Source organism: Cytobacillus citreus (assembly GCF_018343665.1).
Classification (GTDB): domain Bacteria; phylum Bacillota; class Bacilli; order Bacillales; family Cytobacillaceae; genus Cytobacillus; species Cytobacillus citreus.
Genome location: NZ_JAGYPM010000005.1, coordinates 1 through 57,671 on the forward strand (window position 1 = coordinate 1; position 57,671 = coordinate 57,671).

Sequence of the window (57,671 nt, forward strand, 5' to 3'; positions counted from 1 at the left end):
AATACTTCTATATATCCTTAGAAAGGAGGTGATCCAGCCGCACCTTCCGATACGGCTACCTTGTTACGACTTCACCCCAATCATCTGTCCCACCTTAGGCGGCTGGCTCCTTACGGTTACCCCACCGACTTCGGGTGTTACAAACTCTCGTGGTGTGACGGGCGGTGTGTACAAGGCCCGGGAACGTATTCACCGCGGCATGCTGATCCGCGATTACTAGCGATTCCGGCTTCATGCAGGCGAGTTGCAGCCTGCAATCCGAACTGAGAATGGTTTTATGGGATTCGCTTAACCTCGCGGTCTCGCAGCCCTTTGTACCATCCATTGTAGCACGTGTGTAGCCCAGGTCATAAGGGGCATGATGATTTGACGTCATCCCCACCTTCCTCCGGTTTGTCACCGGCAGTCACCTTAGAGTGCCCAACTGAATGCTGGCAACTAAGATCAAGGGTTGCGCTCGTTGCGGGACTTAACCCAACATCTCACGACACGAGCTGACGACAACCATGCACCACCTGTCACTCTGTCCCCCGAAGGGGAACGCCCTATCTCTAGGGTTGGCAGAGGATGTCAAGACCTGGTAAGGTTCTTCGCGTTGCTTCGAATTAAACCACATGCTCCACCGCTTGTGCGGGCCCCCGTCAATTCCTTTGAGTTTCAGCCTTGCGGCCGTACTCCCCAGGCGGAGTGCTTAATGCGTTAGCTGCAGCACTAAGGGGCGGAAACCCCCTAACACTTAGCACTCATCGTTTACGGCGTGGACTACCAGGGTATCTAATCCTGTTCGCTCCCCACGCTTTCGCGCCTCAGTGTCAGTTACAGACCAGAAAGTCGCCTTCGCCACTGGTGTTCCTCCACATCTCTACGCATTTCACCGCTACACGTGGAATTCCACTTTCCTCTTCTGCACTCAAGTTCCCCAGTTTCCAATGACCCTCCACGGTTGAGCCGTGGGCTTTCACATCAGACTTAAGGAACCACCTGCGCGCGCTTTACGCCCAATAATTCCGGACAACGCTTGCCACCTACGTATTACCGCGGCTGCTGGCACGTAGTTAGCCGTGGCTTTCTGGTTAGGTACCGTCAAGGTACCGCCCTATTCGAACGGTACTTGTTCTTCCCTAACAACAGAGTTTTACGATCCGAAAACCTTCATCACTCACGCGGCGTTGCTCCGTCAGACTTTCGTCCATTGCGGAAGATTCCCTACTGCTGCCTCCCGTAGGAGTCTGGGCCGTGTCTCAGTCCCAGTGTGGCCGATCACCCTCTCAGGTCGGCTACGCATCGTTGCCTTGGTGAGCCGTTACCTCACCAACTAGCTAATGCGCCGCGGGCCCATCTGTAAGTGATAGCCGAAGCCATCTTTCAGCTTTCCTACATGTGTAGAAAAGAATTATCCGGTATTAGCTCCGGTTTCCCGAAGTTATCCCAGTCTTACAGGCAGGTTGCCCACGTGTTACTCACCCGTCCGCCGCTAACTTGCGGGAGCAAGCTCCCACAAGTCCGCTCGACTTGCATGTATTAGGCACGCCGCCAGCGTTCGTCCTGAGCCAGGATCAAACTCTCCAATAAAGAGTAAGATTAGCTCTTAAAAATGTCTTATAAAAAGACTTAGAATTAACGTTGACGTTTTTGTTCGTTCAGTTTTCAAAGAACAATTTTGGAGCGGGTGATGGGAATCGAACCCACGACAACAGCTTGGAAGGCTGTAGTTTTACCACTAAACTACACCCGCTTATTATTAATATTTCTCGACTGGTCGGGAAGACAGGATTCGAACCTGCGACCCCTTGGTCCCAAACCAAGTGCTCTACCAAGCTGAGCTACTTCCCGTAAATGGCGCGCCCGAAAGGAGTCGAACCCATAACCTTCTGATCCGTAGTCAGACGCTCTATCCAATTGAGCTACGGGCGCATTTATTAAAGCGACTTACATATTATATATCGTTTCACTTTTGATGTCAACAAGTTTTTTTGGTGCGGCCGAGAGGACTTGAACCTCCACGGGGTTGCCCCCACTAGGCCCTCAACCTAGCGCGTCTGCCATTCCGCCACGACCGCTTAATAAAGTGATAAAAACAATAATAACAGAAATCGACAAACAATTCAACTGCTAACTACTGGTGCGGGTGAAGGGAGTCGAACCCCCACGCCTTGCGGCGCCAGATCCTAAGTCTGGTGCGTCTGCCAATTCCGCCACACCCGCAAAAATATAAAACTAAAAAAAATTCTTAAAAGATAAATTCAATCCGACTTATTATTGTCTGAGAAAAGATGGTGAGCCATGAAGGACTCGAACCTTCGACCCTCTGATTAAAAGTCAGATGCTCTACCGACTGAGCTAATGGCTCATAAAAAATATGATTTCCTCTATTTTGTCTGTAGTCGAAATTGTGCTCCAAATCTCTTTGTGATTTGTTGCAGATTGCTACTGCTTACTACTCGAGGATGTGTCGCTTCGGACTGTAAGCTTTCGCAATCCTCTACCGACTGAGCTAATGGCTCATACAAATTGGCTGGGCTAGCTGGATTCGAACCAACGCATGACGGAGTCAAAGTCCGTTGCCTTACCGCTTGGCTATAGCCCACTGATGAAATCTTTATGAAATACTTCTTCGAATTAGTTACTTGATTAATCTTTCAAGTACTCCCCAAAAGAAATGGCGGTCCGGACGGGACTCGAACCCGCGACCTCCTGCGTGACAGGCAGGCATTCTAACCAACTGAACTACCGGACCATTAAATTAATTTGTTTGAAAGTGACCCGTACGGGATTCGAACCCGTGTTACCGCCGTGAAAGGGCGGTGTCTTAACCGCTTGACCAACGGGCCATCGTTTGAATTAGTTCTGGCGGAGAAGGAGGGATTTGAACCCTCGCGCCGCTTACGCGACCTACACCCTTAGCAGGGGCGCCTCTTCAGCCTCTTGAGTACTTCCCCATAATGGCTCCGCAGGTAGGATTCGAACCTACGACCGTTCGGTTAACAGCCGAATGCTCTACCACTGAGCTACTGCGGAATAATTAGTATTATTCACTTAAAAAGTCGATTAAATCAAGCAATCCAGACTCATTTAATAAAGCGTTAATTTCGTCTATCATCTTATCGACTCTTACAATTATAAAAACCTAGCAATGAAAAGTCAATAATATTTTTTAAAAAAATTAATTACATACTAATTCTTCTTTTATCCTTAATTTCCCCTTGCATGTTCCGCAAACATACTTTTGAGTATTGATCTTTCTTTTTCTCTCATAAATTTGTTTACAATCATTGCAAATATAAATGATTCTCCTCTTACTTACCTTCTTTTTTTTCATTCGCTCAGGAAGCGGCGAGCAATATCTTGGAGCACCAACTTCCTTCATTAATTGTTTAAAATCTTTATCTCTATGCTTATATCCTTTTCCTTCTATATGAAGATGGTAATGGCAAAGCTCATGTTTGATAATACCGCATAATTCATCATATCCAAGTTGATCAAGGTATTTTCTATTTATCTCTATATCATGAGTGTTCAGCATGTAACGCCCTCCTGTAGAGCGAAGTCTTGAATTAAAGAAAGCCTTATGCCGAAATGGTTTCCTAAAACTATTATGAGAAATTTCCTCAACAAGCTTTTGTAATTCTAAGTCATCCATCTCATTATTCTCCCTTTAATTTAGTGTGAACATGACAACCTATTATAACATACATTATATATACCCATTCATATAAGAAAAGCGTAAGCGCCTTCGAAACAATCAAAGGTCAGATTGTTCCTGCGATGATTATTCAAAGCAGCTTTCCTTAGTGCTCACCACCGACAAGCATAAGACAGGCCGACGGGAAAGTTGTTCTTTAACTTTCTTGGCGGACTGTCTTATGACCTCGAGGTCGACAAAAACGCGACGTCTTGTCGCTTTGTCGACACTAGTACGTCCTGTACGTCGGGGGTAGGCGCTGGAGCTAGACAATTCTCAAACTCGAGAAAAGTTATACTTTCTTATTTTTTAAAAAGTACATTAGGATTTATTTCAGGGAGGTATTTAGATGCCTGTGTGGTTCCAAAATCAAATGCAACGTGCTTTTTTTGAAAAGGATCGTTCACAAATAAAATTATTAAACCAATGCTGGTTTTTTTACAGAAAAAAACACTGCTCCTAAAGCAATAAATTAATAAATCGATTCACTCAACACTCGAAATAAACGGGCTCTCCAAAAGCAAAGGTGTCAGGTGCCACGAAAAATTCTATTGATCAACAAGCAAGTGGAATTTTAGATATCGTTATTATGTGGATGCTAGACACCTTATGGGACAACCGTTTTAATCGGTTACTTTTCACAAGAAACTTAACAATAAATCAGATTCTATATGAATAGCATGGTATTTATTCTCTAAACGAATGCGATAATGGTTTAATATCCTAATCTGTTCTTCACTTAATTTTTCTTTATCCCAATACATATGCATTAAACTATACTCAAAAATCTCTTTTAATTTTAAAAATAGAGGAAGCTTCTCAAGTATTTCTTTCGGAATATGGTTTTCCTGTGAGTATCCCTCTAACAAGGATGTAGTTATTGATCGTCCATAATCTTTAATATTTCCAGCCCCCGAGAAGGAGTACTCTAATGCCGAATATAAAGGAACTGCTAAATCGTATAGATAGTAATGCTTTTCGCAATCTTGAAAATCGAGCATTGTTATTTCATTTCGCTCTGTAACAACTACATTTTCAAGCCAAACGTCACCATGTATTAAACCATACGTATGTTGAGTTTTTGGAATCAACTTAATTTCTTCTATAATCCTTTGACTAATTTGCCTTCTTCAGGTATATACTTCAAAAAATTATATTCTTCATTTTCATACCAATCATACAGAAAATGACTAGTGTTCTGCTGTTGATACTCCATTGTAATACGATGCATTTTTCCAATTTGCTTACCGATTTCTTTAAATATTGGTGCTTTCCATTTAGATCTTGGCAAATGATCCCCTGGGGCAGACTTAAATAAGACGATTAATTTCTCCTGAGGGACTACCACCCTTTCAACTAAATGGTCATTAAGTGAATGAACGATTGGAGCTACCCCTATCCCGTTTTTATACAAATGATGTGTCCAACTTACTTCATCTAATTGCTCTTCATATGTTTTATAATTGGTTATTCGGGCAAAATAGCTATTTTCCTTCCCGCTACAATAAAACATTTCATTCGTAATTTGTTCTATTTTATCTACAGTCACCGGATAAAGACGATTTATTTCTTTTAATATTATCTTCTTTGCTTCACCAACCATTTTTATTCCTCCGATTATTCAGATAATAAACAGTTAAAAAAAATCGAGCACAAAACCAATCATTTCATGCTCGATTCCATACATATATTTATTTACTTGCCAGGAGCTAACATCGTTAAGGAGACCCGTCCTTTGGTTTTATCAACTGAATCAACCCAAACTGTAACAACATCTCCTACTGAGACGATATCAAGAGGATGCTTCACAAATCGGCGGCTTAGTTTAGAGATATGAACAAGTCCATCTTGTTTAACTCCAATATCAACAAAGGCTCCAAAATCGACAACATTACGTACGGTACCCTGAAGTTCCATTCCAGCATGCAAGTCTTCTAATTGAAGGACATCCTTCTTCAAGAGAGGCTGCGGCAAATCATCACGAGGATCCCTTGCAGGTCTCACTAAAGCATCAATGATATCCTTTAATGTTAATTCACCCATTCCTAATTCTACAGCCGCTTCTGCCACATTTAATTGCGAAAGTGATTCCTTCAAAGCGGCAGATCCTAAATCACTTGTTTTAAAGCCTAGATTATTTAACAGCTTGATTATTTCTGGATAGCTTTCAGGGTGGATTCCCGTACGATCTAATGGTTCAGAACCATCTACAATTCTTAAGAATCCTATTGCCTGCTCATATGTTTTTGCTCCAAGGCGCGGTATCTTTTTAAGCTGCTTACGATTGGAAAATTTCCCTTCTTCCTCTCGCATCTTTACAACATTGTTTGCAACTGTTTTGGAGAGACCTGCTACATATTGCAGTAACGATGGCGAGGCCGTGTTTACGTTCACACCTACTTGGTTAACAGCTGTTTCTACTACAAAAGCTAATGATTCTGTTAATCTTTTTTGAGATACATCATGCTGATATTGTCCTACTCCAACAGATTTCGGATCAATCTTCACAAGCTCTGCTAACGGATCCTGCAGGCGGCGTCCTATTGAAACCGCACTTCTTTCTTCAACTTGAAGATCAGGAAATTCCTCTCTAGCTAGATCTGAAGCAGAATATACACTGGCACCTGCTTCATTCACAATAAGATAGAATACTTCCTCTTTTAACTCTTTCAAAATATCTGCAATAAATTGTTCTGTCTCGCGGGATGCCGTTCCATTTCCAATGGCAATCATCTTCACTTGAAAAGCATGGATGATATCAATAATTTGTGTTTTTGCTTCTTTCGCCTTTGAGACTGGGGGATGTGGGTAAATAACCCCTATTTTTAGAACCTTCCCTGTTTCATCAACAACTGCTAGCTTGCAGCCTGTTCGATATGCTGGATCGACCGCCAATACTACTTTCCCTTTTAATGGCGGCTGCAATAATAAATTTCGCAAGTTCTCGGAAAAGATCTTAATTGCTTGCTCTTCTGCTTTTTCGGTTAATTCATTGCGAATTTCTCTTTCAATGGATGGCTGAATTAATCGTTTGTAGCCGTCCTCATAAGCCTCTTGTACAAGTGTTGCTACCGGTGAGCTTTCCTTCTTCACCCATTTTTTATGAAGATATTTTAAAATGAAATCGATATTCGGCTTAATGCTTATGCGCAAAATTTCTTCACTTTCTCCGCGATTTAGAGCCAGTGTACGGTGTGGAACGATTTTTGAAATTGGCTCTTCATATTCGTAGTACATTTCAAAAACCTTTTTCTCATCCTTCGTTTCGTCCTTAACGGCAGATTCGATTGTTCCTGTTTTCGTCGTTTCTTGACGAATCCACTTCCTGCTATCCGCATCATCTGAAACCCATTCCGCAATGATATCCTTTGCACCCGAAATGGCGTCCTCTATGGTATTCACTTCTTTTTCTTCTGAGAGGAATTCCTTCGCCTTTTCCTCTGGGGATTCTTGCATTGGGAAGATCATCATCCACTCAGCAAATGGCTCTAAGCCTTTTTCCTTTGCAACTGTCGCTTTTGTACGGCGTTTCTGTTTATATGGACGATATAAATCCTCTATTTCCTGAAGCTTCTCAGCCCTTTGAATTTGGTTCTTTAGATCATCTGTTAATTTCCCTTGTTCATCAATTAGTCGAAGGACTTCTTCTTTACGCTGCTCAAGATTTTGTATATATTGCCAACGCTCCATAATATTACGGATTTGAACCTCGTCTAATGCACCAGTCTGTTCTTTCCGATAACGGGCAATAAAAGGAACTGTATTTCCCTCTTCAAGAAGGCCAATTGTATTTTTAACCTGCTTGAATGATAATGATTGTTCTTTTGCAATGGTTTCTAAAAATTGATTTTGTTTAGCAATAGTTGTTTCCAAGAACCCTACCTCCAGCCATTAAGTCTTGTATTATATATTACCAAATTCTTTCTAGAGTTTCATACAGCAGTATTTGTTCAAAGATAATTTGGCTTTCTCCAAATAAAAATGACAAGCACTGAGTGCTTGTCATAGGTAGATGATCGTATTTTTTTTATAAAATAATAACGCAAAAAATGCATGCAAATAATCCACTCTTCATTAAAGAGAGCGTATTCATATTAAAATTCGATGAGACCTAAGCTAATTTGTACGGCTTCATCCACTTTTTCCATCATTTCGTCATCGAGAGAAGTTATCTTATCGGTTAAGCGCTGTTTATCGATTGTTCGAATCTGCTCTAACAAGATGACTGAATCCCTTTCAAAGCCGTAGCGCTTTGCATCAATTTCAACATGAGTAGGCAGCTTAGCTTTTTGAATTTGAGCAGTGATTGCTGCAACAATTACTGTGGGACTAAACCGATTCCCGATGTCGTTTTGGATGACAAGCACTGGACGGACGCCACCTTGTTCTGAACCAACAACTGGGGATAGGTCTGCAAAATAAACGTCACCACGTTTGACAATCAAAGGATTACCCTCCGCTTACTAGACGTTCAACTGTGTGTTCCGCCTCGAATTCTGCTAGAAATGCTTCAGATGCAATCGTCAAGTTTATTTTCGCCATTTCCATATAGCCGCGTCTCATGGATTCACGAATTTGTCTTTTTTTTCGTTCGCGCAAATACATTTTGGTTGCTTGATAAATGAATTCACTCCGATTTACGTTTTCCTGCTTAACAAAGCCATCTAACTCGGTTAAAAGATGTTGCGGTAATTTAACCATTATCTCTGTTGTTGCGCTGGACTCAGACACAAACAAACACCTCCACCATCACTACACACCATTTATATCTACCATTTTTAATATTATCATCAAACCGATGCAATGCAAAGGGAATTTATCAATTCTTCAATATTATCCGCCAAAAAAATATCCTTTTATGCATAAGGTGAAATAATATTATAATGAAACGGCTTTTCTTTGTTCATATTTCAATAATTTTGGTGAATATTACCCTGATTATAGCAGGTTGTTAATGACCTTAGTCACTTCGTCATTTTTCTTATAAACCCTTGGAATTCTGCCGCCCATTATACAAGTAATTTCATAATTAATGGTTTGAAGCCTTTTCGCAATTTCATCGACAGTAATTTGTTCTTCACCCTGCTGTCCAATTAAAGTAACATCTGTTCCTACTGGTAATTGTGATGGAAGTTTTACCATACATTGGTCCATGCAAATCCTTCCTACTATTGGTGCTCGTTTTCCATTTATAAGGACCTCTTGTCCTTGAAGCTTGCGCAGCCATCCATCCGCATACCCAATTGGCAGCGTTCCAATCCATTCGTCTTCTGTTGCTTCATAGGTAGATCCGTAGCTAATCTTATCCCCTTTTTGCACCTTTTTCACATTTACGAGTTTAGTATGCAGCGTAAATGCCGTTTTTAATGGAAAAGGAAGAAGAGGCTCTATTTCTAGCGATGGGGTTAGACCATACATGGATATCCCCATTCTAACTGCATTTAAATGAGCTTCAGAAAATCTCAATGCTGCTGCACTGTTACTTGTATGAATAATATCCGGTGTTATTTTAAGCCAAGAAATCATTTCTTGAAATTGATTCAATTGCTTCTTGAAATAATGGGTATCCAGCTCATCTGCTGTTGCAAAATGTGTGTATACACCCTCCATTTTAATAAAGGAATCTTTATTGATGGTTGCCTCAAGCTCTTCAAGCTCATCTTGCTCTCGAATACCCAATCTTCCCATCCCTGTATCAAATTTTACATGTATCACTAATTGGTGATCAGCACTAACAAAATGTCTTGCATTCTTTAGCCACTCATGATCGAAAACCGTTAGCGTAATGTTATTTTCCACTGCAATTCCAGCATGCTCCGGTTTACAGGCTCCAAGTACAAGAATAGGTGCTGTAATTCCTTTTTTTCTTAAAGAAAGAGCCTCGTCCAGAATGGCCACAGCTAAATAGGAAGCACCTGCAGCAAGCGCCGTTTTCGCAATTTCAAAATCTCCGTGCCCATAAGCATTTGCTTTTACAACGGCAAAAACCTGAACATCTTCATGCAAACACTCTCTCATTTTTTCAATATTATATGAAATATGATCCAAGTTTATTTCCGCCCAAGTATCCCTATAAAATGCAGTTTGACAATCCACGATAGTCCCCATCCTTTTGACACCTTCTTCAATTTATATAATTAAGATTATCGAACTCTGTCGACAGGTTGTCAAATTCAATGTTCGGGGAATATCTAAATTTAAATTATGCAAAGCAAAATTTTAGACCTTAAGAAAAAGGCATTAGAAAAACTTGGCATTCACCAAGTCCTTTTTGGTGAATGCCTTAGTTTTGCTTATGCGATATTGTTTACAGGGAATCTTATAGAAACTTGACATCACTTTAGTACGTTAATAAACTTAAACTTTCCTATTAGCTAAAGAAAACTCGCCGATTGGCGAGCCTTGGAAAGGCGAAGACAGAGGCGTAGTTGCACTTATCGCGCTCATACATGCCACATCCTCGTAAAAGCTATCGCTTTTCCTTCGTGCGATGTGAATGCTATCGAAGCCTTCCTTGTCCTGTCCCTCGTACTTAATTCCTAAAATTAGCAACTATGTCGAATCATCTTCTGCGCTGGCAATTTATACTTTCTTAATGTGTCAAAAATGGCCCTTTTCAGAGCCCGAAAGGATTATTTCACTGTGCTTTCTTGAACAGATTGTGCAACCTCTACCAGTTCCTCTTTCGTTAGGTCTGTTGATGCAATAACATAATCGACTCCCTGATATGTCCACTTAATCGTATTATTTGAAAGAGCACCAATTGTAAAACCTAAATCAACTGGCTCCCCTTTGACAGTTGTAAAAGTGGATACTGCTGGCATCACAACCGACTTTTCCTGTATGAGAGTGAAGGATTTCTCTCCATCATATGTTAAGATAACTCGTTTTCCGTTATCTGTCGTCAGTTCTTTTTCATCGACTAAATTCGCACCAGGGAATTCAGAAGGATACTTCACAGAGAACTCTTCATTATCTACTTCTGCTAAAACAGGAACATAAAGCTGGGCTCCTGTCATATTTTTTTGCATATCAAAATCTTTTTTATCAAAAGAGGCATTAAATTTCACTTCGGAAAATTCTACTTTCACAAGGGCATTTTTATCCGTATCCATAACCTTTACACCCACTGGTGACAGGTCAGACTTCTTCAACGTGATTTCTTGTGTTGGCAGCATTTGATTATTTTGATATCTTGTTTTTGTTTCAAAAACGTAATGATTCTTCGTCTCTGTGAATTTAGCTACTTTATCCTCGACAATATCCTTTACTAAAGATTCGTATAAATAAGCTTGACTGCTGTTTTGAGGCCAATCACTTTGGAATCGAAAGCTTTTATTAAGTGCTGGTGTAAGAACAAATACTCCATCATCATTGCGGAGAATCATTTGACTTTGATCCTTCTGGGCATTTTTGAGATTGACACGATAGTAGGATGGATCTTTATGCCAAACTTCAATTTCATATACTTGTGGCTCAGTCCCCATCTCCAATGTCATTTTCGCAGTTGCTTTATAGCCCTTAATTCCTTCAATTTTTCCATTCAAATCCTTAATTACATCATCTTTGGATTTCGCCCCACAAGCAGACAATGCAATCACTGCCAATAGCCCAACTAGCAGCATGAACCATTTTCTCCTCATTCCTTCAACCCCTTTTGCCTCTATTTGCGTGTATTGTCCATCCACAGCACGAAAGTCTGTTTTCAACATGGGGTCGTATATCCGAACACTTTACCCAATCATCAGGGAATAACTAAAGTCTTTCATTCGGATAGAATATTCATGTTGAAAGCTGACTTTGATTTGCGCTAATCGTGGAGGAGAAAGAGGATTGGCCATAAAAATTTAATTAGCCAATTCCTTGTCTCTCCTATTGCACTATGAATATATGAGACAACCATAAGGAATATGCTAGGAAGAATGACAAGCTTTTTTAATTCCAATGCATGGTACTATAACGGTTAAACACTTTTTACATTACTTTTCAATAACCACTTGCGCAACGGCATATTCTTTGCTGTGAGAAATGGATAAATGAACACCTTGTGTCAATGGTTTAGAAAAATACGGCTTTCCTCTTGCATCTTTTTCAATTTCAATGTCTAAAAAAGATAAGGCTTCACCAATACCTGTTCCCATTGCTTTAGAGAAGGCTTCTTTAGCGGCGAACCTTCCCGCTAAATATTCCGTTTTTCTTTCTTTTGTTAATACTTTAAATTCTGCTTTTTCTTTAGAGGTCAAAATGCGTTCAACGAACTTCTCTTGCCTCTCATATATTTTTTTGATCCGATCAAGCTCTACAATATCAATTCCAATTCCAGATATCATCTTTCATCTTCCTTCTATTTCATATAATATGAGCATAAACAATAAGTAAAGTTATTATCGCAGATAGCGTGATAATGATAAGAAAAGAGGAACCTTATGTTTACAAGGACGGAAAGCTTTAAAGAATTTTTACGTTTTTATCCGATTGTTTCCATTATCATCACTATTCATATTGTACTTTATTTCATTTCAGTCTTGCCATTTTTCCCGAATTTATGGCTTTATGAGAATTTCGCCGGGGTTAACCTTTATATTGTAGAGGGGCAGTATTGGCGCCTAATCACACCCATTTTTATGCATAGCGACTTTCCTCATATGCTTTTTAATAGTTTTTCCCTTGTCCTTTTTGGACCTGCTTTAGAACAAATGATTGGGAAATGGAAATTCATTTTCGTTTATCTCATCTCAGGAATTGCAGCAAATGTCGCGACGCTTGTTCTAGAACCATTAACTTACATACACGTCGGTTCAAGCGGGGCCATCTTTGGTTTATTCGGTTTTTACGCTGCAGCCACGATGATTAGAAAAGATCTTATTTCAAAAGGAAATTCACAGATCATCTTAACGATTATGATCATCGGGGTGATCATGACCTTTTTACAGCCAAATATCAATGTGACTGCCCACTTATTCGGACTCCTTGCAGGCTTTCTATTAGGGTTAGCATTACTGTCTAAAAAAGGGAAACTTCTTAAGTGAAACATTTATTAACATTCCTCGTCTACTCAGATAAAGTGAAACTTCCATCAGTGAGGGGTTTCCGAAGCACAGGATGTGCTAGTGCAGACGTTACGACAGGACGTCGTGTCTTTAGTCTGCGTTCATCCAGTTGCAGCCCACAGGAAGTGGGTCACGCAGACGTTGCCACACGATGTGGCGCTTTTAGTCTGTGTTCATTTTACGTGCCTTTACGGGCAGTTGATCCCCACTTTGGTTTCTTTGATTCTCTCGCAAACTTGAAGTGAGGGTTTTACTGCCCGTTAATCTGCGATAAAAGGGGTGAATAAAATTCATATTAAAAAATATATCACTTTTTTATTCATATTTTGTTTTACCTTAGTAGGCTGTAATCAAGAGGGAGATACTGTTAAAGGAGAATTTGATAAAAAGGGCATCATTACACAAATAGACATTGAGGGAAGCCGTATTTTAGTTGATGATGCAGAAACCGGCTTAATTTGGATAACATTAAACAAGAACGAAAATATCAATAATTATAAAGAAGGGCAAGAAGTTGTCATTTGGATCGATGGTGCGATTAAAGAATCATATCCAGCTCAAGCTGATGCATTACATATTGAACTTTCTCAAAGTGGAAACGAAACTGTTCAACCATCTTTATCAAAATTCATTTTCAAAAATGATAAATTCCCACCTGATTTAACAGGTTTTGTTAAAATCAATAAAACCCGATATGAAATGGCTAGGGGAGGCTTTGAGTGGAAAAAGGGCAATCAAACTACTCAAACTGACGCAGCATCCCCTACACAGATTGCAGAAAATTTCAAAGCAATTGTTGTGGAGCCGAATAGTAAAGCGACCATTGAGATTGAACAAAACCCCAATTTAAGTGCGTATTTATGGAATTCTGATAGAGAGAATATAGCTTTGGAGGGAAAACAAATTACATTTCCAGCAAATAAGGGCCGGTATATTTATGAAGTAGTAGCAAAATGGTCTAACGGAGAAGTCTCCTTCACATTTGTTGTAGAGGTTAAATAATATTTATAGCAATATACGTAGTTAAAAAGAGCATCAAATTTGATGCTCTTTTTCTGATAAAGTGAAACTTCCATCAGTGGGGGTTTTTCTTCATCCCCCATTGATGGTTAGTTGCGGCCCACAGGAAGTGGGTCACGCAGACGTTGCCACACGATGTGGCGCTTTTAGTCTGTGTTCATTTTATGGGCATTTACGGGCAGTTAATCCCCCACTTACTCTTTTTTGCATACGCGAATCCTAGAAGTGGGGGTCTTACTGCCCGTTAATCTGCGATAATACCGTTACACTGATTTTTCTACAGCTCTTTACCCCAATTACTTAATTCCGCAATATGCTTGATTCCAACTTCTAATTTCTCATCAACAAGGCTTGCATCATGAATATGTCGAGTGATCAATTCATTCGCCTGTTCAAAAATCGATTTTGTTTCTTTTATTTCATTCATCACGTCATTAGAGAAATTTGTTTGCTCCTCAATCGTGCCAATGACGTCCTTTACCTCAGATTGAACATTATTGATGACTGTTAATATGTAATTAATTTTGCTAGTAGTATCTGTGCTTAGCTGGATTCCATCCTCGATTAATCCGGTACTTCTACTTGTTGATTGTAAAGAATCCTCGATATCTTTTTGAATATTTTGTGTGAGGATGCTAATATTATTAGTGCTTTCTGCCGTATTTTCCGCAAGTTTTCTAACTTCTTCAGCAACTACAGCAAAACCCTTACCATGTTCGCCAGCCCTTGCTGCTTCAATTGACGCATTAAGTGCTAATAAATTGGTTTGGTCAGCAATTTCTTTAATTACTTTCACAATCATCTCAATTTCTTTTGATCGTTCATTTAATTGATTCATTTTTACAGATGTTTCATTTAATTGTTCTCCGAGCTTGGCGATTAGACCTTCTACTTTACTGACAGAATCTCTGCCTTCCTCTGAAATCTTTACCATATCAATAGTCGACTCAATTAAATTTTGACCTTTTTCATGTAAGCCTAGTGATTTATCATAAGACAATTGGCTAATATCATTCACATTATCAAAGCGTTCCATAATTTTTTCGACTAATTCAGCAAGGACATCATGCTGCCCATTTACTTTTTCATGCTGTTCAATAGCGATATTTAATTCGTTATTAAAGTTATTAATAAAATCATTAAGAAATACTTCATTATGCTGAGCCTTCTCAAAAATAATTTTTAAACGGTTTTTTAATTCTAAATTTTCCTCTAGCAGCTGATTATTTTTTTTCTTTGTCGCAAACATTTCTATTCCCTCCTGTGTTCCGCTTTATCCGCTTTATCCACTTTGACCATATTTCCATAGGACGCAATAAGAGCTCTCATCAATCTATCCTTCAGAAAGCAGAAGGGTAAAATCAATCACTCGGAGTAGGCTTGCATCTTAAAGAAAGGTAGTTCATTTTCACTATAAACGTTTTAAAGGATTACAATTATTGTCTCATTTTAGCAAATTACTATTATTATATAGGTATTTAGAATGTTTTAGCTAGATTTAATAAAGGATTTTTGTCACAAAAATTTGTCGTTTCTCTAGGCGATTTTTCACAAAATAAAAAAGCACCATTTCGATGCTTTCAAAGTGTAGACAAAGTATAATTCATTATCTTTTCAGGCTTATTGAAAACGCTTGTCTTTCGAGGCACGAAGCCTTACGAGGAGCAGAGTTACCGTGGATGGGTAATGAGCACCGCAGGAAGGTGAGTAACGAAGAAAGAGAGCGTTTGTCAACAGCCTGAAAGCGCCATTTCGGCGCTTTTACTTTGTATAGGAATACCATTTATATATTTCGTATACATCCTCTTTCTCCAAATCAGATACCTTACCGCTTGTTCCTCCTGAACCTGACATGACCTTAGCATGAATGGTTGCCAGTTCCTTTTTCCTTTGAAAATGGCTTTCCTTGATGCTTAAAGATTGAATACGGCTTCTCTTCATAAAAATAGTATTTTTATTTATCGTACGAAATCTTAACGTAAGCTGATGATGATCCAAATTCCATCCTGCGTCTTTAAAATTAAAATAAGATACTATGACGGAAATGACGACTAACATAAGAGCTAAATACCCCCATGGTCTAAAAAATAGGACTGGAATAGCTGCCACTGGCAAACTCCAAAGCAAGCCTCTTACTAAATATCTTTTTACTGCCCTGCGGGGAGCAGGGGTGATACTGGGCTCAAAATGATAATCGGTTAAATACGGAGATAATATCTCAGAGATTCTATTTTTCCTAATAATCGGCAAAATCATAACTTTAGAGCTTTCTGCATCTAAAGCTGAACCGCCTGCACTTTCGAGATAAACGGTACAATAGCCAAGCGGCTGTCTAATTAAATTTTCTGATACTCTAACTGCTTGAATTCGATGTAAAGGGATTGTCAGCTGACGCTTTTCTAAAAGTCCTCTTGTAATAATAAGATCATCGCCCGCTTTATTTACAGTAAATCCAGCGTACTTAACCATCGTTCCAACTAAAGCAATAGCCCATGCAATTAAAAAGCCAATAAATACAAGAATACTTATAAAAATAACTCCACTTGCAATAAAGCTTTCAAAACGATTAAATACTTTATCATACGGGATAATTTCTTCAAATTGGGATACGAATGCCGCTACAGCTGATAGAACGACACCGGCTCCCCCAGATGTAGATGCAAGGAGAAATAGTTCACTAGTAGATATTTTGTACAGTGATTCATCCCTGTTCTTTTGAACATCTTCTTCTGTATGAGTACTATTGCCCTCATTTTTGGCAGAAAATATTGTCTGTTGAATAAGATTTGCCGCTTCTTTTGGTATTGCAGTTAGTACTGCCTCAGCCTCTCCTTTACTAGAGCCAGCTGTTTCTACCTTCACCCTTACTAAACCAAATGGCCGTTGTAAAATACCTTCCGATAAATCAAGACTTTGTATGCGTTCAAAGGGAATATATCTCTTCTTTCGCACAAAAATACCATATTCGATCCGCAGCTCGCCCTCTTCCAAACGATAGGTATATCTTAACCAAGATAGAATTCCGCCAATAAGGACCAAAACCACGATGACGGCTGGAAAAACCAGTTGAAAGCCACCATTTTTACTGCCAAATACAACAAAAACAAGAAACGGGATGATTAAGTCCTTTAATTGTTTTAAGGCATTAACAACGGTTGAAATAGGATGGAGCCTTTTCGGTTCAGACATCTTCATCAGCCACCCTTGCAAGCTTCGAAATGAAGAATCGCAGTTCCTCAGCCTCATTCATATCCAATGCCGGGATTTCATGGACTGTAGCAGCAGTTGATACAGCAACAGTTGCTAACTGATATTTTCGTAATATGGGCCCTTGTTTCGTATCAACATGCTGAACTCGAATCATTGGCACGAGCGTTCTTTTTATTACAAACACACCATGCTGCAGCTCAATTTCATTCTCTCGTACCTCATACCTCCATCGCTTCCATCTCAATGTAGGAATGAGCATAACAAATAAATATGTATCAATTACATAAAAAATAAGTGCAGCTCCGATAATCCAAATTGGCCAATCAAAGGCAATCGTTAGTCCGATAAGTCCCCCTGAAAGCAAAAGAGAAAACAATGAATGGATGACACCCGAAATTCTCCATACCTTCAAGCCTCTTTCAGATATTCTTTTTTGTGGTTCCAAAATCATGCTCTACCTCCTGAAAATTCATTTAAACTTCAATAGTATCTATTAGAAAAAGTTAGAAGCCATCAGGCGAATGCCTTAGTTATACTTACGATCTTTTTTAGCAGAAGATTTATCCCGCATTAACGGGCTGTAAGACTCCCACCTCAAAACTTAGAGAATTCAGAGAAGTTTAGGTGGGAGATGAACAGCCCGTAAAAGCCCGATTGGTTCAACTAATGATCAGTGGGGGCTGAAGAAAACCCCCACTGATCAAAGTTTCACTTTATTGAAGAATAGCAATGACATTATTAAACTTTCCAATTAGTTAACAAAAGAAAAGGACCTTAATTATTTTACCATTAAATAGTGGAAATGGTTTCGAATTTTTCACCAACAAGAACATTTGTTCTTTATTTTTGTTTAGAATGAATATATAATGGGAAATATGGTAGGGATCATATTAATTTAGGAGTGATACATATGAAAGGTCAAGCAACACCATATTTAACATTCAACGGCAATGCAAAAGAGGCGCTAGAATATTATAAAGAAGTTTTCGGAGGAGAAATATTGAATCTTCAAACCTTCGGTGAAGCAGATTTTCCAACTCCACCTGAAGCAGATGATCGAGTCATGCATGCACAATTTAAAAAAGACGACCTATTCCTCATGGCTTCCGATTCATTTTTGAATGATTCCGTACAGTTAGGTAATAACATCTCATTAGCTTTAGAATTTGAGAACGAAGAAGAAATTCAAATGATTTATGATCACTTAAGTAAGAACGGCTCTATTTTGATGGAGCTGCAAGATACCTTCTGGGGTGCAAAATACGCAAAAGTAAAAGATGCCTATGGGATCATATGGGATCTCAATATGACAAAAGCTTAAGAAGTCTTTTACGAGCAAAAAAAGAAGAGAGCATGCCTGCATGCTCTCTTCTGCTTTAACGATAACTATTTGAATTGCTTCTGTTTCTGTCATTGTTGTGGCGTTTTCCTGTTGAGCTTTGGCGAGACCTCACTGGTGCTTTTTGTCTTCCTTTTTGGCCACCACTATAGGACCTGTTTCGGTCGTCTGGTCTACGATCTCTTTTCGCAGGTAACGGCTTTTCTTCCGTTAACTTAACAGGTGTTGTATCTGGCTCTTTTGTTAGCATTTTCAATACAGCCTGAACAATGATCGTTGCATCTTGCTGCTCCAACAACTCTTCTGCTGCCTGCTTATAATATTGTAGATTATTCGATTCCACCGACTGCAAAATACGTTCAATAACAGCTTTTTGTTGACCCTCAAGAGCTTCGTCTAAAGTTGGCGGCTTCATTCTGTCCATTTTTCTTTTTGTTGTTCTTTCAACAACTTGTAAATAGGACTTTTCCCTAGGGGTGATAAAAGTCATCGCCACACCCGTTTTTCCAGCACGCCCTGTTCGGCCAATTCTGTGTACATAGCTTTCAGGATCTTGTGGAATATCAAAATTATATACATGTGTGACACCAGAAATATCTAGACCGCGCGCTGCTACATCAGTTGCTACAAGAACATCAATTGAACCTTCTTTGAATTTACGTAATACAGAAATACGCTTAGCTTGGCTTAAATCCCCATGAATTCCTTCAGCATTATAGCCTCTTAGATTTAATGCCTCTGAAAGCTCATCGACTCTGCGCTTTGTTCGTCCGAATATAATAGCAAGTTCAGGAGACTGTATATCAAGAAGTCTTGTCAAAATATCAAATTTGCTTCTTTCCTGCACTTCTACATAGTATTGTTCAATTAGAGGAACCGTTACTTCCTTAGTCTTTACACGAACGATTTGAGGATCCTTCATAAATCGTTCAGCCATTCTTTGGATTGGAGGCGGCATTGTCGCTGAGAATAATAATGTTTGGCGCTCTTCAGGAATTTGTGCAAGAATGGCTTCAATATCCTCAATAAAGCCCATATTCAGCATTTCATCTGCCTCATCAAGAATCGCTGTATGAACATTTTCAAGACGTAAAGTTTTTCGGTTAATATGGTCTAAAATTCGTCCAGGGGTACCAACAATGATATGCGGGCGATTTTTCAAAGCACGAATTTGGCGATTAATATCTTGTCCGCCGTAAATAGCTAATACTTTTGCCCTTTTCCCATAACCAATTTTGTATAATTCCTCTGACACTTGAATCGCAAGCTCACGTGTTGGTGCAATAACGATACCTTGAATAACATCCTTTTCATTATCAATTTTATCAATCATAGGAATTCCAAACGCAGCTGTTTTTCCTGTACCCGTTTGAGCTTGTCCGATCAAATCCTTATTTTCTAAGCTCAAAGGGATCGTTTGTGCTTGTATCGGTGTTGCTTCTTCAAATCCCATTCTTTTCAGAGACTTCATCGTTGCAAGGCTTATGCCCAAATCTTGAAACTTTGTCAATGTGTTCATTCTCCTTCTAATTAAAACTAGTGAATAAAATGTATCCGATATTGGAGGTGATTGCACCATGAAACCTATAAGTACACTCTTCCACACAAACGTGAAGGCGCAATCAGTATTGCGAAGAAGATCTCACTCAATGAAATTAGGTTAGGGAATACGTTCATTGTATAATTTAATAATAATTGCCATAAACTGCGCTAAAAATTCTCCCTACCCAATTAATCCTATATAAAAGTGAAAAAAGACATTCTCCAACAGGAGTATGTCCAGGTTTCAAAAGAAAATCCTCTTGGCACTTTGTTGTTTATTTTACCACTATACATGCCTGTTTGCAATGGAAGGAAGAAAGAGTTAACTCCTCGTTTTGGACTATTTTTCATTTAGATTTGTTGCAGAAATAGGGCTCATTCTACAGAAAAATGGATTTATTTCCCTTTCATTTAATCTCTATGTCTACTTTTTCAAATAACTAGTTTCTCCATTTCTGCAACTCGAGAAAAGGTATACTTTCTTGGCCTCTTAAAAAAAGCCTGTGAGAAGCGAGCAGAAAGTAATCCCTAAAAAAGTGGATTATCATTCTGTCACTTATCACAGGCTATATGGCATTACGAATATTAGCTTAAAAAATGATGAATTTCTGAAAAGAGCTTTTCCTTTTCCTTACTATGGCAAATAAGGTGCTTAGATTCTTTTAAGTAAATAAGCTTTTTAGCTGTCGTTCCAATATTTTGATAGAGGTATTGTGCACTCTTTGGAGGCACGACTCCATCAATTTCTCCCTGCGCAATAAGAGTTGGGATCGTGACTTGATTCAAAATCGGCCTGATCGCTGCAACCAGTCTCCGGAATTGAAGGGTCGCTGTAATTGGAGTTGCTTTAATTTTTCGCTTATATCTTATAAACATTTCATTTTCTGACAAGCGACCTCTAACAAGATCTTTTACCATTTCACCCATATCTCTAAATAAAATCTTTGGACTTACATATAATGCTGCTGCACTAAGTAAAACCAGTTTTTTCACTGGATAATGCACGGCTAAATAGCTTGCAATTAAACCGCCCATTGAAAAACCAATGACATAAACGGTTTCACATTTTTCGATAAGTCGATGTAATTCTTGCTCAGCATGTTCAATCCAGTTTTTATATTCTATTCCTTTTAAGGATAGCGTTTCACCATGGCCAGGCAATGTCGGAACTGCAATTTCCCAATTCGTACGCTTTTTTAAATAGGCTACAAGCGGCTCAACCTCAGAAGGCGCACCTGTAAAGCCATGAATACATAAACAGCCAATCACTGCAGTATCACCACCAAAAGTGTAATTATCTATTATAATACACTTTTTGTACCTATCTATGTTAGTGAAAAGCTTGGTATATTTTGGTCCGACTGCTTTTGTATTCATTCATCACGAATGGAATAACCACTTTAAGATTTCTTTCGGCGTTGCATTTTTCCCATACATAAGCATTCCTGTTTTAAAAATCTTACCTGCCAATTTCATTAAAACCCAGATGGTCGCAATTAAAATGACTAGTGAAATAACTATTTCCATCCACGGCCAGCTTTCCATCATTGACAGTCGAATGATTAATATACCTGGTGATGTTAACGGAAAATAAGAACCGATCTGTGCAATGATCCCTTCCGGATTGGCTGAAACAGGTTTTATCAAAATAAGCGGCAGCCACGGAAGAAGAAGAACAAAGCCTTGGAAGTTTCCTGCCGTATTAACATCCTCAATGGTGGCACCTATTCCTGCAAATATCGCCGCAAACATTAAATACCCTGCAATGGCGATTAAGAGCAGCAAAAGCGTCTCTGGTACAATTAAATATTCAAGTATTGGAATATCAGATTTCCAGGCGATAAATGGAATAATCAATAGAATCCATACGAATACTTGTGTTATGCCGAGAGCGAAATAACCAATAATCTTCCCTTGCATTAGTTCTGATGAGGTTAAAGATGAAAGCACTATTTCAGCTACTTTCTCTTTCTTTTCTTGGCTTGCGCTTTGAAAAATCATCATTCCAGTAATAACAATGGAAAAAAGGATAACTCCTGCAAATACACCAGGGATTATACGTTTCAACGGGTCCTTTGTTTTATCCTCTGCTTTTTCCGTGACAGGGGTTGCTTCTATCTCAATACCTTTTGTTAATACGTCCATTTCCTCTTCAGGTATATTAAGACGTTCAATCTGCAGGCGCTGAATCGGACTTTTAAGCAGTTGAACTTGTTTGTTGAAATCCTTGTCGATTTTCTTACTTGTATAAACCTTTACTTCACCATTCTTCAAAGTTTCTTCGGAAAATGAAACAAAAGCACTATTTTTCTCTTTAATCAACTTATCCTTTATTAATGCCACTTCGTCTGTAGATATATTCTCAATTTCCCATTTGACTCCCTGTGATTTAAGAAATGTTTCAGCTTGATCTCTAATGCCTATTTCATCATGAAGATAAACCTTAACAGGCTCAGGTTCACTCTTAAGAGCATCAAAAACCGCAGGAAAAAGAGAAAACGCAATAAAAAAAAGCGGGGTTAAAAATAATGAAATAATAAATGACTTGCTATTCATATTTTGTTTATATTCCCATTTAGCTACCTTCAAGCTGTTTTTCATGTTTGAACACCCGCTTCCTGTAATGCATTTTTGCCTGTTGCAATATCGATAAAAATTTCATGTAAAGATATACGATCAAGTGACAATTCCTCTATATTGATCGAATCAGGGAGCTGCCTAAGCCAGGAAGTTGGCTTAATATGTGCATCTAAATATATAGTGAATTGCTCTCCTTCTTGCTCAATTCGCTGTACATGCGATATCCGCTCTAGTGTTTTTACATCATTTTCACCGCGAATGGTACATTTAAAGTTGGCATATTGTTTCTTTACATCATCTAATACACCATGTATTACTTTCTTGCCTTTATTAATCATAAAAAGCCGATCACATAATTCTTCTACTAAATTCATTTGATGAGAGGATAATAGAATAGAAGTCCCGTTTTCTGCCAATTCTTTTATTTCCTTCTTGAAAACTTCCTGACTTACAGGGTCGAGACCAGAAAAGGGTTCATCTAAAATCAGCAATTCCGGTTCATGAATGACCGAGGCAATGAATTGGACCTTCTGTCCCATTCCTTTCGATAATTCTTCTATACTCGCTTTTTCTTTCCCCTCAAGTCCAAATTTTGCTAAATACTCTAATGCGCGTTTGCGGGCTTTTTTAAGTGGATAATCTTTTAATTCAGCAAAATAAAGGAGAAGATCTATTATTTTTGCCTTTTTATATAGTCCTCTTTCTTCAGGCAGATACCCGATTGTATGGCGAGGAATATCACCAGCTGCTTGATTATGAAAGATCACTGAGCCTTCATCTGGATACATAATGCCCATGATATTGCGGATCGTCGTTGATTTCCCCGCTCCATTTGGACCTAAAATGGCCATGATTTCTCCTTTGTGAACATCGAAGGAAATATTCTCAATAATTCTTTTATCTTTAAATGATTTTCCAACTTGATTGACTGAAAGAATCGGCTTACTCATCTACTATCACATCCTCCATTTTAATTTCTGTCTGTCAGCATATAAGTAATGATTTCTTCTATTTCTAAAGACTCCACATTAATCCATCTTAATTGATTGTGAGTAAAAAATTGCTCCGTCTCCTCGAATCGATCACTGACAAGAATTCGTCCGTTTTTACGATCAATTTCTCCTGGAATGGATCCATTTGGGAGAGGCTCCTCCATCCAATATCTTTTGTAACGCCCAGATAATTCTTCTTTTTCAAATTTCCCAATTAATTGTCCCTCTCGAACAATAACTAAATAATCGGCTAACTTTCTAATGTCCTCAATTTGGTGTGTGGAGATAATCATGAGCTTTTCTCCACGGTCCATCCATTGAACGAGAAGATCCATAAGCATCTGCTTAGAAGGAATATCCATATGAGCAGTTGGTTCATCAAGAATGAGAATATCTGTATCTCTTGCTAGAGTTAAAGCGAGATTAAGCTTTTGCTGCACACCTTGTGATAATTTCCCATATTTTTTGGTCAGAGGGATTTTATACTTCTCCACAATCTCATCAAAAATCGATTGATTCCATGTAGGATACCACTTGGACACAATCTCTCTAAGCTGCATTCCATTAAAAGAATCACACCCTAATACCGTTTGCGGCATATAGGCGATCTTTCTTTTCCACTCTTCCTCCTGACCACCAACAACCTGCTCAAATACCTTGATCTCTCCTTTATTGATTGGAGCTAAATGCATGAGGAGCTTTAATAATGTGCTTTTTCCTGCACCGTTATCCCCGACGATGGTTATAATAGTCCCCGGCTCAAAGGAGACATCTAAAGGTCCAAGCTGAAAATCATCTATCTTCTTCATGACGTGATTAATCTCAATCCACTTTTCCATCGCTTTTTGATTCCCCTTTATGCTTAAATTTATCTATCACTTCCTGAAAAACGCCTTCAATTTGTTCAATCGTATAATCATGTCTTAAAGCTGTTTCAATCGCCTCTTCAATTGCTTGATAGACAGCTGATACAGTTACACTCACCATTTTTGCGGCTTCAACTTCCGCTACAAAAGTGCCTTTTCCTTGTGTAGTTCGAATAAATCCTTCGTATTCAAGATTCTGGTATGCTCGCCTTGTCGTGATAACGCTTATTTCTAGCTCCTTTGAAAGAACTCGAATAGATGGCAGCGGTGTCCCTGCTGGCAGCTGCCCCCCAGCTATAAGGGCTTTAATTTGCTCTTCAATTTGGTGATAAATTGGTACTCTTGAATCCTTTGAAAGTCGAATAGGGAGTTCTATGACGATCGCCTCCTTCCTTGGTAGATCCCTTATACTAAATAGTCAACTTTATCAATTTTCTTATAAATATAGCCCTTGGAATAAAGGAAACCCATGACGGCTATCAGAATCGACACCGCTATTGATAGTAGAGGCCATTCATTTGCAGCATGTATGGTTCCAGCAACAATCCCTTGACCGTATACAAAATAAAATCCTAAAAAAATTGCAATGATTGCACCGAAGAAGAAAATATTAAAAACCACTATTTTCCATGTACTCAACTTTTCACCCACATCACTGGCAGGGAATATGGATCCACTCATAATACCAAAGCAAATCCAAATAATTGAAAACACAATATACGAAGCATTAGGCATTACTTCTCTGAGCTCAGGAGAAAGGGCATAATATATTGTTAGAAACAATGCATGAAAAGGGATTGAAATCGAGAAATAGCTAATAAATCTACTCATAACAAGTACGTTCTTCTTAATTGGCAATTGATTCAGCATAATAAAATATGGTGAAACCCACGAGTCTCCGCTCATTTTCTTCAACTGAATCTCCTTTGGTCTTAACGAAGCAGCAACAGTCCAAAATATAAATACAAAGAAAAAATCATAGACGATCGGAGCATCCTCCAATACGGAAAAAGAAATCAACTCTGTAAAAAACAACGGTAATCCTAAGGCCATCGCAGCTAGTGTAATAATCCCCTTCAACGATGATTTCACTTCAAACATCGCAAGCCAACACGCTTGTTTCCATTCACTCATAATTATTTCCTCCTAACCAAACTGTTATACTGTTTATATCTATATACACACTATATGATAGATGGAAAATAAATGCAACTAAAATTTCCAGCTTACTTGAAATTTATTTCTTTAAAAAGGATTTCCGCACTCATCACAGAAATACTAGTTAAAAAATATCGAATCCCTTTTGAACCACTGCCCCCTCCAATTTGTATAAGTATCAAAAGAAGAAGAAAAGAGGATTGTGAGAATGGATAATATCGGTTTTATCGTCTCAATGATTGTAGGCGGTATCATGATGGTCATCATTTTATTATTAGTGATTCCAATGGACAGAAAATATATTGTTCGCGAAAATAGAAAAATTAATTTCCACAAATCGAAAATCATTTTTCGTTGGAATGTATTTGATACGGTAACAGTATCTTTAGCGATTTACACGATTATTTGTGTTCAAGCACTAAATTTCTTAATATCTCGTGGGGAAACAATCGAAAATCCATATGTTCAATTTTTTACTAACCAAGGTCAGGTATGGGTTATAGTGAGTTCACTGTATTTCATCATGAGGCTGTCACAAATTCTCAAGGGGATCAAGGAGATATCCCGAAATGACCGATAAAGCGTTTGAAACGAACCTTTTCATGAGAGTCGTAAAGGAAGAGGATGAAGAAGCTTTCGGTCAGCTTTATACTTTGTTAAAGCCTTCCTTATTCTCTTTTTTATTTCGCTATACGAGAGATGAACAATTAAGTGCGGATCTTGTTCAGGATGCCTTTATGAAATTACATCGCTATAAAAATAATTTTCATCCTGATAAGGGCAGTGTGAAGACTTATTTATTTCAAATTGCTTATAGTTTAATGATTACGAAGCTTAATAGAAGAAAAAAATGGAGAAGCTTAATTCCCTTTTTAATACCTCAATCAAGCGAAGAGGCTATTAATAGTGCGGATAGAATCACCATACGAGAAGCTATAATGAAATTACCAGAGAACCATAGAGCAGTCATTCTCTTAAGCTATTATCATGACATGCCACATGCAGAAATCGCAGAAATTATCGGCATTCCTGTAGGAACAGTAAAATCAAGACTGCATCATTCATTGAAAGCATTACGTAAGCTTTTGGAGGTAGAAGAACTTGAACAAAGAAAATCACAATAACTCCTCGGTAAAAATAGATCCCTTTTTACAATGGCATTTAGATTCCGATCAATTTGAAATTCCCGATATTCCATTAAAAAGAAAGAAATTGGACCGTCTGATTCGATACCTTGCCTCGGAGGCGGCCAATCCATTTGAGAGCTATATCAGCAAGGCTGGAAGTTTAACCGTCTTAGCCATCTCACCAATGCTTTTAGGAGTGATCTTTATGATTCTTCACTTTATGATTGGATTATAAGAAAAAGCTCTAAAACAAATCCCTGTTCCACATGGAACAGGGATTTGTTTCTATCTAATACAGCATTAAACATTATTATATAAATATAGGGTTAATAAACCTTCATTTATATTTTCTAGACGACTATTCTTCGTTTTTTCCTCGTTATAACTTACAACACGTTCAATTTAGGACCGCAAATAAGAAATGGCTTGCAAGTCAAAAAAGCTATTCTCATTTAGTTCTGTTCTAATTTCTCATTAATCTTCAATAGAACAGATCGATTGCATCCTGCATCCCAATTTTTCCATGAGGCATTCATTGCTTTGCTGCCTTTTATTGCAGGGCATTTACGACTTCTTCCAACCTCATGCCTCTCGAAGCTTTTACTAAAACAATCGTTTCCTCATTGACTAGCTTTTCAAGCTTTTCAATAAGCGGCAGCTTTTCAGTAAAAGCGAATACTTGATCTGCTGCTAATTTCGTTTTAGCTCCTTCTGTTATGCATTCCCCTAGCTTTCCAAATGTAAAGACATAGTCAATTTTATCGGAATCAATCGATTCACCCATTTTAATGTGAAATTCCTTTTCTTGGGGACCTAGTTCTAGCATGTCACCGAGGACAAGAATTTTCTTTTTATATCCAGGGAGTTGAGAAATAAGCTCAATCGCCGCAAGCATAGAGGTTGGGCTTGCATTGTAGGCATCATTAATAATCTTTTCGCCTTTTTTACCCTGTAGAAGCTCTGTCCTCATATTTGTTAGCTTAAGTTCTGCGAATCCTTCATTCATTTTTTCAAATGGAACACCAAAATAGTCGGCTACCGTCATCGCTGCTAAAGCATTTAATACATTATGTATCCCTAAGACAGGGAGCTTGAACTCCACATTGGAAGTATTTACTTTAAAGATACTTCCTATATCATTCTGTTCAATTTCCACAGGGAAAATATCATTTTTCTCACTTCTGCCAAATGTTCGAATGTTCGAATCTCCAGCGTAATTTGTTAGCTGTTCTTTTAGAAGCGGTTCATCTCCATAATAAGTAAGTAATCCATTTTCTTGAAGTCCGTTCATAATTTCTAATTTAGCCTCAGCAATTCCCTCTCTTGACCCTAAATCGAGCAGGTGGGATTCGCCAATATTTGTTATGATTGCTGCCTCTGGGCGTGCCAGACGGGTTAGAAAGTCAATTTCACCCTTACTGCTCATTCCCATCTCAAGGACAGCGACTTCCGTATCCTCTTCTAAGCCCAAGATCGTTAATGGAAGACCGATTTCATTATTAAAATTTCCTTCTGTTTTTTGAACCTTATATTTAACAGATAGCAGATTGGCTGTCATGTCTTTTGTTGTTGTCTTGCCATTGCTGCCTGTAATACCGACAACTCGTACATTAAGCACATCACGGTAATTTCTAGCTAACTCTTGTAATGCGATTAGCGTATTTTCTACAACTAAAATAGGGAGATGCAAAGGCGGATTCGGAACATCCTTTTGCCAAAGGGCTACAGAAGCACCTTTCTTGATGGCATCCTCTACAAATCGGTGGCCATCGGAATTCTCACCTTTAAATGGGACGAATATATTCCCAGAATTAATCTTTCTAGAGTCAATGCTTACACCACTAATGACTGCATCGTTAAAAATGGATATTTCATTTTCAATCTTGATCCATTCAGATATCTCTTTAAGCGTTCTTGTTATCATCGGCTGCCTCCTCTTAGACATCCGCATCATTCAGATTTATCGTTATGACACGAATTCTTAGGTATATGTAAAATCAAGATACTAGTATCTTAACTATTTTTATCGATTGCAACTGTTTACTGGTCAATATATCTCTCTTTGTGACCATTTTTCGCTAGTTTCTTCTCTTTTTTGGTCTCATTTTGTCATTATTATTTTAACTCATTTATTATAACTAACCTAATAGCCAAGAAACACGGCAAATTCGCCGTGTTCCTAACTTATTCCATTGTGTATTTAATGTTTTGCTTTTCTGTATGTCTTTCAATAGCCAAATTCACAAGGCGTTCGATTAACTGAGGATATTCAACTCCAGTGTGTTTCCAAAGCAGCGGGAACATGCTAAATGGTGTAAAACCTGGCATTGTATTTACTTCATTAATATACCATTTTCCTTCACGGGTTAAAAAGAAGTCCGCCCTAACAAGTCCTGAACAATCAAGGGCTTTAAATGCACGAATCGCCATTTCCTTTAGCTCATTATATTCAGACTCGGTTATTTCCGCTGGGATAATTAATGCGGTTTCTCCATCTTGATATTTTGCCTTATAATCGTAAAAATCCTTTTTCGGAACAATTTCACCAGCCACTGAGCATTCTGGATGATCATTCCCAAGAACGCCTGCTTCGATTTCTCTTGCTACGACGCCCTCTTCAATAATAATTTTACGGTCGAATTTGAATGCTTCTGCAAACGCTGTTTCAAGTTCAGCCTTATTCGTACATTTGCTAATGCCGACGCTAGAGCCAAGGTTTGCCGGTTTGACGAAGCATGGATACCCTAGTTCACTTTCTACCTTTTGATAGGCTGCTTCATTTTCTTTTTCCCATTCACTACGAATAAACCAAACATACTTTACTTGCGGCAAGCCAGCTTGAGCAAAAATATTTTTCATAATGACTTTATCCATCCCTGCGGAAGAAGAAAGGACACCGTTTCCTACATAAGGAAGATTGAGAAGCTCAAGTAATCCTTGAACAGTACCGTCTTCTCCATTTGGTCCATGCAATAGCGGGAAAATAACGTCAAAAGAACTTTTTTCTTCTTTAGCTGAATGAAACATAGCTGGAGCTAAAGCCGTCGGAGGCAATGCTTCCTTGTTGGAGAATTCCAGTTCTTTTAGGTTCGTGACTGGTCCAGTTAGTTGTGGTCCTTTATTCCATTGTCCATCCTTAGATATATAAAGAGGGTGTATCTCAAACTTTTCTAAATCTAATGCCTTTAGAACAGCCATTGCTGTCTGCATAGATACTTCATGTTCAGCGGATTTCCCTCCATATAATAGTCCAATCTTAGTTTTCATAAAAAATATGAACCTCCATTCTCGATCACTTTCCTATTTTACCACTTAGTGAATGAAGAAAGGGAGTGATTAAGGTGGATTTATTGAGGAATTTTTTTCAAATAAAAAGATTTTCATTCATTCGCCCATATCTTATATGTATGTAGGAGACAAGTCAGATGAAACCTTCTTTTCTATTGCCAATTGCATAAAATGTACTGCTTATTACGTTCAAAATTCCATTTTCAACTAACTGCTTTGTAATAGGCGATCCTGATGGGGCATAACCTTCGCTCCACAGAATATGAGCAGCACCTAATGTACCATGTCCGCATAATTCAATTTCCTTTGTGGTTGTAAACCATCGAAGGTGATAACAGCTTTCATCTTTTTCTGTAATAAAAGTTGTAATCGGCTGGTTAAGCTCCTTTGCCATGGATTTCATCCATTCATCTGATCTTTCCTCAGTCAAGAAAACGATTGCTGCAGGGTTTCCTTTAAATTCATTTTTTGAAAAGCATTTATTAGATAAAATTGGTTATTCATATACTCGCGCACCTCCACTTAACTTTTTTAACTTTAATTCAACAAAGGAAGAAGCTCCTCATGTTTAAAGGTATTTTCAGCTTCTGAAATATTTTGAGCTAGAATAATATCAATAGAATCCGTTAATGAGTTTAGGATGTGGCGAACTGAACCATTTTCAAATTTATCTATTGACTCAGGTAATTCATCTTCGTCTAAAATAAAGTACTCTCCATTGGGAAGGACCATAATATCTACGATTAAATCCTCAAAGGATACCAATTTATCCGTCATATATGTATTTTTTACAATATTAAAATAGGAGCCTAAATAATTTCCATTATGATCTCTCCAAATATATAAATTATATGGACGATCTTTCCAGTAATATGCAATGGTATAACTGCCTTTAGGAATGGTTAATCTTGTTTGCTCGGCTATCATTGTAAAGGAATCTAGTATTTTATGAAAAAGCACGACATTTTGTTTTTGTGCTTTTAACCGTATACAGCTATGTTCTACTTCAGTGGAATCGTACCGTATTTTTCTTTCTATCATTTTTTCGCAATATTGAATAGCTGGTGTACATAAATTGGCCATCACTTTCGTTCCTTCTTCCTATTTAATGGTCTTCCCCAGTTCAAATATCTATTATTCATTGTAGCATCAATTAAATTAAGAAGGTTTTGAACTCTCCCGTGTTTTTGCAGGTTTTAAACTTTACTAATTAATGACAATTAGAGTTTATGAACCTTCTTATTAACCTGAATTGAAAAAAGGACGCCTTTTTATTTCAGAAGGGCATCCTTTATTGGAAGATCAATCTCTATTGAAAAGCAGATAAAGAAACTAACTTACACAGCTTCCTCACTCTTACTCGTCATCCATTGTCGCGTACGCTATCCAATCCGGCTTTTTTTCTTAATGATTTCATAACGCAGCCGGATCGAACCGCTTGTTTCATAAAGCTTGGTACTTAGAAGCTTCATGTCATGCCGATCGGCCATGTTCTCGAAGTACCGCCTTCCGGAACCCAGGATGACTGGGTGGACAATCATACTAAGCTCGTCCACCAGTCCCGCATTCATAAGGCTCTGTATAAGATCTGCGCTTGCCGGAATTACAATGCTACCGTTGATCTCACTTTTAAGCTTAGACACCGCCTGGCTTAGCCCGCCGTCAAGCAGGAAGATCGTGTCGTTGTAATCGCCCCACTGCACATCCTGAAGCTCTTTATTGCGAGAAGCTACATATTTAGGCGTCTTGTTCATGGCGTCCGCCCATGCGCCTTCTTGGTAGGGCCAGTAAGTAGCGAATCCCGTGTAGGTTACACGGCCCATCAGAAGAGCTTCAGCCTTCTGGAACATGGCCAAATTATCATCCATCGCGTCTATGACACCCGGCATAGCCCAACTTACCATATTATCCTCATCCCCGCTTGGTCCTGTAAAAGCTCCATCTAAAGTGGTGCTTACCGATGCAATAATTTTTCCCATTGAATTTATCCTCTTTTCCTATTGGAATTTATTTTTTAATATACAGTTCATCTCAGTAACAGAACCTCAGGGATTTTCTAGTCGTGCTGCATCTTCCAATGACGTTATATCAAGAATTGTCTACCTATTTCATGCTGCGAAAGTTGAGCTAAATACTACTCTTTGCTCTATCAACAATATGCTGCGTGTATTCAGGCATTTCTTTTATTCCTTCCTTTAAAAACTCAGGAAATAAAACGATTTTGTTGATTTCATCAATAGGCATCCATTGATAAATCCATCTATCACCTTCAAGTCCATTGAATGACTCCGTTTTAAAGAATCTAGCAGTTTCTTCTGAAGAAATTTTATAGTAGAAGGCTAGCTCATGAAACTCTTTTCCTTTGTATGTAAAGAAATTTTCATTGGTCCAAAGCAGTCTCTCAGCCGTTACCTGTGCGCCAAGCTCTTCGGCAAATTCTCTTGCAATACTTGTTTGTGTGTCTTCACCAATTACAACTCTGCCTCCAGGAAGCGCCCAGTTGACATCATCTACATTCCTATGCAAGAGAACATGATGATCCACTATCCAAATACCAGCAACTCGAAAATTAAATACGGCACTTTCCGTTTGAAAAACGACATCCATTTAATTTCTCCTCACCCTTTTACTCTATCGGTGAACAAATCTCAATGAAATGCCCATCCGGATCTTCCACATAGGCAACCTTTTGTCCCCACGGCTTTACAACAGGCTCCATCAGTACTTTTACTCCTGCTTCACGAAACTTTTCAACAACAGCCTCTACTTCCTCCGTGACAAATCCAATTTCGAAGGTCTGTTCCTTTCTTATACCATCTGGAATCGGAAGACCTGTAAGCTCACGGACATCTTCCCTCGTGTTAAAAGAAAGAATCGTAGCTCCCGTGTTGTATTCGATGTATGTACCAAATTCATTCTTAAGCTCTAAACCTAATAGCTCACCATAAAAATGCTTTGTCTTTTCGAGATTTTCAACATACAAAATGACGTACCCCATTTTCAAATTCATACTTTCACCTGCTTTTATATGATTTATCGTACTTTACTTAAAATTCTCTATGAAAAATGCAATTCCCTTTTAGTAATTTGAAAGATTCGATACTAGCGTCAGATCACACATCCTAAATTTTCCTAATTATTAAAATAAATCTGATACAATAAAGTTAAATATAATGAATGGGGTTGAACGAATGACTAAATTGCTTTCGTTAATAGGGAAGAAAGTAATAATCCGTCCGATTGAAGATGAGGATTTAAAGACTTTTTGGACGTACATTTATGGGACTGAAAATCCAGAATGGAAGAAATGGGACGCGCCTTATTTTCCTCTTTTTTTCAAAGAGTTTGAAGACTTTAAAAAGACATTCATTCCTAAACCTACAGATGGAGCCATTCCAAGAATGGCAATAGAAGCGGATGGCAAGTTAATAGGTAGCGTCAGTTATTACTGGGAGCATAAAGAGTCGAATTGGCTTGAGGCTGGGATTGCCATTTATGATCCTGAATATTGGAATGGCGGATACGGAACAGAAGCCCTTACTCTTTGGGTTGACTATCTGTTTTCGTCAATGCCGCTTGTACGAGTTGGTATCACAACTTGGTCCGGCAATAAAAGAATGATGCGCGCTGCCGAAAAAATCGGCATGAAGCTTGAAGGCAGAATGAGAAAATGCCGCTTTCATGAGGGCGAATACTATGACTCCATCCGAATGGGTGTACTTAGAGAAGAATGGGAAGAGGTAAAGGAAAAATAGAAAAGATAGTTAAAAATGGGAAACTAAGCGGCTCTTGTTTCCATCTTTTTCGCGAATATCTTTAAAATTTGGAAACTAACGAAGCTTTGTTTCCACTTTTCTACGATTTTTTTTAAAAATGGGAAACTAAGCGGCTCTTGTTTCCATCTTTTTCGCGAATATCTTTAAAATTTGGAAACTAACGAAGCTTTGTTTCCACTTTTCTACGATTTTTTTTAAAAATGGGAAACTAAGCGGCTCTTGTTTCCACCTTTTCGCGAATATCTTTAAAATTTGGAAACTAACAAAGCTTTGTTTCCACCTTTTTCGCGAATATCTTTAAAATTTGGAAACTAACAAAGCTTTGTTTCCACTTTTCCACGATTTTTTTAAGAAAAACTTGGTGTTCGCCAAGTCCTTCCGAAGTATGCCTTTCGTGCTATGAGCTATTCATGGTGAGTGTTTTGGACTTTGGTAAACCAAAATAAAGTGAAACTTCCATCAGTGGGGGTTTTTCTTCATCCCCCCACTGATGGTTAGTTGCGGCCCACAGGAAGTGGGTCACGCAGACATTGCCACACGATGTGGTGCTTTTAGTCTGTGTTCATTTTATGGGCATTTACAGGCAGTTGATCCCCCTCTTACTCTTCTTTGCATACGCGAATCCTTGAAGTGGGGGTCTTACTGCCCGTTAATCTGCGATAAATTTAAGATTTACTTTAATACGTTAATAAACTTAAACTTTCTTAACGAGTGAAATAATCCCTAAGCGTAGGCTTTGGGATTTTTATTTTGTAGAAAGGCAAGACAATTTATCAAAAAAAGTTATTCCTTTATTCCTATAACCTACACCCTAGTTATTTACTTTATATAGGCAGTGTTTCATATATACTTTGATTTAATTAGGTGTTTAGTTTGGGTTATTTTAATATTTTTTATAAAATTAGGAAAATAGGAGCATCAGTGAGAAAACGGAAGTAATTCGTTCTTTATATAGCACGAATAATCCATTTTAATAGTTGTTTTATAAAATGGATTCAATTATATTCATATTATAGGTTCTTAATAAAGAACATCAAGTGAATACTTAGAGAACTGCTTTAAAATTATACAAAAAGAGAAAAGAGGAGAAAATATGTCATTTAAAAAGAAATTAGGTTTAGGGATCGCTGCTGCATCACTTGGATTATCATTAGTTGGAGGAGGAACATTTGCCTATTTTAGCGACACGGAAGTTACTAATAATCAATTCACTGCAGGGACTTTAGATTTAGCCGTTAATCCAGAAGTCATTATCGATATTAATAATTTAAAGCCTGGAGATTGGATGGTTCGTGAATTTAAGCTTGAGAACAAAGGGAGCTTGGATATTTCAAAGGTCTTACTGGATACAGACATTGAAATAATTGATGCGAAAGGTGACAATACAGAAGATCTTGCTAAGCATTTCATGGTACAATTCCTTGTTAATGATGACAAACTTAATAATGTGTACAGAAAAATGACATTGGACAAGCTGATTGATAATCCTGATGTTGTGAAAGGCTTCTTTGGAAGAGAATCTGGTCTTAAAGCAGGCGATTCAGACCTCTTCAAAGTTCGATTTGTTTTCATGGAAAATAAAAAGGATCAGAACCAGTTCCAAGGGGATTCTTTAAAGCTCAAATGGACATTCCATGCTGAACAATCAGCAGGGGAAGAGAGATAATTGACATAAACGCTGCCTTGTTCAATGGCAGCGTTTTTTTGAGCTAAAAGGAAAGTTTAAGTCTATTAACGTGCTAAAGCAAAGAGTGTGTTCTATTAAATATCTGCTAATAAGATCGCATAAGAGAAACTAAGGCATTCGCCAAAAAGGACTTGGCGAACGCCAAGTTTTTCTAATTAAGCCTACCTGCTATGTTCCGTACATCCTTCCAAAAGCAATTCCATCTTTCCGTCTTGAACTTGAATAATCGTAAGACTCGTCCCATGAATAAACGGCGGATTCCAAAGTTCTTCGATTGGTGCATTTCTACAGAGAAGATAGAGTACTTTAATAACAACTCCGTGCGTCACTACAAGGACATTCCCTGTTGGGACTGTCCTCTCTAAATCTGCCAAAAATTCAGAGATTCGCTTTTTCACGTCAAAGAAGCTTTCTCCTCCAACGCTTTTATAAGCTGCAGGATCGTTCCAAAATGCATGAAATTGCCCGAGATACAATTTTTCTATCTCATCTTCCCTTAATCCCTGCCAATCTCCCATATCAATTTCCATTAGTCTTCTATCGGTTTCAATAAGTGTAGTCCCATCTTGATTAACCAGGTTTGCAGTTTTGATCGTTCGATCGCTTGGAGAAGATATGATCCGCTCAAACACTGTACCGCTAAGCCTTTCTCCTAGTAAACGCGCATCATTTTCCCCTTTCTCTGTTAAAGCAGAATCCAACCTGCCCTGCATCCTTTTTTGTACATTCCACTCTGTTTCTCCATGTCTAATGAAATATAATTTCAGCATTTTATCACTTCAATTCCATGAAAATATTGACCAGCCACCATCTTTATCTCCCTCTCCATTGCTAGTGGAAAAACTGCGATAAAGCAAGTCGACGGGCCTGAGGATTTATGAATATCCACATTTGTCATTATTTCGGTTCCATCAAATGATTGATTAGAAAATAAGCGATTGATTTCTGCAAGAATGCCTTTCGAGCCGACTGGCAAAAGAACTGCACCCTTCATATTACAAAGGCATTTAAATAGAGCCAATGGGGTAATTTCTGCAGCCTTTTCCACGACCTCATCACCAACTAATGGAGCGCCAATAACTGCAAGCTTTGTTTTCTCCGAATAAAGAAGTGGATCAAGCAAAAATCCGTTATTCTTTTTGCCAAGAACTGTTATACCCAGTGCAGACTGCACGAGGGTAAAATTACTTTCTGTACTGCCGTTAATCTGGATTCCTTCGAGTCCTAACTCGTCTATTCCTTGTTTTATTCCGTTTAACAAAAGAGACCAAGCGTATTCCCCGCAAAAGTTCTGCACCGTAATCGCAAATGGCTGTGCACCTGCTGCCATACATTCCATCACCGCTACTCGAAAACAGTAATAGGCAACCGTTTCATAAGGGACATGGACAACATCCATGTCCCTGGACCCGATTGCCCCACTGTTGTCGCTTGCTATCACGATCGATTCTTCTCCATTAAAAGGGATGATTAATACATCCCTCATCGATTCATCCTCGCCTTAGAAAGCATTGGTGTAACCAATCGGGACAATCGTGGAATAAGAATTAACGCAATCACCGTATTCAAAACAGACCCTATTAATAATGATGGAACAATAGAAAGATAGAATGCTTTACTCATTAAAAACATAAATGGAAGCGGTGCTGCAAACGAATTCCCAAGAACAAATACTACTCCAGCCTGCCACCTTTTTCCGTTCTTATACAGGACGGCAAAAACAAAAGCTAAGATTGCCATCTCAATGGCAACAATCCCATGAAACGGCCCCATTGGCATTCCGCCAATTATCGCTGAAAGCAAATGTCCCATAGCGCCAACAACTGCACCAGCTGGCCCTCCTAAAAGAGCCGCTGCAAGCATTGCTGGAAAGGCATCTAAAGCCACACTGCCAATAATGGCTGGGATCTTTATAGCAGCACCAACAGCAGTAAGTGCTACTAACAAACCAACCAAAGCCATTTTCATGCTTTTCATTTACTTATCCTCCTTGCGCTTCCCTTCACGAAATACCTTCGCACTGCGGACATATTCAACATCCTTTTCATTGAGGCGGAAATTAATAACCCTTGCTAAAGCAAAGAAATAATCTGACAGTCTATTTAAATAGGTTTGAGCAGCTTCTGAAATTTCCGGATCCGCTTTCTTTAAGGAAACAACTAATCTTTCCGCTCTTCTCGACACAGTACGGGCAATATGAATCGAAGCAGCAGCAGGAGTCCCTCCAGGCAGAATAAATCTCTCTAGCTTCGGCGCTTCTTCAATAAAAGCATCAATTTTCTTTTCTAAATAATCTACTGATTCCTGCGTTAATTTCAACTGGCGGTCCTTCATAACATTGGCTAAGTCGCCGCCGCAATCAAATAATTCATGTTGAATTTTTTCCAAGTCATCTAAAATATCTTGAAATTTCTCTGAATCAAGCTGAGTCATGGCCTGGCCAACGAAGCAATTCACTTCATCTATCGTTCCATACGCTTCTACTCGAATATCATCCTTTTCCACTCTGCCGCCAATAATGCTTGTTTTCCCTTTATCCCCTGTACGTGTGTAAATTCTCATCGTCATTACCCCTTTATTTTATTTTTTGGCTAATGCCATACCATATGAGTTCCACTCTGTCTGCAGTGCGTGCGATATCTTGATAGGCCCAGCCCGTCATATCACGCCATTTACGTTCTTCGGCATGCATAGGGACAATTCCTTTCGATATATCCGTCCCTATTAAAATAACCTTCCTGTTCCCATCCTTATTTTCCCATTCAAGCCATGAAGATAGGAACAAACGCCATTTTTCCCGAGCCTGACTGACTTCGTATTGTGCAGCCAGATCCTTTATCCATACCTCGATACCTTCAAGAATGACCATTGGGTCTTCTACTAAAACAGGATTCACCAAAACCTGTTCTTTTTCATAAAAAGAAATCCATAAATGATTCGAATCCTTTAATTGATAATATTCCTTCACCCATTTAGATTTTCCATTAAAGGAACCTCCCGTAACAAAGTGCATCTGTCTCCACTCCTTAAATCATCCAATTTCCAGACGAGTTCAAAGCCTTGTCCATGAGCAACCTTCCACGCCCAGAAATCTTTTTTCTCTGGTGCATATTTCGTTAATAAGTATCGAATGACGCCGCCATGTGTGACAATAGCAGCTTTTCTCACCGTAGATGCCATGATTCTCTCCATTACTTTCAAGAAGCCGTGCTCTACCCTTTCAGAAAACTCGGTAAAGGATTCTCCATTAGGAGGTTTAAAGGAAAACGGCGCAGAAAGCCAATTCTGATAATCTAAATCATCCTTAAGCTCTTCATATGTCTTTCCTTCCCAGAGCCCAAAGTTCATCTCACGAAATTCACTAAGCATTTCGGCGCTGGAATCTGGGAACATCATTTTTGCCGTTTCAAGACATCTTCCTAAATCACTTGAGAACAGATGCTCATAGTTACATGATGCTCTTGGCACTTTTTCACAAAGCGGCGAATCCGTCCAGCCAAGATAAGCATGACGCTGATTTGCTTCCGTTAGCCCATGGCGAAATAATGCCATAACCACAAGGTCATCCATAGCAGCAGCTCCGTTCCTTCTACACTTGCTCCAAGCACATCTCCTGTTAACCCGCCAAACCAGCTAATTATTTTCCTTTGCAAATACAGCAAGGCTAATACGGAGAGGATTATAAAGAAAAGGATCCCCCCTACCACATCCACTTGCATCATAGAAGTAATGCCCAGCAAGATTATGATATAGATAGGATAGATGAAAAGTGTCCTTTCATTAGACGCCTCTTTAAACATCGTGCCCAAGCCTTCTTTTTTAGCTGCCTTCACCGTAAGAAGCAGCACCCCCATGACCATCTTGCTGAAAAAAGGCAGAAATGCAATGAGGACATAAGTAATTGGATGCATAAGCTGGATAATCTCATAAATAAATAAAAAACGGGCGCTTAACAAAACAATGACAGATAGTACACCGAACGCTCCTGTTCGCGGGTCGCTCATAATTTCTAGCCTTTTGCTTTGATCGCGATAGGAAAAGAATGCGTCACTTGAATCCATCCACCCATCCAGATGAATACCGCCTGTTAAAACAATACCTGCCAGCCAAACAGCAAATGCTGCTGTTAAATCAGAAAACGGCGTCCAGTGAAGAATGAAATAGAGGATAAATGAGTAAATTCCACCCTGGATTAGGCCAAGTAAAGGAAAGATTTTGATTGCTTTTTCAAGATGAGCACGATCCATTGGAAGTTCTAAAGGAATCGGAATCGAAGTGAAAAACTGTAGATTGATAAGTAAACCTTTAATCCACTTCATCTGCATTGCCCCATTTATTCATTATTTCTTTCAGCTTCTCCCAATCGAGATGCTTCAGCAACCTGCCGGCAAGCTCATCATACTTGCTATCCTCTAATTCACTTGGAAAGCTATATAAATCTGTCCGTTCTTTCTCAGCATCCTGCGGTTTTGATAATGAGTCCTCTTTAGCAATCATATGATTTTCGATATAGGGGAGAACGCCAATCACAGGAATGCCCGTTCTTTCCTCGATCCATCTGACCCCATCCGCGAATAAATCTGGATGACCGCGGAATTTGTTAATAATGATCCCCTGTACTCTTTGTCTTTCTTCTATCGTAAACAGCTCCAGTGTTCCAACGATGCTCGCGAAGACACCGCCTCTCTCAATATCAGCTACTAAAATCACCGGAACATCAGCCATTTCAGCTACCTTCATATTGACAAGCTCTTTATCTTTTAAATTGATCTCAACTGGACTTCCCGCACCTTCCATGACAAGCAGTTCATAGTCCATAGATAATTTCTTAAGAGCGATTTCGATAGCCTGAATCCCCTTTTCATAAAACGATTCTCGATAGCTCTTTCCGGAAATCGTTTCCATGGACTTTCCGAGGAAAACAACTTCTGATTGATGATCCACTCTCGGTTTTAGCAAAATAGGATTCATCCATTCATTTGCGATTGTCTTTGCTGCCTCTGCCTGAATCCCTTGTGCTCTGCCTATTTCTTTCCCATCCTGAGTAACATATGAAAAATTACACATATTTTGTGATTTAAAGGGAGCTACACGAAATCCTTCATTGGCAAATGCTCGGCAAAGAGCGGTTGCAATAAGGCTTTTGCCTACATCTGATGCCGTCCCTTGAATCATAATCCCTTTCATGCTCTTTCGATTCCTTTCATCAGGAGTGGAATGCCAGCCTCGACGAGAAAAGCTTGATATGCTTTTGCTACAATATTTCGATGAAGCTGAGCTAGCATTTTTCCATAAATATAGACTAATTCACGATCTCCAAGCGGTTCGTATACGACTTCATTACTAACGATAATAAAATGATGACATTTTTGGGCTATCTGTTCAATTCCCTCCATAATGGATGCCATCACTTGCTTTTGAAAATCAGGACTCTTCCACATCTCATCCTGACTGAAAAATTCATTGTTTAATAGAGTCGTTAAACAATCCAGCAACACAATATCCTTGCTTTGAAACGTATGCCTTAGTTTCGTTAATTCGACAGGCTGCTCCCATGTTGTCCAGTTAAGACCACTCTCAAGACGATCATTTTGATGTCTCCGTATTCTCTCTTCCATCTCTGGATCGCTCGACTGGCCTGCTGCAATATAATGAAGCTGACCATCTATTTCTTGAGCGTAATCAGCAGCAAGCTTTTCTGCAAAACTGCTTTTCCCACTGCGTACTCCCCCGCTAATAAAGATTAAAGACGATTCCGCCATTCCTCCACCGCCTCCATCAATCGATCATTTTCATTCGGGCTTTTTATAGCAAATCGAAGCCACCTGCCTTGTAATCCAGGGAAATTCATCGTATGCCTTGGAATGATTCCTTTTGTAATTAAAAACTGAAAAAGCGGCATTTGGTCACCAATGCTCGGATCCTTTAATAAATAAAAGTTCACTCGTGAAGGGGACACAACAAATTCCTTTTCTTTGTAAAAGTAGAATAGCCTTTCCCTTTCGTTCTGAATAAGATTTCTTGTTGCCTTAATATGGGCATCACTTTCGATGCACCATTCACCAGCACTTAATGCAAGTGCGTTCACGCTCCAATGCGGCTGAGCGGCAGCTAGTTGAGCAATGATGGTAGGATTCGCCATCAAGTAGCCAAGTCGCAAGCCTGGAATAGCAAACATTTTTGTCATGGATCGGATGACGATCAGATTTGAGAATTCTTGAATGTATGGAATGATGGATTCATATTCAGAAAGAAAATCGTAAAAAGCTTCATCTATAATGCAAAGACAATCTTGTCTCTTACATTCTTTGATCAATTCGATAAGAGTTGATTTAGAGTAATAGACTCCGGTTGGATTACATGGATTACATAGGAATAAAGCATCTTTATTGCCAAGCTTAGCTGCTAGCTCTTCTATTTCTAATTCCCAGTGACCGGGCACTAGCTGATGATAATCGACAGCACAGCCATTCACCATGCACGCTTCTTCATATTCTGAAAAAGCTGGCTGCACAATGAGCGCCCTTTTTCCTGCCAGCATTCTTCCGATAAGAGCAATAAGCTCTGCTCCTCCATTGCCAATTAATATATGACTTTCTTCGATCTTTTCCTTTTCAGCAAGCTTTTTCTTCAGCTCATATCCTAATGGATCTGGATAATCTGAAAGAGCGAAAAAAAGCTGATCCCATTTCTCCTTTAATACAGGCGGAGGACCAAGAGGATTAATATTTGCACTGAAATCTATCTTTTGATCAGGCATAGGAAGCTTTAATGCAGAGAATAAATATTGCGGGTTAGATCCATGTGCGGGCCAATTCAATAAGCATCCCTCCTATCCATAATAATATTAAAAAGATCGGAACGGTCCGTGTGACAATTGTATTCGTTTTAAGGATATGCGCTTTTTCCAGCAGGACGAGCGAATCTCCCATTGTAGCTCGATTGGAAACGATGCCTTTATAATAATTGACGCCGCCGAGTTGAACACCTAGAATGGCCGCAACTGCGGCTTCTCCCCAGCCAGAGTTCGGACTCGGATGCTTTTTGGCATCACGGAATACAATTTTCCAAGCTTCTGCTGAGGGCATGTGAGCAGGCCGACTGCTTATAAGTATACAAAAGGATGTCAGTCTGCTCGGAATCCAATTAACGACATCATCAAGTCGTGCAGACGCAAAGCCAAATTCTTTATATTTCTCATTTCGATAGCCGACCATGGAATCACATGTGTTAATCGCTCTATACATGATCGCTAAAGGAGCACCACCGATGAACGCCCAGAATAAGGGAGCAGTTATCCCGTCACTCGTATTTTCAGCGACCGTTTCAACGGTTGCCCGCACCATTTCAGGCTCATCCAACCTATCTGTATCTCGGCCGACAATGTAAGAAAGCTTTTGCCTAGCCTCTTTTATATTTCGCTTTTTCAATGGCTCATAAATCGTCAGGGCAGCCTCCTTCAGGCTTTTTTGTGCAATTGTTGTTGAAATGAGGATCGCTTCCATGAAAATCCCTGCCAAAGGATGAATCCAATAAAAAATACCGATAAGAAGCGAAGCAATGCTTCCTGCTACGAGCAAAACCGTTACTAGCATAAATATTCCTTTTATTTTTTTCATGCTGCCCTTATTTAAGCTTTGATCCAGCTTATATATCAAAGAGCCCATCCATTTAACAGGATGAGGCCAGTGTGGAGGATCGCCAACAAAAAGATCAATAATAACCGCAATCGTTAAAGCGAGAAGGTGATTGGTAATCATAACGTCACCCTTTTTTTACTCTTCTGAACCGCTTCAAGCGTGCATTCATATACACCTTTGCCAATCAATTTTCCTAGCGCGGTAATGGTTCCAGCATATTCTAGCTTTTTTCCTCTCTGAGTAGATGCAATTAATATGCTATCTGTGGACGTTCCTGTCGCAATCGTACCTGTTACTGCGTCCTTCACACCTTGGTCTTGCAAAGCTTTAGCTTTTGCTTCAGTTGCCGTCATAATGCTTTGTATAAAGGCTACTTCCGTCAATTCACCACTGACAAAAATCCACGTATTAATCGTACCAGGTATCATATGATAGGCGTGCTGTTCACTTCTCGCGGCATCAATCGCATTGCCTACACCGGCAGTTACGATGATAAAAACAGCAAAGTTCTCTTCTTTATAATGCTGAAAGCATACATCCTCCAGCATAACCGCTGTCATCATGCCAACCGTTTCTCCAGGTTCAAACCCGTGGACCTTTAAATAATCCTGCATTTCCTTTCGATGATCGCTGCAATCATAGTCCTTATCCACATGACGATTCACAAACATTTGGTTCCAGCCTACTCCGGAACCGACTACACCAGATGACATTGTCCGAAGCGGAATGGGCGACCTAAGTACAAGCCTTTCATTTGAACATTCAAGATAGCTTTCATCAATACAATAGAAATCTTTTTTCTCATCCGTATCTTCTGGAAGCAGTACCATCTGCGGTGCAGGCACTTTGGGATGAGGATGCTTTTCAATTTTTGTATTGTAGACATTTCGAATACGATCTTCTCTTAAAACCTCATTTGGTGTGTGCTTGATATTAATTTCACCATTTTCTAATAATAGAAGCCTATCACAGTATAAGCCCGCGAGATTAAGATCATGGAAAATCGAGATAACAGTTAGTCCACGATTCCTCGTCCAGTCTTTTAACATATCAAGCAAGTCCTTCTGAAAAGAAAGATCGAGATGATTGGTCGGTTCGTCAAGCAGCAGGATTTCTGGCTCCTGTGCAAGTGCTTGGGCTAAATAAACCCTCTGCCTTTCCCCCCCAGACAGCTCATGGATATAATGGTTTTCAAACTGGGTAACGCCCGTTTGCTCCATCGCTTGCATAACGATTTGTTCTTCCTCATGGGACCATGTTTGGAACCAGCCCTTTTGATGGGCATATCTGCCAAGTGAAACCGTTTCCTTTACAGTATAAGAAAAACTTTGGATGGAATGCTGCGGGAGCACAGCAATAATTTTCGCTAATTCCTTTGGTGTATAATCTTTTAATGACTTTTCTATAAGCTCAATTTTTCCACTGCTATATGGCAATATGCCGCTAAGCATTTTCAGCAGAGTCGTTTTGCCGCTGCCATTCGGACCTAAAATCCCAAATAGCTCGCCTTTTTCTATTTCAAAGGATACATTCTTAATAATGGAATCACCGGAATATCCACCAGTTAATTGTTGGACGCTAAGCATGCTTTATCCTCTTCTTTCCCTTCTTCTGTTCATTAAAATGATCGCAAATGCAGGTGCCCCAATAATTGCTGTAATAACGCCAATTGGCAGCTCTGTTGGAGAGATAATCGTTCTTGCTACAAGATCTGCGAGAATTAAGAACCCGCTTCCTGTTAAGATGGACAATGGCAATAAATGCTTATGGTCCGGTCCCCATAGCAATCTAGTCAAATGCGGGATGACAAGGCCAACAAATCCAATAGTTCCTGAAACAGCTACAGCTGCTCCTGTTAAAATCGAACCTGCTATCAAAATCATCATTTTTCTTTTTTGCACATTTACACCAATATGCTGAGCCCTTTCTTCTCCAAAGGACATTGCATTCAATTCATTACTATTTAGTATTAGTATAACTGAACCAATAATAAAAAATGGGAGAATAATTTTAATATAATCCCAGCCTCGCATGGAAACACTACCAAGTAGCCAGCCGATAATTTGCCTCAATTCCTCGCCGGTTAACGCAATCATGAGGGAAATTAAAGCCCCTAGAAAGGAGCTAAAGATAATCCCGGTTAAAATAATCGTCTCTACCTTCATCGAACGGTCAATTTTTCGAGCAAAAAGCAAGACTAAGAATATCGTGATAAATGAAAAAAGGATACTTAATAATGGCAATGTAAATAAGCCCAAATACGGAATGGAGAGACCGAAGAATAAAGTAATAACAGCCCCCACTGAGGCACCTGATGATACGCCAAGTGTATACGGGTCTGCGAGAGGATTTCTTAATAAACCCTGGAAAGCGGCTCCCGCTATTGCGAGAGACGCTCCAACCAGCCCTGCCAGTATGACTCTTGGCAGTCTTATATTCATAACAATATTTGAATACATAGAATCAATTTGTTCATTTGGTGATAGACGGAAAATTTCTGTACCAATAATCTTTATGATATCTAAAGCCGGAACAGAAACTGTTCCGATTGAAATCCCAAGCAGCATCGCGATCACTAAAAAAGCAGCTGCAAGTATATAAGCAAAAACTTTATTATTTAAATGTTTCCGGGTAAATCGCTTTTGCAAGTTCCTCTACTCCTTCAACAAGCCTTGGGCCTGTACGGGTAACCGCATCAGAATTCACATCCACCACCTGCTTGTTTTTAACAGCATTTATGCCCTGCCAGCCATCACGCGATAATACATTTCCAACAGGGTCCTCTACATAATATCCGTGAGTTGTGATGATTACATCCGGATTTCTTTCGATAACGGCCTCCGGATCCATTTTTGGCCAGCCTTCCTCTGTAATCACATTATCCGCATGGATCATTTCAAGCAGTTCATTGATGAATGTATTTGCACCTGCTGCATAAATTTCAGGTGCAGGAGATACTTCAACAAAAACCTTTTTACGGTCTTCATCCTTTATTTCTTTCGCCTTTTCTTTAATGGCTTCAAACTTTTCCTTCATGCCAGCAACAAGCTCTTCAGCCTTTTCCTTCTCTCCTGATGCCGTTCCAATCATATTAATTGATTCATAAACTTGATCAATATTTTTTGCATCATTGACAACTAAAACCGCAATACCAGCATCTCTTAACTGCTTTAGACCCTCTGCTGAATTATGGGCACTTGAAGCATGTGCTAGCACAAGATTTGGTTTTAAAGAAATAATTTTCTCAACATTAAATTCCATACCGCCAATTTTCTCTTTATTTGCAACTTCTTCAGGGTAATTATCATAATCAGAAACACCAACAACCTCTTCCCCTAATCCAAGAGCAAACGCAATTTCTGTATTACTTGGAATTAAAGAGACAATCTTTTCAGGCTTCGATTCTATAACCACTTCATTATCTAAGGCATCTTTAATTGTAACTGGAAAAGCAGACTCTTCCTGTTGAACTGTTTGTTTTTCACCATTTTCTGCATTTTCCTTAGGCTTGTCTGTACTCTCCCCACAGCCTGCTAAAACACCCACTGCTAGAAGCAGCGCAAATAATAACGAGTAAAGCTTTTTCATTGTTTATTCCTCCTGTTTGAAATGCGGAGGTGCCTTGATCATTGAGGAACGCAGACTAAAAGCGCCACGTCCTCCCAAAAGCTCTCCTTTTGGTCGTGCGATGTATTCCTGACGGAGCTTTCCTTGTCCTGTGGCAACGTCTGCATGACCCCCATCCTGCGGGCCTCAAGCATAAGATGGGCCGACGAGAAGATTGTTCTTTAATCTTCTTGGCGGACCAGCTTAGACCCGAGAGCACCTAGGCACCGAAGCTAGACAATTCTCTAACTTGTAAAAGCATTTTTCCTCTTTTAATTAAAAAAACATCTCCACAATTGATATGGAGATGTTTGCATAGGCATACAAAAAATGAAAAGGTATGTACCAGTCAAACACCTCCTATCCTCGTAGGTTTGTGGTGCACGAGAATCAGGCAGGTCTCCTGGCTCTTGGTCATTGCTTATCTGCGCCTTCCCATACATGCTTGTACAGTGGCATTGCAGTAAGCTCCCAATTACAGTGGCGGGACCGCGTTGGAGTTTCACCAACTTCCCTTTTAAGTCTTTAAAAGAAACTTATATTCAAGGCAAGCAAAGCTTGTGAATATAGCATTCTTTTTAGAAAGACACCGATTCTTTTCAATATATAAAAATTTTCCGTACTTTTGATTATACACTATATTTCTGAATATGGAGCAATGTTATTTAATTAAAAAAAGGCCTTTAATAGAATTCATCTATTATTGGCCATATACCTTCCATTCTCTCGACTTTTTATCGAAGACAAGCTTTGCTTCACAAGGTCTTTTTACGATATTTTCATATTCCTCATACATTTCATCCATATCCGCAAAGTCGCCAATTGACCAAATCGGAATTTCGATTCTTGCCCGATTCTGCTCAATATCCTTTATCGAAAGGAGGGCACCTTCCCTCATGAGTGACTTTAATGTACGCAAAATATCGTTTTGAATAGGCGGATAGGTTTTCTTTTTCTTTAATCCAAGCAATGATTTTTCAACCTTCGTCTGAGCCATTTTCTGAGGTATGACATCCCCAAGCATTCTGTAGAAATCAGTGAAATCACGATAGTAGGTCTTATTAAACCAGCCATCATCATGAGATAAATAGACATACCTGTTGCTAAGATTATTATAGAAAGGCGGCTTCAAATGTTCCTTTAGATGTCCGAGGTAAAGAAGCTCCGCAATGGCTTGACCAGAGAGCTCATTCAAATCCTCTTCCTCTTCGAAATCAATCCAGCAGAAATCACCGTATCCATACACATCCGCCTCCATCAGCTTCCGCAGCCTACCTTTTGATACATACTCATGTAATGTATGCATATTAAAGTCAGCATCATCATAGCGATGTTTCAGCAGCAGCAGATTGTTAAGCGATCCGTACAGTGACTGTGCAAACTCTGAAAATTCAATCCCATACGTTAGAGCATACTGCTCCCGTTCGTTCAAATGAATATAAATGCTATCTCGAATATTATGGTTCCTTTTCTTCAATGGTGAAACCTCCGAAATTAAAAACTTTTTCCGTCATAAGCTCCCCTTATTCTAGCAAAAATAACATAAAATTGCTTAGATTTAAAATAATTTAATGAAAATGTAAAGAGCCGACATTTCTTTAGCTGCCGGCTCAATTACAAAAAAGCTTATATATTCACTTTTAACCTCTTTTTTATTTGGGTTGCGAGGACTTCAAGCAAAATGGCTATGACAAGTATAAAGTAAGTAACAGCACCAATTTCTCTAATGTCATAGTAAAAACTGCTTGCCATAAACATGTCAAACCCAATTCCTCCTGCACCTGCAGCTGCTCCCATCGCAACAGCGACAGCAAAATTAATTTCAAATCTCATAAATGTCCATGAAATCATATAACTAATTGACGAAGGAATAACTGCTTGAAAAACGATTTGCCACCAGCTCGCTCCGCTTGCCTGCAGTGCCTCAATCACACCCTTATCTAGCTCTTCAAATGATTCTGAGTATGCCTTGATTAGATAGCTAATCGAATGAAAAGTCATTCCAATGACAGCTGCAACACTGCCAAGGCCAGCTGCAACGGCAAAAATCAACACCCAAAGTACAGTAGGAACAGCTCTAATAAAGGCAGCAAAGCCTTTAATGACTACTGAAACCCGCTTAGATGATAGGTTTTGAGCAGCAAATAAGCTAAGAAATACAGCAATAATCGCACCGAACACTGTCGTTAAAAATGCGAGACCTAGCGTGATCATCACTTGATATAAGGCATGAGAAAAGCTAAAGTGGCTTAAGTGAGGCTCCAAGAACATCACTTTAACATTTTTAGCTGTTCCTATCATCCCCTGAACAAAGTTCACATCTTTCACGTCGATCGTATAGAAGGTATAAGCAGTAAGCAATACTAATACAACGAGTGTGCCTCTCAAAACAAGAGATGCTTTCGTTAATGGCCTTATACGGATTCGCTTTGAAGGAGAGTTAGATATTAAAGTCTGAGACGATATTTTTTCAATTTTTTCATCTGCCTCCATTATAAAATCACCCTCCTTACATAGTTGGATATAAGTTCTATAAATAATATAGAGACAACAATCACTATGACAACTAGACTTGCTGTATGATAATTCAAGCTTTTGTAATAAAGATCAAAGGCAAAACCTATGCCAGAGCCAGCCAAAAGACCAACTAATGTTGCACTTCGGATATTTGTTTCGACCATAAACAGAACCCAGCTGATTATTTGGGGAATACAGGACGGAATGACAGATTGAAAAATAATCGTAAAATAGCTTGCCCCTGTAGCTTTCAATGCTTCTACAGAACTGCTGCTTACCTCATCAATCGTTTCTACAAACGCTCTTGTTAAAAACCCAAATGAACCGAAGAAAAGGGCAAAATAACCTGTTAAAGGACTTTGTCCAAATGAAAAAAGCAAAATCATTGCCCATGCTGCCGTATCAATATTACGAAATACAGTTGCAATACCTCTGCAGATTCCTCCAAAAAAAGCGTTCACTCTCGTTGCAGTCGATCCAAATATAGCAAAAATCATTGCAAGCAATGCCGCCACGGTCGTTGCAGCAATCGAAATAAGCAATGTTTCTTTCATTTTGTCCAATATATCAGGAAGCTTTGTTAACGATTCCTTCGTCGGATAAAAATTAGAAAATGACCATTGAATCGCTTTTGGAACCGAAGCGATTCCTTTTGCAATGCTGAATTCAGTAATTGTTGCAGCAATAAAAGTAACGAAACATACTAAAAGGATAAAAACAGCTGTGTTCAGCTTCTTTTTCTTAAAAATATCAGCCTGCATGGATTTCACCCATATCAAAAATTAGTTTTCCTGCTTCGGATCCATATATGCGATGAATATCATCAGGTGTAATATTTTTTGGTGAGCCATTATAAACGACTTGGCCGCCATTAATTCCGATAATTGTATCCGAATACTTCAAAGCCACATCTACTTGGTGGAGATTAACAAGGACAGTAATACCCATTTTGACAGATATATTTTTCAAATGATCCATAATCACCTTAGATGAACTTGGATCTAAGGAAGCAATAGGTTCATCACAAAGCAGCATCCTAGGATTTTGGATAAGGGCACGCGCAATGCCTACACGCTGCTTTTGGCCTCCGCTCAGCTGGTCTGAACGTTTAAAAATTTGTTCATTCAACCCAAGCACATTTAATATTTTTATAGCCTGCTGCTTTTCTTCTTCCGTATAAATCCCAAGCATCCCTGCAAAGGTAGTTTTAAATCCTAATCTGCCGTGAAGAGTGTTTTCGATAACTGTTAGCCGATTCACTAAATTATAGTGCTGAAAGATCATACCGATTTTTGTACGCGTTTTTTTCAGTTCTCTTTTATTTAAACTAAGAATGTTCACGTTATCAAAATTGATTTCTCCGCTTGAAGCATCAATCATCCGATTAATACACCGAAGGAGAGTTGATTTTCCTGCCCCAGATGGGCCAATGATGGACACAAACTCTCCTTCTCGTACAGAGAAGTTAACATCGGATAACGCCTTGGTATCATTGCCAAACTTTTTCGATACATGTGCTACTTCCAGTAACGCTGTCATATGTTAACTTCCTTTCAAAAAAGAATAAAGTGAAACTTCCATCTGTGGGGGTTTTTCGACGCACAGGACGTGCTAGTGCCAACGTTGCCACAGGATGTGGCGTTCGTAGTCGGCTTCCATCCCCACTGATGGTTGGTTGAACCAATCACGCTCAAAACGCCACGTCCTGTTGCTTTCGCCTGACTAGGGCATCGTGTCCGTCGTCGGGCCTTTACGGGCAGTTGATCCTCCACTTTAATTCTCTCGCAACCTTGAAGCGGGGGTCTTACTGCCCGTTAATCTGCGATAAACCTGTTATTATGATCACAGCTATAGGAATGACTACATGAATACAATGCTATTTAGACAGCTCACGTATCGGATTGAACCAGTCATCCTCTGCTTGAACTAATCGTTCATTTCCAGACTTTCTCTTAAATAAGCCTTTAACTTCTGAATCCTCTGGCACAAATATTTTTTCATTTTTTGCAACTTCATCTGAAGTTAAGGTTTCAAGGAGCTTTTTCTGGATATCCTCACTAACTGTCTCTGTATTCACAACGAACGGAGAATTTAAGACAGGAGCCACAGAAATAAGTGTAAATTCCTTTCCTGTTACAGTATTAAATGGTTCAGCTGCGTCCGCTCTTACTTTATAGATAGCACCTGGTCTATTTTCTTCCCCATCTGCAAGTTCTACGTAGTTGTTCACACATGTATCACAAAACGCTGCTACATCTGCTTTTCCAGTTAATAGATTAACGGCCGAGCCTTGATGGGAACCACCATAAAGTACTTCACTAAAAAATTTATCTTTGCCACCCTCAAGTAAATCTTCAGCAGTTAAATCTTTAAATTCATCTTTTTTGCTAAAGTAATCGACAATACCAGTCGATGGAACTTTAAATCCTGACGTAGAGCTGTTTGAAACAAATGAAAATTTTTGCCCAGCGATTTTATCAATGGAGAAACTGCCTCCGTCTTTGTATGAATCAGCATTGTCCTTTAGAACAGCTAGCCAGCTATAATAAACGGCATCATCGAGTGTGCCAGATTCTCCACTTGGAACTACTAATGGCTGCACCTTTTTATTTTTATTATTCGCTTCAATATATCCTTGGGCTCCTAAAAATGCTAAATCTGCATTTCCATTTGCGATCGCTTCAATTGCAACAAGATAGTCTGTTGTCGTTTTATGCTCGATTTTCTTCCCTGTTGCTTTTTCTAATACCTCACTAATAGCTTCACGTGTTTCGCCTAAATCTGCTCCTGATTCATTTGGCAGCCAAGCTATTGTCAGTGTATCTTTTTCTTTTGAACCTGCCGAAGAAGAACAGCCTGCTAAAACAACAAACATGATTAAGGAAATAATAGACAACATCGCTTTTTTCATTTTCAACTCTCCCTCTTATTCATTAAAACATTCATTTTCAAAATAATTCGCCATTTCCTTCATTAACTATAGCTGTTGAAAATCAAGCTGCTATTTAAAATTTTTTAATAATAGATTAAAAGATTGTTAATTATTTCAATATCGTACAGTTTTCGCTTATGTCGCATGCTTTTTCGATATCTCGGTCAGTTTTCGTTAATATCTTCCACTTAAACTAATAAGAAATAGAGTTAGACAGCATTCCGTTTTGCATGCTGTATTCTCTGTCACATAGATTTTCCATAAATTCTAGATCATGAAAAATTCCGAGCATCGTTGTTCCTTCTTTTATTAGCTGCTCAATAAGAACCTTCACTTTCATTTTCGAGTCTAGATCTAAGCTTGCTGTCGGTTCATCAAGAAGTAGAAGCCTAGGTCTTTTTACCATTGCTCTTGCAATATTAAGCCTTAATTTTTCACCACCAGAGAATGTTGCGGGATAGCTGTCCCAAAGCTCCTTATCTAATTCAAAGTGTTCAAGCATTTTTTCTGTTTCCCAATCTGCTTTCTCCTGAGGAGTTCCCATTTCCATTAGGGATTGCTTAACTAGCTCTCTTGCTGACGTTCTAGGCATAACACTTAAAAATTGTGATACATAGCCAATCTCGTGTTTGCGCAAGTAGATCATTTCCCTTGCAGTAGCAGTCGTGAGATTAATTGGACCATATTTTTTAGAGTTATACCTGATACTTCCTTCTTGTATCTTGTAAGTTCCATAAATACTCTTCAGTATGGTTGATTTCCCACTACCGCTTTTTCCTGTTATGCCAATAAATTCACCTTGTTTTAATGAGATATCAATACCGCTGACGGCATGGATTTTTTTTCCGAGATTGTGCAGAGTAAATATCTTGGACAAGTTTTTAATTTCTAATAGATGCTCCATCTGCTCACCCGCTTTCGTTTGATCAAATGCGATAGTTTGTTTTTTGAATCAGTTTCCCATCAACAAAAACTCCTGTTATGACTGGAAAACCATCTGCTAATCTTTCAATGATGAGAAGATCCGCCTTCTTCCCTTCTCGAATAGAGCCAATTTCGTTCTCCAATTTCACAGCTTTTGCAGGGTTAAGTGTTACAAGCTTCATCATTTCAACCAAATCTAGCCCAATATTTTCTGTTAAATTGAAAATCGAATGGAGTAAAGCAGCTGGATAATAGTCGCTGCATAGAATATCAATCACACCATGCTTAATGGCTTCTGCTGCACTTAAATTTCCGCTATGTGATCTGCCGAGAAGAACATTCGGTGCTCCTGCAATTGTATATAGACCCATCTCTTTCGCTTTTTTAGCGATCTCAAGTGTAATCGGAAATTCACTAATTGTAGTACCGATGCTTTTTACAAGCTCGAGTTTTTCCAATGAATCATCATCATGAGAGGCAACAGCAATTCCTCTTTCAGTGGCCATATTAGCGACTTCTCGCATATCATCAATTGAGATCTTATCCTTAACTTGATGGCGATGTATAATGGCATCAATCGCTTCATCACTTATATTGTTATAGCTTTTTACAGTGCTTCGATAAATTTCAAGATGGCGGTATTGACCCTGCCCTGGTGAATGATCCATAAAAGAAACTAAGTGAACTTTATTCTCATCAATATATTTCTTTAGATTTTCAAGTTCTTCCGTATTATCAATCTCAAAACGAGCATGAAATCGGTGGCGAATTAAATGCTTTATATAATGAGTTTCTTCTATTAAATCAATGAATTGCTTTACATTTTCAGGCTCCCTTATCGGTTTATATTCGTATTCACTTGATTTATAAAGAGATAGGGAATGAAACATCGTTGTAATGCCATGGGTAATGAGCTGCTTTTCCGTCTCCCTTAAACTTAAATGGAAGTCCATAAGAGTCGTTGGCCTAGGAGCCGCCATATGCTCAATATAATCAGAGTGGATATCAATAAATCCAGGTGAAACATAGCCTCCTAAAGCATCAATGACTTCTACATTGTAGCCAGTCTGAATTTCTCCACTTCTTGCGATTCTGCTAATCTTGTTATCTGCTATTAAAAGGTCAAAGCCTTCTAAAATAGCTTCCTCTGTAATCAGCCTTCCATTTTTAATTAAAAACAAATGCGATTCCCCCATTGTTTTAGTCTAATCCTCAAATGATTAAAGCATCGAATGAACGAGCTGCTGTGTATAGCTAGCTTGAGGATCTTCTAGAATTTGATCTGTCAGCCCTTCTTCGATCACCTTTCCTTCAAGCATGACGAATGTCCGATCTGCTAACATTCTGATTACACTTAAATCATGTGACACAAGTACAATGCTTATGTTTAACTCTCTTTGCAATTCCTTAATTAAATCTAGAACACTCGCCTGGACTGATAGATCGAGCCCTGTTGTCACTTCATCAAGAAGAAGAAGCGGAGGATTATTCGATAGCGCCTTTGCAATTTGAACACGCTGCTGCATGCCTCCAGAGAATTTTTTCGGAGCCTCCTTACGCCGATGAACAGGGATATTGACTTTATCAAGTAGCTCGATCCCTCTTGATTCCATCATCTTGACATGACGGTTTCCAGCTGAAATAAGCTTTTCTGCAATATTGCCAATAGAGGAGAAATCCATTTTTAAACCTAATAGAGGATTTTGATAGACTTTTCCCATCACATTATTGCGAATATATCTTTTTTGCTGGGCTGATTGTTGAAATAGATTTTTTTCCCCATTCTCATAGACTGATATATAGGCTTCTCCATCTGTCACTTCCTGATCAAAATACAGACACTTCATTAAGGTTGACTTTCCACTGCCGCTTTCCCCTACAATTCCAACTACTTCTCCTGGGTGGACATCAAAGGAAATATCTTGACAGGCATAAACTGTTCCGCAGGATGGACAATAGTTTTTAAGTAATGAGGCTTTATTGACACATTTCAGACATCCACGGCCATATTGCTTGTTTAAATGCTTAACAGATAGAACTGGTCTTTCATATCCTGTCATTTATTTCACTCCTGCTAACTTCTTCTCATTTATCATTTCAAGGCAATAGCTTGTATCATTGCACAGATAATAACTTTCCCCTATCTCTTCATCAATTAGTTCATCTAAAAATACATCATCAGCACCGCATAACCTGCAATGTTTATTTTCAAAGGACTCGCCTTTAAATGGATAATCATCAAATGCAAGAGAGACTACTTTCGTATAGGGCGGAACGGCATAAACCTTCTTTTCCCTTCCAGCGCCAAGTAGAATTAACGCCTTACAATGATCCATTTTCGTATTATCGAATCGGGGAATCGGACTTGGTGCCATTACATACCGATCCTGAACCATAACAGGATGATCAGCATCCGTCGTCATCGTCCCATAGTTCATAATTTGTTCAAACAGCATAAGCCATGCTCCGCTATATTCCTTTTCGGCATGAAGCTTCTTCGTTTCATGCTCGCTTGGCTCAAAAAATCTGAGCGGCTCAGGGATTGGCACCTGCAAAACAAGTATTTGCTCTTTCGTTAGAGGAACTTCAGGTATCCGATGCCTTGATTGAATTAACGTCGCGTCACAAGTATGCTCAGTCGCCACCACACCAGTCGTATCCGAAACAAGCTTTTTAATGCTGACGGCATTGACCGATTCATCGGAGCCTTGATCAATCACTTTTAGAACATCATTTTTACCTATTAGTGAGAGTGTTAGCTGTAAGCCCCCTGTTCCCCACCCGCGTCCAATTGGCATTTCCCTTGAAGCAAAAGGAACTTGATAACCAGGAATGGCAATTGCCTTCAATGTTGCTCTTCTAATCTCCCTTTTTGACCCTTCATCGAAAAAGGCAAAATTATAAGCTTTGTTCAACCATACTCACCTCATCCTTCTTACTAGTAGTTTTCGTCTTTCTTACACTGTCGAGCTTTGACTGGAATGTGACATAGTGCGGCATTTTCAAGTGAGAGATAAAACCTGTCGATTCAACAGAATCAATGTGATAGAGAACAAATTCTTCATTATGACTAGGAAATGCATGATTCGGATGCTCGAGGCTATAATCGAGAATACTCATGGAAATGGCCTTTGTTTCGTTTTGCCCGAAGCAAAGACCATATCCTACTTCAAAATCAAGATCCTTCTCGCCATACTCTCTTTCAACTGCTACAGGTATCAGCATTTCCACCTCCGTAACCTTTACTTCTCCGATGTAATAATCATCCTCCTCTTCTCCAAGTTCAAAAGGATGGCTAATATGAATTGGCAATTGCCCTACACGAAGCTCTCCAACAGTTGGATGAACAGCTCCATATCCACGAATAGATGCATAAGCAAGAGAAGTAACTGCACCTGTTTGTCCTCTTGTTAAAATTTGCAATCGTTCGCTGCGGCTTGATGGAAATTCAAGGCTTTTTCGTGTCACATCATGAGGCTCTACATCATTGTTGCCGCATGGAGCAATTAAGCCTTCCTCTCTTAAATAATCAAGTACCTTTGGAAAGGTTAAGCTGATTATTTCGGATTTTTCACTATTATGACCGATTTCTTCATTGAATTTAGATAGCCATTCTTGCGCTTCCTTTTCACTTTCATTCATGAGAGAAAAATTAAGAAGACGATGTGTATAATCAGTAGTAGCTCCTAGAAGCTGTCCACCGGGAATATCCTTAAAGCTTGCAGAAATCCTTCTTTCTACCTTTATTTCTTCCGATTCAATCACTTTCGAATAATGCTTTCTTGGCAAAGTAGAACGATAGGCTCTTAAAAGGAAAACAGCCTCTTCTGGGTTTCCTTCTGCCTGCTTAATGGCCAATGCTGCTAATGTTTCATGATAAAGACTACTTTCTGACATCACTTGATCGATGAGTCCCCGTAATCCAGCCTCAATATTTTTAATATCAAGCACTAAGCCCTTCTGCAGCCGTTCACTTGTCAATCGATTAATCGATTCTTCAATGGCAATCGTTCCACCCTTTACTGCTACATATCCCATTTATCCATCACCTGCTTACTGTAATTTGAGTTGTACGCGGCAAAGATAGAAGCTGATCCTTTGCATCAACAAATATGAGTTCAACGCCAAGTGGAAATTGTTCATTTTTCTTCTGACGAATTTCCACCCAATTTTCTAAAGAAAGTACGTTAATTTGCTCCATGTTTTTGATACCAGGTCCTTTCATATCAAGACCTTTCTCATTTGCCATTTCCCCGACCTCCACAATAACTGTTGCTGATTCATGCGGGTTTTGAGGTGTCCCAATTTTTGCTTGTTCAATTGCTTTTTCCAACGATCCTTTTGGAGCATCACTAAGAACAAAAATATAATCTGCTTGTTTGCCATCGGCTTTCTTCGCATACGTAAATTGATTGATTTGCCTTGTTATTACATCTTCTCTTTCTGAATAAACTTTGAAAGAAGCCTCTTGATCTAGTAAAGTTAAAGCAAGCAGCACGAGACTCTTAAAGCATTCTGGTAAAATATCAACATGAACAGCTTGTTCTTTTAAATTAGAAATAACACCAGGTCTTGCAGTAGAGTTCACCAGATGTCTATACACAGACTGGAGATCATGAACAACGTCTAACTTCAAGCTTTTCCCCTCCATTTATGAAACATCCATCGTTTCAAAGCTTACCTTCGTTTTCAAAATTTCTTGATTATGAGCAATTTTTTGCTCAAGAAGCTCTTT

The 57,671-nt window shown here is 39.0% G+C and carries 59 protein-coding genes, 11 tRNA genes, 1 rRNA gene, 2 pseudogenes and 1 riboswitch (1 of these 74 running past the window's edge); of the genes and pseudogenes, 9 read left to right on the forward strand and 64 right to left on the reverse strand.

Annotated elements, in window-relative coordinates; translation table 11 throughout:
- Positions 1-21 precede the first annotated feature (21 nt).
- The 13 genes from KHA94_RS20320 to KHA94_RS20380 form a co-directional block, all read right to left on the reverse strand.
- Positions 22-1,572: ribosomal RNA gene (locus KHA94_RS20320) — 16S ribosomal RNA — on the reverse strand.
- A gap of 89 nt (positions 1,573-1,661) precedes the next feature.
- Positions 1,662-1,735 (reverse strand) — tRNA-Gly (locus tag KHA94_RS20325).
- A gap of 21 nt (positions 1,736-1,756) precedes the next feature.
- Positions 1,757-1,833: transfer RNA gene (locus KHA94_RS20330), tRNA-Pro, on the reverse strand.
- A 4-nt stretch (positions 1,834-1,837) separates the two neighbouring features.
- Positions 1,838-1,914 (reverse strand) — tRNA-Arg (locus tag KHA94_RS20335).
- Between the two features lie 60 nt (positions 1,915-1,974).
- Positions 1,975-2,060: transfer RNA gene (locus tag KHA94_RS20340), tRNA-Leu, on the reverse strand.
- A gap of 60 nt (positions 2,061-2,120) precedes the next feature.
- Positions 2,121-2,205: transfer RNA gene (locus KHA94_RS20345), tRNA-Leu, on the reverse strand.
- Positions 2,206-2,274: 69 nt separating this feature from the next.
- A tRNA-Lys gene (locus KHA94_RS20350) sits at positions 2,275-2,350 on the reverse strand.
- A gap of 162 nt (positions 2,351-2,512) precedes the next feature.
- A tRNA-Gln gene (locus KHA94_RS20355) sits at positions 2,513-2,587 on the reverse strand.
- Between the two features lie 73 nt (positions 2,588-2,660).
- Positions 2,661-2,737: transfer RNA gene (locus KHA94_RS20360), tRNA-Asp, on the reverse strand.
- Positions 2,738-2,759: 22 nt separating this feature from the next.
- Positions 2,760-2,831: transfer RNA gene (locus tag KHA94_RS20365), tRNA-Glu, on the reverse strand.
- Positions 2,832-2,848: 17 nt separating this feature from the next.
- A tRNA-Ser gene (locus KHA94_RS20370) sits at positions 2,849-2,939 on the reverse strand.
- 4 nt (positions 2,940-2,943) lie between these two features.
- Positions 2,944-3,018, reverse strand: a tRNA-Asn gene (locus KHA94_RS20375).
- Between the two features lie 145 nt (positions 3,019-3,163).
- Complete coding sequence (locus tag KHA94_RS20380; RefSeq protein WP_213103970.1) at positions 3,164-3,640, reverse strand: SprT family protein; 477 nt, start codon at positions 3,638-3,640, stop codon at positions 3,164-3,166.
- Between the two features lie 391 nt (positions 3,641-4,031).
- Here KHA94_RS20380 and cmpA point away from each other — a divergent pair, with 391 nt between their 5' ends.
- Positions 4,032-4,145: a cortex morphogenetic protein CmpA gene (gene cmpA, locus KHA94_RS20385; protein ID WP_146846361.1), complete on the forward strand. Its 114-nt coding sequence runs from the start codon at positions 4,032-4,034 to the stop codon at positions 4,143-4,145.
- A 175-nt stretch (positions 4,146-4,320) separates the two neighbouring features.
- Here cmpA and KHA94_RS20390 read toward each other — a convergent pair.
- The 7 genes and pseudogenes from KHA94_RS20390 to acpS form a co-directional block, all read right to left on the reverse strand.
- Positions 4,321-5,285 (reverse strand): annotated as a pseudogene (locus KHA94_RS20390) (phosphotransferase enzyme family protein).
- Positions 5,286-5,377: 92 nt separating this feature from the next.
- Entirely contained in the window at positions 5,378-7,555 is a 2,178-nt protein-coding gene (locus KHA94_RS20395) for a Tex family protein (RefSeq protein ID WP_213103971.1), read from the reverse strand.
- Positions 7,556-7,776: 221 nt separating this feature from the next.
- Entirely contained in the window at positions 7,777-8,127 is a 351-nt protein-coding gene (gene ndoA / locus KHA94_RS20400) for a type II toxin-antitoxin system endoribonuclease NdoA (protein WP_057775733.1), read from the reverse strand.
- A 4-nt stretch (positions 8,128-8,131) separates the two neighbouring features.
- Entirely contained in the window at positions 8,132-8,413 is a 282-nt protein-coding gene (locus KHA94_RS20405) for a CopG family ribbon-helix-helix protein (protein ID WP_057775732.1), read from the reverse strand.
- A gap of 207 nt (positions 8,414-8,620) precedes the next feature.
- Positions 8,621-9,790 carry an alanine racemase gene (gene alr, locus KHA94_RS20410; RefSeq protein ID WP_213103972.1) on the reverse strand — a complete coding sequence of 390 codons (1,170 nt, stop codon included), beginning with the start codon at positions 9,788-9,790 and terminating at the stop codon, positions 8,621-8,623.
- Between the two features lie 524 nt (positions 9,791-10,314).
- Complete coding sequence (locus KHA94_RS20415; RefSeq protein ID WP_213103973.1) at positions 10,315-11,325, reverse strand: LolA family protein; 1,011 nt, start codon at positions 11,323-11,325, stop codon at positions 10,315-10,317.
- Positions 11,326-11,661: 336 nt separating this feature from the next.
- Positions 11,662-12,012, reverse strand: coding sequence for a holo-ACP synthase (gene acpS, locus KHA94_RS20420; protein ID WP_213103974.1), 351 nt, complete (start codon positions 12,010-12,012; stop codon positions 11,662-11,664).
- Between the two features lie 96 nt (positions 12,013-12,108).
- Between acpS and KHA94_RS20425 the strand changes: the two genes are divergently transcribed.
- Together KHA94_RS20425 and KHA94_RS20430 are read left to right on the forward strand one after the other, a co-directional pair.
- Positions 12,109-12,711 carry a rhomboid family intramembrane serine protease gene (locus KHA94_RS20425; RefSeq protein WP_213103975.1) on the forward strand — a complete coding sequence of 201 codons (603 nt, stop codon included), beginning with the start codon at positions 12,109-12,111 and terminating at the stop codon, positions 12,709-12,711.
- Between the two features lie 300 nt (positions 12,712-13,011).
- Positions 13,012-13,734 (forward strand): DUF3221 domain-containing protein, encoded by a 723-nt coding sequence (locus tag KHA94_RS20430; protein ID WP_213103976.1) that lies wholly within the window; start codon positions 13,012-13,014, stop codon positions 13,732-13,734.
- Positions 13,735-14,029: 295 nt separating this feature from the next.
- On the opposite strand, the gene KHA94_RS20435 is transcribed toward KHA94_RS20430, so the two are convergent.
- The 3 genes from KHA94_RS20435 to KHA94_RS20445 form a co-directional block, all read right to left on the reverse strand.
- On the reverse strand, positions 14,030-15,001 hold the full coding sequence (locus tag KHA94_RS20435; protein WP_213103977.1) for a methyl-accepting chemotaxis protein: 972 nt from the start codon (positions 14,999-15,001) through the stop codon (positions 14,030-14,032).
- Between the two features lie 512 nt (positions 15,002-15,513).
- A complete protein-coding gene (locus tag KHA94_RS20440) occupies positions 15,514-16,941 on the reverse strand; it encodes a PH domain-containing protein (protein ID WP_213103978.1) in 1,428 nt (475 codons plus the stop codon).
- Complete coding sequence (locus KHA94_RS20445; protein WP_213103979.1) at positions 16,934-17,413, reverse strand: PH domain-containing protein; 480 nt, start codon at positions 17,411-17,413, stop codon at positions 16,934-16,936. The genes KHA94_RS20440 and KHA94_RS20445 overlap by 8 nt, the downstream gene beginning before the upstream one ends.
- A 459-nt stretch (positions 17,414-17,872) precedes the next feature.
- Between KHA94_RS20445 and KHA94_RS20450 the strand changes: the two genes are divergently transcribed.
- Positions 17,873-18,283: a VOC family protein gene (locus KHA94_RS20450; protein WP_213103980.1), complete on the forward strand. Its 411-nt coding sequence runs from the start codon at positions 17,873-17,875 to the stop codon at positions 18,281-18,283.
- A 55-nt stretch (positions 18,284-18,338) separates the two neighbouring features.
- Here KHA94_RS20450 and cshA read toward each other — a convergent pair whose 3' ends face one another.
- From cshA to KHA94_RS20485, 8 genes and pseudogenes are all read right to left on the reverse strand, one after another.
- Entirely contained in the window at positions 18,339-19,811 is a 1,473-nt protein-coding gene (gene cshA, locus KHA94_RS20455; RefSeq protein ID WP_249365659.1) for a degradosome RNA helicase CshA, read from the reverse strand.
- 617 nt (positions 19,812-20,428) lie between these two features.
- Positions 20,429-21,112, reverse strand: coding sequence for an alpha/beta hydrolase (locus KHA94_RS20460; RefSeq protein ID WP_213103982.1), 684 nt, complete (start codon positions 21,110-21,112; stop codon positions 20,429-20,431).
- Positions 21,113-21,223: 111 nt separating this feature from the next.
- Positions 21,224-22,444 (reverse strand): ABC transporter permease, encoded by a 1,221-nt coding sequence (locus KHA94_RS20465; RefSeq protein WP_213103983.1) that lies wholly within the window; start codon positions 22,442-22,444, stop codon positions 21,224-21,226.
- The gene (locus KHA94_RS20470; RefSeq protein WP_213103984.1) at positions 22,441-23,373 is read right to left on the reverse strand and encodes an ABC transporter ATP-binding protein; all 933 of its coding nucleotides are present in this window, start codon (positions 23,371-23,373) and stop codon (positions 22,441-22,443) included. The genes KHA94_RS20465 and KHA94_RS20470 overlap by 4 nt, the downstream gene beginning before the upstream one ends.
- A 20-nt stretch (positions 23,374-23,393) precedes the next feature.
- Entirely contained in the window at positions 23,394-24,254 is an 861-nt protein-coding gene (locus tag KHA94_RS20475; protein ID WP_213103985.1) for an ATP-binding cassette domain-containing protein, read from the reverse strand.
- Positions 24,238-24,402, reverse strand: a complete 165-nt coding sequence (locus tag KHA94_RS26560; RefSeq protein WP_338030846.1) for a hypothetical protein — start codon at positions 24,400-24,402, stop codon at positions 24,238-24,240. Before KHA94_RS26560 ends, KHA94_RS20475 begins: the two co-directional genes overlap by 17 nt.
- A gap of 81 nt (positions 24,403-24,483) precedes the next feature.
- Positions 24,484-24,690: pseudogene (locus KHA94_RS26565) on the reverse strand (GntR family transcriptional regulator); the annotation flags it as partial.
- Positions 24,687-25,415, reverse strand: coding sequence for a hypothetical protein (locus KHA94_RS20485; protein ID WP_213103986.1), 729 nt, complete (start codon positions 25,413-25,415; stop codon positions 24,687-24,689). The pseudogene KHA94_RS26565 and the gene KHA94_RS20485, both read right to left, overlap by 4 nt.
- Positions 25,416-25,647: 232 nt before the next feature.
- Between KHA94_RS20485 and KHA94_RS20490 the strand changes: the two genes are divergently transcribed.
- The 3 genes from KHA94_RS20490 to KHA94_RS20500 are packed head-to-tail and all read left to right on the forward strand — an operon-like array spanning position 25,648 to position 26,801.
- Positions 25,648-26,019, forward strand: a complete 372-nt coding sequence (locus tag KHA94_RS20490; RefSeq protein WP_213103987.1) for a group-specific protein — start codon at positions 25,648-25,650, stop codon at positions 26,017-26,019.
- 22 nt (positions 26,020-26,041) lie between these two features.
- Entirely contained in the window at positions 26,042-26,563 is a 522-nt protein-coding gene (locus KHA94_RS20495; protein WP_213104186.1) for an RNA polymerase sigma factor, read from the forward strand.
- Positions 26,541-26,801, forward strand: a complete 261-nt coding sequence (locus KHA94_RS20500; protein ID WP_213103988.1) for a hypothetical protein — start codon at positions 26,541-26,543, stop codon at positions 26,799-26,801. Before KHA94_RS20495 ends, KHA94_RS20500 begins: the two co-directional genes overlap by 23 nt.
- A gap of 315 nt (positions 26,802-27,116) precedes the next feature.
- Here the strand turns inward: KHA94_RS20500 and KHA94_RS20505 are convergent, their stop codons facing one another.
- The 7 genes from KHA94_RS20505 to KHA94_RS20535 all read right to left on the reverse strand — a co-directional run bounded on the left by KHA94_RS20505 (position 27,117) and on the right by KHA94_RS20535 (position 32,864).
- The gene (locus KHA94_RS20505) at positions 27,117-28,490 is read right to left on the reverse strand and encodes a UDP-N-acetylmuramoyl-tripeptide--D-alanyl-D-alanine ligase (RefSeq protein ID WP_213103989.1); all 1,374 of its coding nucleotides are present in this window, start codon (positions 28,488-28,490) and stop codon (positions 27,117-27,119) included.
- Between the two features lie 260 nt (positions 28,491-28,750).
- Positions 28,751-29,833: a D-alanine--D-alanine ligase gene (locus KHA94_RS20510; RefSeq protein WP_213103990.1), complete on the reverse strand. Its 1,083-nt coding sequence runs from the start codon at positions 29,831-29,833 to the stop codon at positions 28,751-28,753.
- Between the two features lie 154 nt (positions 29,834-29,987).
- On the reverse strand, positions 29,988-30,347 hold the full coding sequence (locus tag KHA94_RS20515) for a PhzF family phenazine biosynthesis protein (RefSeq protein WP_213104187.1): 360 nt from the start codon (positions 30,345-30,347) through the stop codon (positions 29,988-29,990).
- A gap of 44 nt (positions 30,348-30,391) precedes the next feature.
- Positions 30,392-30,937, reverse strand: coding sequence for a ribonuclease FAU-1 family protein (locus KHA94_RS20520; RefSeq protein ID WP_213104188.1), 546 nt, complete (start codon positions 30,935-30,937; stop codon positions 30,392-30,394).
- Between the two features lie 299 nt (positions 30,938-31,236).
- Positions 31,237-31,833 carry a dihydrofolate reductase family protein gene (locus KHA94_RS20525; RefSeq protein ID WP_213103991.1) on the reverse strand — a complete coding sequence of 199 codons (597 nt, stop codon included), beginning with the start codon at positions 31,831-31,833 and terminating at the stop codon, positions 31,237-31,239.
- Positions 31,834-31,981: 148 nt separating this feature from the next.
- Positions 31,982-32,461: an NUDIX hydrolase gene (locus KHA94_RS20530; protein ID WP_213103992.1), complete on the reverse strand. Its 480-nt coding sequence runs from the start codon at positions 32,459-32,461 to the stop codon at positions 31,982-31,984.
- Between the two features lie 19 nt (positions 32,462-32,480).
- Positions 32,481-32,864, reverse strand: coding sequence for a VOC family protein (locus KHA94_RS20535; RefSeq protein WP_213103993.1), 384 nt, complete (start codon positions 32,862-32,864; stop codon positions 32,481-32,483).
- 181 nt (positions 32,865-33,045) lie between these two features.
- Between KHA94_RS20535 and KHA94_RS20540 the strand changes: the two genes are divergently transcribed.
- Positions 33,046-33,609: a GNAT family N-acetyltransferase gene (locus tag KHA94_RS20540; protein WP_213103994.1), complete on the forward strand. Its 564-nt coding sequence runs from the start codon at positions 33,046-33,048 to the stop codon at positions 33,607-33,609.
- Positions 33,610-34,723: 1,114 nt separating this feature from the next.
- Entirely contained in the window at positions 34,724-35,296 is a 573-nt protein-coding gene (locus KHA94_RS20545) for a TasA family protein (RefSeq protein ID WP_213103995.1), read from the forward strand.
- Between the two features lie 182 nt (positions 35,297-35,478).
- Here KHA94_RS20545 and KHA94_RS20550 read toward each other — a convergent pair whose 3' ends face one another.
- The 26 genes from KHA94_RS20550 to phnG form a co-directional block, all read right to left on the reverse strand.
- A complete protein-coding gene (locus KHA94_RS20550) occupies positions 35,479-36,087 on the reverse strand; it encodes a histidine phosphatase family protein (protein ID WP_213103996.1) in 609 nt (202 codons plus the stop codon).
- A complete protein-coding gene (locus tag KHA94_RS20555) occupies positions 36,081-36,803 on the reverse strand; it encodes an ATP-binding protein (protein ID WP_213103997.1) in 723 nt (240 codons plus the stop codon). The genes KHA94_RS20550 and KHA94_RS20555 overlap by 7 nt, the downstream gene beginning before the upstream one ends.
- Complete coding sequence (locus KHA94_RS20560; RefSeq protein ID WP_213103998.1) at positions 36,800-37,294, reverse strand: ECF transporter S component; 495 nt, start codon at positions 37,292-37,294, stop codon at positions 36,800-36,802. Before KHA94_RS20560 ends, KHA94_RS20555 begins: the two co-directional genes overlap by 4 nt.
- Entirely contained in the window at positions 37,295-37,879 is a 585-nt protein-coding gene (locus KHA94_RS20565; protein WP_213103999.1) for a cob(I)yrinic acid a,c-diamide adenosyltransferase, read from the reverse strand.
- A 13-nt stretch (positions 37,880-37,892) separates the two neighbouring features.
- Positions 37,893-38,330 (reverse strand): bifunctional adenosylcobinamide kinase/adenosylcobinamide-phosphate guanylyltransferase, encoded by a 438-nt coding sequence (locus KHA94_RS20570; RefSeq protein WP_213104000.1) that lies wholly within the window; start codon positions 38,328-38,330, stop codon positions 37,893-37,895.
- Positions 38,282-38,887 (reverse strand): histidine phosphatase family protein, encoded by a 606-nt coding sequence (locus KHA94_RS20575; protein ID WP_213104001.1) that lies wholly within the window; start codon positions 38,885-38,887, stop codon positions 38,282-38,284. The genes KHA94_RS20570 and KHA94_RS20575 overlap by 49 nt, the downstream gene beginning before the upstream one ends.
- Positions 38,845-39,636 carry an adenosylcobinamide-GDP ribazoletransferase gene (gene cobS / locus KHA94_RS20580; protein WP_213104002.1) on the reverse strand — a complete coding sequence of 264 codons (792 nt, stop codon included), beginning with the start codon at positions 39,634-39,636 and terminating at the stop codon, positions 38,845-38,847. Before cobS ends, KHA94_RS20575 begins: the two co-directional genes overlap by 43 nt.
- Positions 39,623-40,504 (reverse strand): cobyric acid synthase, encoded by an 882-nt coding sequence (locus KHA94_RS20585; RefSeq protein ID WP_213104003.1) that lies wholly within the window; start codon positions 40,502-40,504, stop codon positions 39,623-39,625. The genes cobS and KHA94_RS20585 overlap by 14 nt, the downstream gene beginning before the upstream one ends.
- Entirely contained in the window at positions 40,501-41,079 is a 579-nt protein-coding gene (locus KHA94_RS20590; RefSeq protein WP_213104004.1) for a bifunctional adenosylcobinamide kinase/adenosylcobinamide-phosphate guanylyltransferase, read from the reverse strand. The genes KHA94_RS20585 and KHA94_RS20590 overlap by 4 nt, the downstream gene beginning before the upstream one ends.
- Positions 41,061-42,137 carry a threonine-phosphate decarboxylase CobD gene (cobD, locus tag KHA94_RS20595; protein ID WP_213104005.1) on the reverse strand — a complete coding sequence of 359 codons (1,077 nt, stop codon included), beginning with the start codon at positions 42,135-42,137 and terminating at the stop codon, positions 41,061-41,063. Before cobD ends, KHA94_RS20590 begins: the two co-directional genes overlap by 19 nt.
- On the reverse strand, positions 42,112-43,077 hold the full coding sequence (gene cbiB, locus KHA94_RS20600) for an adenosylcobinamide-phosphate synthase CbiB (RefSeq protein ID WP_213104006.1): 966 nt from the start codon (positions 43,075-43,077) through the stop codon (positions 42,112-42,114). Before cbiB ends, cobD begins: the two co-directional genes overlap by 26 nt.
- Positions 43,074-44,543, reverse strand: a complete 1,470-nt coding sequence (locus KHA94_RS20605; protein WP_213104007.1) for a heme ABC transporter ATP-binding protein — start codon at positions 44,541-44,543, stop codon at positions 43,074-43,076. The genes cbiB and KHA94_RS20605 overlap by 4 nt, the downstream gene beginning before the upstream one ends.
- A gap of 3 nt (positions 44,544-44,546) precedes the next feature.
- The gene (locus KHA94_RS20610) at positions 44,547-45,605 is read right to left on the reverse strand and encodes a FecCD family ABC transporter permease (RefSeq protein WP_213104008.1); all 1,059 of its coding nucleotides are present in this window, start codon (positions 45,603-45,605) and stop codon (positions 44,547-44,549) included.
- Positions 45,571-46,545 (reverse strand): ABC transporter substrate-binding protein, encoded by a 975-nt coding sequence (locus KHA94_RS20615; protein ID WP_213104009.1) that lies wholly within the window; start codon positions 46,543-46,545, stop codon positions 45,571-45,573. Before KHA94_RS20615 ends, KHA94_RS20610 begins: the two co-directional genes overlap by 35 nt.
- Positions 46,546-46,939: 394 nt before the next feature.
- Positions 46,940-47,117, reverse strand: a riboswitch (cobalamin riboswitch).
- 146 nt (positions 47,118-47,263) lie between these two features.
- The gene (locus KHA94_RS20620) at positions 47,264-48,040 is read right to left on the reverse strand and encodes a hypothetical protein (RefSeq protein WP_213104010.1); all 777 of its coding nucleotides are present in this window, start codon (positions 48,038-48,040) and stop codon (positions 47,264-47,266) included.
- Positions 48,041-48,189: 149 nt separating this feature from the next.
- Complete coding sequence (locus KHA94_RS20625) at positions 48,190-49,056, reverse strand: PhnE/PtxC family ABC transporter permease (RefSeq protein WP_213104011.1); 867 nt, start codon at positions 49,054-49,056, stop codon at positions 48,190-48,192.
- Positions 49,056-49,841, reverse strand: a complete 786-nt coding sequence (locus KHA94_RS20630) for an ABC transporter permease subunit (protein ID WP_213104189.1) — start codon at positions 49,839-49,841, stop codon at positions 49,056-49,058. The genes KHA94_RS20625 and KHA94_RS20630 overlap by 1 nt, the downstream gene beginning before the upstream one ends.
- Positions 49,831-50,619 carry a phosphonate ABC transporter ATP-binding protein gene (gene phnC / locus KHA94_RS20635; RefSeq protein WP_213104012.1) on the reverse strand — a complete coding sequence of 263 codons (789 nt, stop codon included), beginning with the start codon at positions 50,617-50,619 and terminating at the stop codon, positions 49,831-49,833. The genes KHA94_RS20630 and phnC overlap by 11 nt, the downstream gene beginning before the upstream one ends.
- Positions 50,620-50,956: 337 nt before the next feature.
- Positions 50,957-51,991: a phosphate/phosphite/phosphonate ABC transporter substrate-binding protein gene (gene phnD / locus KHA94_RS20640; protein WP_213104013.1), complete on the reverse strand. Its 1,035-nt coding sequence runs from the start codon at positions 51,989-51,991 to the stop codon at positions 50,957-50,959.
- A 214-nt stretch (positions 51,992-52,205) separates the two neighbouring features.
- Positions 52,206-52,916 carry a phosphonate C-P lyase system protein PhnL gene (locus KHA94_RS20645; RefSeq protein WP_213104014.1) on the reverse strand — a complete coding sequence of 237 codons (711 nt, stop codon included), beginning with the start codon at positions 52,914-52,916 and terminating at the stop codon, positions 52,206-52,208.
- 22 nt (positions 52,917-52,938) lie between these two features.
- Positions 52,939-54,117, reverse strand: a complete 1,179-nt coding sequence (phnM, locus tag KHA94_RS20650; RefSeq protein WP_213104015.1) for a phosphonate metabolism protein PhnM — start codon at positions 54,115-54,117, stop codon at positions 52,939-52,941.
- A gap of 39 nt (positions 54,118-54,156) precedes the next feature.
- Entirely contained in the window at positions 54,157-54,996 is an 840-nt protein-coding gene (locus KHA94_RS20655; RefSeq protein ID WP_213104016.1) for an ATP-binding cassette domain-containing protein, read from the reverse strand.
- The gene (locus KHA94_RS20660; protein ID WP_213104017.1) at positions 54,997-55,851 is read right to left on the reverse strand and encodes an alpha-D-ribose 1-methylphosphonate 5-phosphate C-P-lyase PhnJ; all 855 of its coding nucleotides are present in this window, start codon (positions 55,849-55,851) and stop codon (positions 54,997-54,999) included. It abuts the gene before it with no gap.
- Entirely contained in the window at positions 55,835-56,974 is a 1,140-nt protein-coding gene (locus tag KHA94_RS20665) for a carbon-phosphorus lyase complex subunit PhnI (RefSeq protein ID WP_213104018.1), read from the reverse strand. Before KHA94_RS20665 ends, KHA94_RS20660 begins: the two co-directional genes overlap by 17 nt.
- A gap of 7 nt (positions 56,975-56,981) precedes the next feature.
- Entirely contained in the window at positions 56,982-57,572 is a 591-nt protein-coding gene (phnH, locus tag KHA94_RS20670; RefSeq protein ID WP_213104019.1) for a phosphonate C-P lyase system protein PhnH, read from the reverse strand.
- Positions 57,573-57,587: 15 nt separating this feature from the next.
- Positions 57,588-57,671 carry the end of a phosphonate C-P lyase system protein PhnG gene (gene phnG / locus KHA94_RS20675; protein WP_213104020.1) on the reverse strand. The gene runs 342 nt beyond the window's last position, so the window shows 84 of its 426 coding nt (coding positions 343-426); the start codon falls outside the window, past its right edge; the stop codon is at positions 57,588-57,590.

Excerpts from the sequence above, each read along its gene's own strand:
- KHA94_RS20380 (WP_213103970.1), bottom strand. The coding sequence starts at position 3,640 with ATGGATGACTTAGAATTACAAAAGCTTGTTGAGGAAATTTCTCATAAT.
- cmpA (WP_146846361.1), top strand. The coding sequence starts at position 4,032 with ATGCCTGTGTGGTTCCAAAATCAAATGCAACGTGCTTTTTTTGAAAAG.
- alr (WP_213103972.1), bottom strand. The coding sequence starts at position 9,790 with ATGGGGACTATCGTGGATTGTCAAACTGCATTTTATAGGGATACTTGG.
- KHA94_RS20415 (WP_213103973.1), bottom strand. The coding sequence starts at position 11,325 with ATGAGGAGAAAATGGTTCATGCTGCTAGTTGGGCTATTGGCAGTGATT.
- acpS (WP_213103974.1), bottom strand. The coding sequence starts at position 12,012 with ATGATATCTGGAATTGGAATTGATATTGTAGAGCTTGATCGGATCAAA.
- KHA94_RS20425 (WP_213103975.1), top strand. The coding sequence starts at position 12,109 with ATGTTTACAAGGACGGAAAGCTTTAAAGAATTTTTACGTTTTTATCCG.
- KHA94_RS20435 (WP_213103977.1), bottom strand. The coding sequence starts at position 15,001 with ATGTTTGCGACAAAGAAAAAAAATAATCAGCTGCTAGAGGAAAATTTA.
- KHA94_RS20440 (WP_213103978.1), bottom strand. The coding sequence starts at position 16,941 with ATGTCTGAACCGAAAAGGCTCCATCCTATTTCAACCGTTGTTAATGCC.
- KHA94_RS20445 (WP_213103979.1), bottom strand. The coding sequence starts at position 17,413 with ATGATTTTGGAACCACAAAAAAGAATATCTGAAAGAGGCTTGAAGGTA.
- KHA94_RS20450 (WP_213103980.1), top strand. The coding sequence starts at position 17,873 with ATGAAAGGTCAAGCAACACCATATTTAACATTCAACGGCAATGCAAAA.
- KHA94_RS20465 (WP_213103983.1), bottom strand. The coding sequence starts at position 22,444 with ATGAAAAACAGCTTGAAGGTAGCTAAATGGGAATATAAACAAAATATG.
- KHA94_RS20470 (WP_213103984.1), bottom strand. The coding sequence starts at position 23,373 with ATGAGTAAGCCGATTCTTTCAGTCAATCAAGTTGGAAAATCATTTAAA.
- KHA94_RS20475 (WP_213103985.1), bottom strand. The coding sequence starts at position 24,254 with ATGGAAAAGTGGATTGAGATTAATCACGTCATGAAGAAGATAGATGAT.
- KHA94_RS26560 (WP_338030846.1), bottom strand. The coding sequence starts at position 24,402 with ATGGTGAGTGTAACTGTATCAGCTGTCTATCAAGCAATTGAAGAGGCG.
- KHA94_RS20485 (WP_213103986.1), bottom strand. The coding sequence starts at position 25,415 with ATGAGTGAATGGAAACAAGCGTGTTGGCTTGCGATGTTTGAAGTGAAA.
- KHA94_RS20490 (WP_213103987.1), top strand. The coding sequence starts at position 25,648 with ATGGATAATATCGGTTTTATCGTCTCAATGATTGTAGGCGGTATCATG.
- KHA94_RS20495 (WP_213104186.1), top strand. The coding sequence starts at position 26,042 with ATGAGAGTCGTAAAGGAAGAGGATGAAGAAGCTTTCGGTCAGCTTTAT.
- KHA94_RS20505 (WP_213103989.1), bottom strand. The coding sequence starts at position 28,490 with ATGATAACAAGAACGCTTAAAGAGATATCTGAATGGATCAAGATTGAA.
- KHA94_RS20510 (WP_213103990.1), bottom strand. The coding sequence starts at position 29,833 with ATGAAAACTAAGATTGGACTATTATATGGAGGGAAATCCGCTGAACAT.
- KHA94_RS20520 (WP_213104188.1), bottom strand. The coding sequence starts at position 30,937 with ATGGCCAATTTATGTACACCAGCTATTCAATATTGCGAAAAAATGATA.
- KHA94_RS20525 (WP_213103991.1), bottom strand. The coding sequence starts at position 31,833 with ATGGGAAAAATTATTGCATCGGTAAGCACCACTTTAGATGGAGCTTTT.
- KHA94_RS20530 (WP_213103992.1), bottom strand. The coding sequence starts at position 32,461 with ATGGATGTCGTTTTTCAAACGGAAAGTGCCGTATTTAATTTTCGAGTT.
- KHA94_RS20535 (WP_213103993.1), bottom strand. The coding sequence starts at position 32,864 with ATGAATTTGAAAATGGGGTACGTCATTTTGTATGTTGAAAATCTCGAA.
- KHA94_RS20540 (WP_213103994.1), top strand. The coding sequence starts at position 33,046 with ATGACTAAATTGCTTTCGTTAATAGGGAAGAAAGTAATAATCCGTCCG.
- KHA94_RS20545 (WP_213103995.1), top strand. The coding sequence starts at position 34,724 with ATGTCATTTAAAAAGAAATTAGGTTTAGGGATCGCTGCTGCATCACTT.
- KHA94_RS20550 (WP_213103996.1), bottom strand. The coding sequence starts at position 36,087 with ATGCTGAAATTATATTTCATTAGACATGGAGAAACAGAGTGGAATGTA.
- KHA94_RS20555 (WP_213103997.1), bottom strand. The coding sequence starts at position 36,803 with ATGAGGGATGTATTAATCATCCCTTTTAATGGAGAAGAATCGATCGTG.
- KHA94_RS20560 (WP_213103998.1), bottom strand. The coding sequence starts at position 37,294 with ATGAAAAGCATGAAAATGGCTTTGGTTGGTTTGTTAGTAGCACTTACT.
- KHA94_RS20565 (WP_213103999.1), bottom strand. The coding sequence starts at position 37,879 with ATGAGAATTTACACACGTACAGGGGATAAAGGGAAAACAAGCATTATT.
- KHA94_RS20570 (WP_213104000.1), bottom strand. The coding sequence starts at position 38,330 with ATGCACTTTGTTACGGGAGGTTCCTTTAATGGAAAATCTAAATGGGTG.
- KHA94_RS20575 (WP_213104001.1), bottom strand. The coding sequence starts at position 38,887 with ATGGATGACCTTGTGGTTATGGCATTATTTCGCCATGGGCTAACGGAA.
- cobS (WP_213104002.1), bottom strand. The coding sequence starts at position 39,636 with ATGAAGTGGATTAAAGGTTTACTTATCAATCTACAGTTTTTCACTTCG.
- KHA94_RS20585 (WP_213104003.1), bottom strand. The coding sequence starts at position 40,504 with ATGAAAGGGATTATGATTCAAGGGACGGCATCAGATGTAGGCAAAAGC.
- KHA94_RS20590 (WP_213104004.1), bottom strand. The coding sequence starts at position 41,079 with ATGGCGGAATCGTCTTTAATCTTTATTAGCGGGGGAGTACGCAGTGGG.
- cbiB (WP_213104006.1), bottom strand. The coding sequence starts at position 43,077 with ATGATTACCAATCACCTTCTCGCTTTAACGATTGCGGTTATTATTGAT.
- KHA94_RS20605 (WP_213104007.1), bottom strand. The coding sequence starts at position 44,543 with ATGCTTAGCGTCCAACAATTAACTGGTGGATATTCCGGTGATTCCATT.
- KHA94_RS20615 (WP_213104009.1), bottom strand. The coding sequence starts at position 46,545 with ATGAAAAAGCTTTACTCGTTATTATTTGCGCTGCTTCTAGCAGTGGGT.
- KHA94_RS20625 (WP_213104011.1), bottom strand. The coding sequence starts at position 49,056 with ATGGAGGCAGATGAAAAAATTGAAAAAATATCGTCTCAGACTTTAATA.
- KHA94_RS20630 (WP_213104189.1), bottom strand. The coding sequence starts at position 49,841 with ATGCAGGCTGATATTTTTAAGAAAAAGAAGCTGAACACAGCTGTTTTT.
- phnC (WP_213104012.1), bottom strand. The coding sequence starts at position 50,619 with ATGACAGCGTTACTGGAAGTAGCACATGTATCGAAAAAGTTTGGCAAT.
- phnD (WP_213104013.1), bottom strand. The coding sequence starts at position 51,991 with ATGAAAAAAGCGATGTTGTCTATTATTTCCTTAATCATGTTTGTTGTT.
- KHA94_RS20645 (WP_213104014.1), bottom strand. The coding sequence starts at position 52,916 with ATGGAGCATCTATTAGAAATTAAAAACTTGTCCAAGATATTTACTCTG.
- KHA94_RS20655 (WP_213104016.1), bottom strand. The coding sequence starts at position 54,996 with ATGACAGGATATGAAAGACCAGTTCTATCTGTTAAGCATTTAAACAAG.
- KHA94_RS20665 (WP_213104018.1), bottom strand. The coding sequence starts at position 56,974 with ATGGGATATGTAGCAGTAAAGGGTGGAACGATTGCCATTGAAGAATCG.